47 protein-coding genes, 1 tRNA gene and 4 pseudogenes are annotated in these 50,438 nt (G+C 46.0%); 27 read left to right on the forward strand and 25 right to left on the reverse strand.

The features are described from left to right. A pseudogene (locus HU824_RS19795) lies at nt 1–109 on the reverse strand (IS982 family transposase); the annotation flags it as partial. 113 nt (nt 110–222) lie between these two features. Between HU824_RS19795 and HU824_RS12585 the strand changes: the two are divergent. The 9 genes and pseudogenes from HU824_RS12585 to ilvC all read left to right on the forward strand — a co-directional run. Continuing rightward, a pseudogene (locus HU824_RS12585) lies at nt 223–1,173 on the forward strand (alpha-L-fucosidase); the annotation flags it as partial. A 51-nt stretch (nt 1,174–1,224) separates the two neighbouring features. Beyond that, nucleotides 1,225–2,340, forward strand: coding sequence for a glycoside hydrolase family 105 protein (locus HU824_RS12590; protein ID WP_176469040.1), 1,116 nt, complete (start codon nt 1,225–1,227; stop codon nt 2,338–2,340). Nucleotides 2,341–2,359: 19 nt separating this feature from the next. Next, complete coding sequence (locus tag HU824_RS12595) at nt 2,360–4,474, forward strand: glycoside hydrolase family 2 protein (protein ID WP_176469041.1); 2,115 nt, start codon at nt 2,360–2,362, stop codon at nt 4,472–4,474. Between the two features lie 37 nt (nt 4,475–4,511). Next, nucleotides 4,512–4,672 (forward strand): annotated as a pseudogene (locus tag HU824_RS19800) (glycosyl hydrolase); the annotation flags it as partial. Nucleotides 4,673–5,116: 444 nt separating this feature from the next. After that, the gene (gene ilvD / locus HU824_RS12600; RefSeq protein ID WP_176469019.1) at nt 5,117–6,919 is read left to right on the forward strand and encodes a dihydroxy-acid dehydratase; all 1,803 of its coding nucleotides are present in this window, start codon (nt 5,117–5,119) and stop codon (nt 6,917–6,919) included. 91 nt (nt 6,920–7,010) lie between these two features. After that, the gene (ilvB, locus tag HU824_RS12605) at nt 7,011–8,762 is read left to right on the forward strand and encodes a biosynthetic-type acetolactate synthase large subunit (RefSeq protein ID WP_176469020.1); all 1,752 of its coding nucleotides are present in this window, start codon (nt 7,011–7,013) and stop codon (nt 8,760–8,762) included. 32 nt (nt 8,763–8,794) lie between these two features. Continuing rightward, nucleotides 8,795–9,355, forward strand: coding sequence for an acetolactate synthase small subunit (gene ilvN, locus HU824_RS12610; protein WP_176469021.1), 561 nt, complete (start codon nt 8,795–8,797; stop codon nt 9,353–9,355). Next, nucleotides 9,355–10,104, forward strand: coding sequence for an acyl-[acyl-carrier-protein] thioesterase (locus HU824_RS12615; RefSeq protein WP_176469042.1), 750 nt, complete (start codon nt 9,355–9,357; stop codon nt 10,102–10,104). The genes ilvN and HU824_RS12615 overlap by 1 nt, the downstream gene beginning before the upstream one ends. Nucleotides 10,105–10,154: 50 nt before the next feature. Beyond that, complete coding sequence (gene ilvC, locus HU824_RS12620) at nt 10,155–11,198, forward strand: ketol-acid reductoisomerase (protein ID WP_136009827.1); 1,044 nt, start codon at nt 10,155–10,157, stop codon at nt 11,196–11,198. Nucleotides 11,199–11,265: 67 nt separating this feature from the next. On the opposite strand, the gene HU824_RS12625 is transcribed toward ilvC, so the two are convergent. After that, nucleotides 11,266–13,161 (reverse strand): AAA domain-containing protein, encoded by a 1,896-nt coding sequence (locus tag HU824_RS12625; RefSeq protein WP_176469043.1) that lies wholly within the window; start codon nt 13,159–13,161, stop codon nt 11,266–11,268. Nucleotides 13,162–13,609: 448 nt separating this feature from the next. Between HU824_RS12625 and HU824_RS12630 the strand changes: the two genes are divergently transcribed. From HU824_RS12630 to HU824_RS12645, 4 genes are all read left to right on the forward strand, one after another. Continuing rightward, nucleotides 13,610–15,016 (forward strand): hypothetical protein, encoded by a 1,407-nt coding sequence (locus HU824_RS12630; protein WP_136009826.1) that lies wholly within the window; start codon nt 13,610–13,612, stop codon nt 15,014–15,016. 123 nt (nt 15,017–15,139) lie between these two features. After that, on the forward strand, nt 15,140–15,754 hold the full coding sequence (locus HU824_RS12635; protein ID WP_136009825.1) for a DUF488 family protein: 615 nt from the start codon (nt 15,140–15,142) through the stop codon (nt 15,752–15,754). Beyond that, nucleotides 15,747–16,229 (forward strand): DUF488 domain-containing protein, encoded by a 483-nt coding sequence (locus HU824_RS12640; protein WP_136009824.1) that lies wholly within the window; start codon nt 15,747–15,749, stop codon nt 16,227–16,229. The genes HU824_RS12635 and HU824_RS12640 overlap by 8 nt, the downstream gene beginning before the upstream one ends. Before the next feature lie 3 nt (nt 16,230–16,232). Further along, the gene (locus HU824_RS12645; protein WP_176469022.1) at nt 16,233–16,886 is read left to right on the forward strand and encodes a hypothetical protein; all 654 of its coding nucleotides are present in this window, start codon (nt 16,233–16,235) and stop codon (nt 16,884–16,886) included. 59 nt (nt 16,887–16,945) lie between these two features. Here the strand turns inward: HU824_RS12645 and mobV are convergent, their stop codons facing one another. The 3 genes from mobV to HU824_RS12660 all read right to left on the reverse strand — a co-directional run bounded on the left by mobV (nt 16,946) and on the right by HU824_RS12660 (nt 20,762). Continuing rightward, the gene (gene mobV, locus HU824_RS12650; protein ID WP_176469023.1) at nt 16,946–18,295 is read right to left on the reverse strand and encodes a MobV family relaxase; all 1,350 of its coding nucleotides are present in this window, start codon (nt 18,293–18,295) and stop codon (nt 16,946–16,948) included. 398 nt (nt 18,296–18,693) lie between these two features. Then, nucleotides 18,694–20,157 carry a YfjI family protein gene (locus tag HU824_RS12655; RefSeq protein WP_176469024.1) on the reverse strand — a complete coding sequence of 488 codons (1,464 nt, stop codon included), beginning with the start codon at nt 20,155–20,157 and terminating at the stop codon, nt 18,694–18,696. Next, entirely contained in the window at nt 20,154–20,762 is a 609-nt protein-coding gene (locus HU824_RS12660) for a helix-turn-helix domain-containing protein (RefSeq protein WP_255260516.1), read from the reverse strand. Before HU824_RS12660 ends, HU824_RS12655 begins: the two co-directional genes overlap by 4 nt. A 1,150-nt stretch (nt 20,763–21,912) precedes the next feature. Here HU824_RS12660 and HU824_RS12665 point away from each other — a divergent pair. The 3 genes from HU824_RS12665 to HU824_RS12675 are packed head-to-tail and all read left to right on the forward strand — an operon-like array spanning nt 21,913 to nt 24,814. Next, nucleotides 21,913–22,683: a DUF1295 domain-containing protein gene (locus HU824_RS12665; protein WP_176469026.1), complete on the forward strand. Its 771-nt coding sequence runs from the start codon at nt 21,913–21,915 to the stop codon at nt 22,681–22,683. A 31-nt stretch (nt 22,684–22,714) separates the two neighbouring features. After that, nucleotides 22,715–23,938: an NADH:flavin oxidoreductase gene (locus HU824_RS12670; RefSeq protein ID WP_176469027.1), complete on the forward strand. Its 1,224-nt coding sequence runs from the start codon at nt 22,715–22,717 to the stop codon at nt 23,936–23,938. 36 nt (nt 23,939–23,974) lie between these two features. Further along, nucleotides 23,975–24,814, forward strand: a complete 840-nt coding sequence (locus HU824_RS12675; RefSeq protein ID WP_176469028.1) for an SDR family oxidoreductase — start codon at nt 23,975–23,977, stop codon at nt 24,812–24,814. Nucleotides 24,815–24,884: 70 nt separating this feature from the next. Here HU824_RS12675 and pfkA read toward each other — a convergent pair whose 3' ends face one another. The 3 genes from pfkA to cmk all read right to left on the reverse strand — a co-directional run bounded on the left by pfkA (nt 24,885) and on the right by cmk (nt 27,573). Beyond that, on the reverse strand, nt 24,885–25,865 hold the full coding sequence (gene pfkA / locus HU824_RS12680) for a 6-phosphofructokinase (RefSeq protein WP_136009815.1): 981 nt from the start codon (nt 25,863–25,865) through the stop codon (nt 24,885–24,887). A gap of 138 nt (nt 25,866–26,003) precedes the next feature. Then, nucleotides 26,004–26,870: a 4-hydroxy-3-methylbut-2-enyl diphosphate reductase gene (locus tag HU824_RS12685; protein WP_176469029.1), complete on the reverse strand. Its 867-nt coding sequence runs from the start codon at nt 26,868–26,870 to the stop codon at nt 26,004–26,006. Nucleotides 26,871–26,877: 7 nt separating this feature from the next. Further along, a complete protein-coding gene (gene cmk / locus HU824_RS12690; protein ID WP_136009813.1) occupies nt 26,878–27,573 on the reverse strand; it encodes a (d)CMP kinase in 696 nt (231 codons plus the stop codon). 271 nt (nt 27,574–27,844) lie between these two features. On the opposite strand from cmk, the gene HU824_RS12695 reads away from it, so the two are divergent. From HU824_RS12695 to HU824_RS12735, 9 genes are all read left to right on the forward strand, one after another. Further along, a complete protein-coding gene (locus HU824_RS12695; protein ID WP_136009812.1) occupies nt 27,845–28,531 on the forward strand; it encodes an energy transducer TonB in 687 nt (228 codons plus the stop codon). Between the two features lie 81 nt (nt 28,532–28,612). Then, complete coding sequence (locus tag HU824_RS12700) at nt 28,613–29,587, forward strand: polyprenyl synthetase family protein (protein WP_176469030.1); 975 nt, start codon at nt 28,613–28,615, stop codon at nt 29,585–29,587. Between the two features lie 18 nt (nt 29,588–29,605). Beyond that, nucleotides 29,606–30,319, forward strand: a complete 714-nt coding sequence (locus HU824_RS12705; RefSeq protein WP_176469031.1) for a hypothetical protein — start codon at nt 29,606–29,608, stop codon at nt 30,317–30,319. Next, nucleotides 30,316–31,095, forward strand: coding sequence for a TatD family hydrolase (locus tag HU824_RS12710; protein ID WP_176469032.1), 780 nt, complete (start codon nt 30,316–30,318; stop codon nt 31,093–31,095). The genes HU824_RS12705 and HU824_RS12710 overlap by 4 nt, the downstream gene beginning before the upstream one ends. Nucleotides 31,096–31,257: 162 nt before the next feature. Continuing rightward, a tRNA-Ser gene (locus HU824_RS12715) sits at nt 31,258–31,345 on the forward strand. A gap of 77 nt (nt 31,346–31,422) precedes the next feature. After that, complete coding sequence (locus HU824_RS12720) at nt 31,423–32,217, forward strand: MotA/TolQ/ExbB proton channel family protein (RefSeq protein WP_176469033.1); 795 nt, start codon at nt 31,423–31,425, stop codon at nt 32,215–32,217. A 5-nt stretch (nt 32,218–32,222) separates the two neighbouring features. Beyond that, on the forward strand, nt 32,223–32,696 hold the full coding sequence (locus HU824_RS12725; RefSeq protein WP_136009807.1) for a hypothetical protein: 474 nt from the start codon (nt 32,223–32,225) through the stop codon (nt 32,694–32,696). Between the two features lie 51 nt (nt 32,697–32,747). Next, entirely contained in the window at nt 32,748–33,338 is a 591-nt protein-coding gene (locus HU824_RS12730; protein ID WP_136009806.1) for a biopolymer transporter ExbD, read from the forward strand. Next, complete coding sequence (locus tag HU824_RS12735; RefSeq protein WP_136009805.1) at nt 33,338–33,802, forward strand: biopolymer transporter ExbD; 465 nt, start codon at nt 33,338–33,340, stop codon at nt 33,800–33,802. Before HU824_RS12730 ends, HU824_RS12735 begins: the two co-directional genes overlap by 1 nt. Nucleotides 33,803–34,036: 234 nt before the next feature. Here the strand turns inward: HU824_RS12735 and HU824_RS12740 are convergent, their stop codons facing one another. Together HU824_RS12740 and HU824_RS12745 are read right to left on the reverse strand one after the other, a co-directional pair. Further along, complete coding sequence (locus HU824_RS12740) at nt 34,037–34,570, reverse strand: GNAT family N-acetyltransferase (RefSeq protein WP_176469034.1); 534 nt, start codon at nt 34,568–34,570, stop codon at nt 34,037–34,039. A 24-nt stretch (nt 34,571–34,594) separates the two neighbouring features. Further along, on the reverse strand, nt 34,595–35,872 hold the full coding sequence (locus tag HU824_RS12745) for an IgA Peptidase M64 (protein WP_176469035.1): 1,278 nt from the start codon (nt 35,870–35,872) through the stop codon (nt 34,595–34,597). A gap of 239 nt (nt 35,873–36,111) precedes the next feature. Between HU824_RS12745 and HU824_RS12750 the strand changes: the two genes are divergently transcribed. Beyond that, entirely contained in the window at nt 36,112–36,585 is a 474-nt protein-coding gene (locus HU824_RS12750; RefSeq protein WP_136009802.1) for an Lrp/AsnC family transcriptional regulator, read from the forward strand. Between the two features lie 2 nt (nt 36,586–36,587). Here the strand turns inward: HU824_RS12750 and HU824_RS12755 are convergent, their stop codons facing one another. From HU824_RS12755 to HU824_RS12780, 6 genes are all read right to left on the reverse strand, one after another. Continuing rightward, nucleotides 36,588–37,076, reverse strand: coding sequence for a dihydrofolate reductase (locus HU824_RS12755; RefSeq protein WP_136009801.1), 489 nt, complete (start codon nt 37,074–37,076; stop codon nt 36,588–36,590). A gap of 42 nt (nt 37,077–37,118) precedes the next feature. Further along, the gene (locus HU824_RS12760; RefSeq protein ID WP_136009800.1) at nt 37,119–37,913 is read right to left on the reverse strand and encodes a thymidylate synthase; all 795 of its coding nucleotides are present in this window, start codon (nt 37,911–37,913) and stop codon (nt 37,119–37,121) included. Between the two features lie 72 nt (nt 37,914–37,985). Next, nucleotides 37,986–39,134 carry a cardiolipin synthase gene (cls, locus tag HU824_RS12765; RefSeq protein ID WP_176469044.1) on the reverse strand — a complete coding sequence of 383 codons (1,149 nt, stop codon included), beginning with the start codon at nt 39,132–39,134 and terminating at the stop codon, nt 37,986–37,988. A gap of 278 nt (nt 39,135–39,412) precedes the next feature. Then, a complete protein-coding gene (locus HU824_RS12770; protein ID WP_136009798.1) occupies nt 39,413–39,739 on the reverse strand; it encodes a DUF5056 domain-containing protein in 327 nt (108 codons plus the stop codon). After that, entirely contained in the window at nt 39,726–40,271 is a 546-nt protein-coding gene (locus HU824_RS12775; protein WP_136009797.1) for an RNA polymerase sigma factor, read from the reverse strand. The genes HU824_RS12770 and HU824_RS12775 overlap by 14 nt, the downstream gene beginning before the upstream one ends. Continuing rightward, nucleotides 40,268–40,990, reverse strand: coding sequence for a DUF6249 domain-containing protein (locus tag HU824_RS12780; RefSeq protein ID WP_255260514.1), 723 nt, complete (start codon nt 40,988–40,990; stop codon nt 40,268–40,270). Before HU824_RS12780 ends, HU824_RS12775 begins: the two co-directional genes overlap by 4 nt. Before the next feature lie 166 nt (nt 40,991–41,156). Here HU824_RS12780 and HU824_RS12785 point away from each other — a divergent pair, with 166 nt between their 5' ends. Beyond that, nucleotides 41,157–42,614: an rRNA cytosine-C5-methyltransferase gene (locus HU824_RS12785; protein ID WP_136009796.1), complete on the forward strand. Its 1,458-nt coding sequence runs from the start codon at nt 41,157–41,159 to the stop codon at nt 42,612–42,614. 190 nt (nt 42,615–42,804) lie between these two features. On the opposite strand, the gene HU824_RS12790 is transcribed toward HU824_RS12785, so the two are convergent. From HU824_RS12790 to HU824_RS12825, 9 genes and pseudogenes are all read right to left on the reverse strand, one after another. Beyond that, nucleotides 42,805–44,973, reverse strand: coding sequence for a peptidase domain-containing ABC transporter (locus HU824_RS12790; RefSeq protein WP_176469036.1), 2,169 nt, complete (start codon nt 44,971–44,973; stop codon nt 42,805–42,807). Between the two features lie 14 nt (nt 44,974–44,987). Next, the gene (locus HU824_RS12795) at nt 44,988–46,160 is read right to left on the reverse strand and encodes an HlyD family secretion protein (RefSeq protein ID WP_136009794.1); all 1,173 of its coding nucleotides are present in this window, start codon (nt 46,158–46,160) and stop codon (nt 44,988–44,990) included. A gap of 917 nt (nt 46,161–47,077) precedes the next feature. Then, entirely contained in the window at nt 47,078–47,251 is a 174-nt protein-coding gene (locus tag HU824_RS12800; RefSeq protein WP_176469037.1) for a hypothetical protein, read from the reverse strand. Nucleotides 47,252–47,306: 55 nt separating this feature from the next. Then, on the reverse strand, nt 47,307–47,471 hold the full coding sequence (locus tag HU824_RS12805; protein ID WP_168354357.1) for a hypothetical protein: 165 nt from the start codon (nt 47,469–47,471) through the stop codon (nt 47,307–47,309). Between the two features lie 489 nt (nt 47,472–47,960). Further along, nucleotides 47,961–48,656 carry a hypothetical protein gene (locus HU824_RS12810; RefSeq protein ID WP_136011108.1) on the reverse strand — a complete coding sequence of 232 codons (696 nt, stop codon included), beginning with the start codon at nt 48,654–48,656 and terminating at the stop codon, nt 47,961–47,963. A gap of 20 nt (nt 48,657–48,676) precedes the next feature. After that, nucleotides 48,677–48,805: a hypothetical protein gene (locus tag HU824_RS19805; protein ID WP_255260515.1), complete on the reverse strand. Its 129-nt coding sequence runs from the start codon at nt 48,803–48,805 to the stop codon at nt 48,677–48,679. 34 nt (nt 48,806–48,839) lie between these two features. Next, nucleotides 48,840–49,016, reverse strand: a complete 177-nt coding sequence (locus HU824_RS12815) for a hypothetical protein (RefSeq protein ID WP_176469038.1) — start codon at nt 49,014–49,016, stop codon at nt 48,840–48,842. After that, a complete protein-coding gene (locus HU824_RS12820) occupies nt 48,988–50,256 on the reverse strand; it encodes a radical SAM protein (protein ID WP_176469039.1) in 1,269 nt (422 codons plus the stop codon). The genes HU824_RS12815 and HU824_RS12820 overlap by 29 nt, the downstream gene beginning before the upstream one ends. A 70-nt stretch (nt 50,257–50,326) precedes the next feature. Next, nucleotides 50,327–50,438: pseudogene (locus HU824_RS12825) on the reverse strand (IS982 family transposase); the annotation flags it as partial.

Genomic DNA, 50,438 nt, shown 5'->3' on the forward strand with positions numbered 1-50,438 from the left:
TGGGAACAACACCGCACCTGGGTACGTTTCCATGTTCATTAACTCGATTTCCGGCAAAATCCTTGCAGATTCCGAGGATTCTGACGAAATTTGCTATGAAGTTGCGCATAAGCAGTGCAATAGTAGTTAACGGTGTGGTTACCACTAATTTAATAATAATCCGCAAATTGTGCAACTTTTTCATTTGTAAATATTTAGAATTTTAATTCAACCAACGGGTAAGCCTACAATGACGAAGGCATTGATGTGCATTTCTATTTCTCGGTATTGGACTGGAGTCATCCGGATTATCGGTATGACATCAAGTCGGAAGAAGATGAGATTGCTTTTGCCCGCTTTCTGGAATTCACGGACAATCAGCTGAAAGAACTTGCCACTCGTTATCCTACGGTGAAGGATTTCTGGTTTGACGGTACATGGGATGCCAGCATCAAGAAGAACGGCTGGTGGACGGCTCATGTAGAACAGATGCTGAAAGAAATGTTGCCGGGCGTGACGGTCAACAGCCGTCTGCGTGCCGATGACTATGGCAAACGCCATTTCGACAGTAACGGACACCTGATGGGAGATTATGAGTCTGCTTATGAGCGTCGCTTGCCCGATCCGGTGAAGGACCTGAAGGTGACCCGCTGGGATTGGGAGGCATGTATGACGGTGCCCGAGAATCAGTGGGGATATCACAAAGACTGGTCCTTGAGTTATGTCAAGACTCCTTTGGAGGTGCTCGAGCGCATTGTACATGCTGTTTCCATGGGTGGAAATATGGTTGTGAATTTCGGTCCTCAACCCGATGGTGATTTTCGTTCGGAGGAGAAAGAACTGGCCGATGCCGTCGGACGCTGGATGAGCGTCAACGGTGAGTGCATCTATGGCTGCGACTATGCGGGCTGGGACAAGCAGGCTTGGGGGTATTATACCCGTAAAGGCAAAGAAGTATATATGGTTGTTTTCAATTCTCCCTATTCAAGGCATCTGGTGGTGAAAACACCGAAAGATGTTAAGATAACGAAAGCTGTGGTATTGAATGGCAAGGAAGTTGGTGTGAAAGAAACCGCTCGCAATGAATATAATGTGGATATGCTTGCAAAAGATCCCGGTGCCCCTTTTGTCATCAAATTGCAAATAGAAGATAACACCAATGCTGCCGATAAGTATCGCGAAGCGTTGACGTGATTTGTTGCTTGCAGACATGATTTCTAACTTTTAATTTTTATATTTTCTATGATGAGGAAGTTGTTTCTTTTAATATCTCTCTTCTTGCTGTATGCAGTAGAGGCGGATGCTTGGAGAGTTTTTGACAAGGTTGCCGTGAAATCCGTAATGAAGCGTGTGGCCGACTGGCAGATAGCCAATCCTAATAAAGGGGCGGAACATGACGACTTGGACTGGACGCATGCAGCTTTGTATATGGGCATGGTGGACTGGGCCGAACTGACAGAGAAGGAAGATGCTGACGACTCTTATTTCCAATGGTTGCTCCGCATTGGAAAGCGTAATCATTTCCAGGTAGGGAAGTGGATGTATCATGCTGACTTTATTGCCGTAGGACAGCCTTTTATCGACCTTTATTCTAAATATGGCAATAAGAAGATGATTGCTCCCGTAATGGCTCGTGCCAACTGGGTAGTGGAAAATCCGGCTGAAGTAGCGCTGGCACTGGATTACGGTAAACTGGAAACTCTGGATCGTTGGTCTTGGTGTGATGCATTGTTTATGGCTCCCCCCGTATATGCCAAACTGTATGCGTTGACCAAGGACAAGCGTTATCTGGATTTCTTGAACAAGGAGTACAAGGCCACCTACGACCATTTATATGACAAGGAGGAACGATTGTTTTACCGCGACCGTCGGTATTTTGATAAACGCGAAGCCAATGGCAAGAAAGTGTTTTGGGGACGTGGAAACGGTTGGGTATTGGGAGGACTGGCCGAGATTTTGCAGGCACTTCCCAGAGAGGAGTCTTCGCGAGCTTTCTATCAGGAACTGTTTGTAGAATTGGCCACTCGTGTGGCTGGTTTGCAGAGTCCGGATGGTTATTGGCACGCCAGTTTGCTTGACCCTTCATCTTATCCTTCTCCGGAAACAAGCGCCACGGGCTTCATTGTTTACGCTCTTGCCTATGGTGTGAATGAAGGTCTGCTTGATAAGAAGGCATTCATGCCTGTCATCAAGAAGGGATGGAAAGCATTGGTTGATGCTGTGGATCCGGATGGTAAACTGGGCTATGTGCAGCCTATCGGTGCCGACCCGCGCAAAGTGACGAGGGACATGACCGAAGTATATGGAGTAGGAGCATTCTTGTTGTCGGGATGCCAGATTTATAAAATGTCGGAGAAATAAATCGGTGATGATTGAAATGATGAAGAAACGTTTATCTATTGTTTATATCTTTATATTCTTGGTCGGCAGCTTCTGCAAAATGAGTGCCCGTGAAGTGACGCTATTCAATGACGGTTGGGAATTTAAGAAAGGCCCGTTCTCCAAAGAAGCCATGCAGGCTGCCGTGAAGTGGAATGCCGGCTGGCAGGAAGTGACCCTTCCTCATACTTGGAATGCAGACGACATGCAGAAGAAGGTATCCGCCTTTTATGAAGGAGTGGGGTATTACCGGAAAAAGTGCATCTTTCCCGAAAGCATGAAGGGCAAGCGTCTCTTCCTTCGTTTCGAGGGAGTGGGTTCATGTGCGGAAGTCTACGTCAACGGCTACTTGACAGGAACGCACAAGGGGGCTTATTCCGCCTTTGTATGTGAGATTGGCTCGCAGGTTAAGTTCGGCGAGGAGAATGAAATTATAGTAAAAGCCGATAATACGGCACGTCCTGATGTTATTCCTGTCAATCATGTTCTGTTTGGTGTTTACGGAGGGATTTACCGTCCTGTATGGCTGGTGATAACGGAACCTTGCGGCATTGTTGTCAATGACTGTGCTTCGTCCGGTGTATATATCACCCAGAAGAATGTATCGAAACAGTCTGCCGAAGTGAATGTAAAAGTGAAGGTGGATAACGCAACGCTGGCTCCCGTACCGTTGGTTTTGGAGAACGTCATTTACGATGGAAGCGGCAAGTTGGTGAGAAAGCATAATCAGGCTTTTGAACTGACTCCACAGGGAGTGCAAAGTTATTCCTCACAATTTAAGTTGAGCAATCCTCATTTGTGGCAGGGACGTGAAGATCCTTATCTCTATAAGGTCGTTTCACGCCTTTTGCAGAACGGACGTGTGCTGGACGAGGTTGTCCAGCCGTTGGGACTTCGTAAGTATGAGGTGGTGGCAGGCAAGGGATTTTTCTTGAATGGAAAGAAATATCCCATGTACGGTGTGACCCGTCATCAGGATTGGTGGGGACTGGGCAGTGCCTTGACCAACAAAGAGCATGATTTTGATTTGGCACAGATTATGGATATCGGAGCGACTACCGTCCGTTTTGCGCACTATCAGCAGTCTGATTATATTTATTCACGTTGTGATACGTTGGGACTGGTTATTTGGGCGGAGATTCCTTTTGTCAACCGGGTGACCGGACAAGAGTGGGACAATGCGCATCAGCAGATGCGTGAACTGGTACGCCAGAGTTTCAATCACCCTTCCATTTATGTGTGGGGCATTCATAATGAAGTCTATCATCCACATGGTTATACGGCGGCTCTTACGCAATCCGTCCACGACCTTTGCAAGCTGGAAGACCCTGATCGTTATACCGTATCGGTGAACGGTTATGGTAACGTCGGTCATCCGGTCAATCAAAATGCGGATATACAAGGCATGAATCGTTATTTCGGCTGGTACGAAAGGAAAATACAGGATATAAAACCTTGGATAGAGAAGATGGAAAAAGAGTATCCTTGGCAACGCCTGATGTTGACGGAGTATGGCGCGGATGCCAATATCGCCCACCAGACGGAAATCTTGGGTGATGCCCTGAACTGGACAAGCCCTTTCTATCCGGAAACGTTCCAGACCAAGACCCATGAATATCAATGGAGCATTATTGCGAAGCATCCCTATATCACCGCTTCCTATTTGTGGAATATGTTCGACTTTGCGGTTCCTACTTCGAAAAGAGGCAGTGTAGATGCGCGCAACATGAAGGGGATGATGACTTTCGACCGTAAAATTAAAAAAGATTCTTATTTTTGGTATAAGGCCAATTGGAGCAAGGAACCGGTGCTTTACATGACGCAACGCCGGAATGTGCTGCGTGAGAGAAAAGAAACTTCCGTTACTGTGTATTCCAATATCGGCACTCCCAAGGTATATCTCAATGACCGGGAATTATCGGGTATTCGGAAAGGATATACTGATGTGCATTATGTCTTTGACAAGGTGTTGCTGAACGACGGCAAGAATGTGTTGCGGGCTGTTGTCACTTGGCAAGGTAGAGAATATGTGGATGAGATGGAATGGGAGTATCGCGGGGAATGTAACCGCGAAGCGGACTTCTTTGAACACAAAAAAGAGCATGGGAGTTGGTAAGTCTTTGAATGAAATTGTATGATGAATTATTTTTTATTTGTATGATTTGGCTGAACGGTGTAGCCTTGCCGAACTGGGAATGTTTTCTATGGACATGTTGTTTATACAATTCCTGAAGATGAGAAGGCGGCAGAAGAAAAGACTGCAGCTTTCACCGCCAAACTGAGGGAGCAAGGAGCCAAAGAATGGGCTGAATAATCAATTCTTTCTAACCCGATTAATATATAAAGTTTAATTTTGTAGCAAGTAAATAAGCCAAGGAGTTGTCAGTCGATGCCGTGAGGTAATAGGTTGATAAGTTCTCCTTGGCTTTGTTGTATTATGTATATGTTTGGTTTCGATATTTACGATTGAAGGCTATTTTCCTTACGATTGTTTATGTTTATCTCATTTTTTTCTTTAATTTGTTTGGATATTATAAAAAAGCCCTTACCTTTGCAGCACGTTTGAATCAAAAAAGAAGAATTAAGTTATGAATTTGCATACATCTATTAACCTGGCAGTCCTGCATATTATTCGCGTCGTGGTGGTGGCATCAAGAGCGTGAGAAAGGTTATGTATGTATTTGTACGTTAGAAGATAATTTATTAAGCCTTTCTCACTATGGTGGGAGAGGCTTTTTCATTAAAAGGAGATTTGAAGATGAAGCATCAGTTACGCAGCTCGTTCAGCACACAAGGTCGCCGCATGGCGGGAGCTCGTGCATTGTGGACGGCCAATGGTATGAAGAAAGAACAGATGGGTAAGCCCATTATCGCTATAGTCAATTCGTTTACACAATTCGTCCCCGGGCATGTGCACCTGCACGAAATAGGCCAGCTTGTAAAGGGGGAGATTGAAAAGCTGGGATGTTTTGCTGCGGAGTTCAATACGATTGCCATTGACGACGGTATCGCTATGGGGCACGACGGTATGCTTTATTCCCTGCCTTCAAGGGATATTATTGCCGATAGTGTGGAGTATATGGTAAATGCCCATAAGGCAGATGCTATGGTTTGCATCAGTAACTGTGACAAGATTACTCCGGGGATGCTGATGGCGGCTATGAGGCTGAATATACCGACTGTATTTGTTTCAGGCGGTCCGATGGAAGCCGGGGAATGGAACGGACAACATTTGGATTTGATTGATGCCATGATAAAATCTGCTGATGAAAGTGTGGGCGATAAAGAGGTGGTACAGATTGAGCAACATGCCTGCCCCACTTGCGGATGCTGCTCAGGTATGTTTACCGCTAATTCCATGAACTGCCTGAATGAAGCGATTGGATTGGCACTGCCCGGTAACGGCACGATTGTAGCCACTCACGAAAATCGCAAGAAACTGTTTGAGGATGCAGCCAAGTTGATTGTAGAGAATGCCTTTAGATATTATGAAGAGGGGGATGAGAGCGTACTCCCGCGCAGTATTGCTACCCGCGAGGCATTTTTGAATGCCATGACCCTGGATATTGCTATGGGGGGGTCTACTAATACGGTACTTCATTTGCTGGCTGTGGCTCACGAAGCCGGAACAGATTTTAAGATGGACGACATTGACATGCTCTCCCGCAAGACTCCCTGCTTATGCAAGGTGGCCCCCAATACCCAAAAGTATCATGTACAGGACGTTAACCGTGCCGGTGGCATCATTGCCATCATGGATGAGCTTGCCAAGGGCGGACTGGTAGATACGAATGTACGCCGTGTGGATGGGATGACGTTGGCAGAGGCAATCAATCGGTATAGTATTACCAGCCCTGATGTATGTAAAGAAGCAATCAAGAAATACTCCAGTGCGGCAGCCGGAAAGTTCAATCTGGTACTTGGTTCACAACATGCGTCTTATCAGGAACTCGATACAGACCGTGCGACCGGTTGTATCCGCGATTTGGAACATGCATACAGCAAGGATGGCGGTCTGGCGGTTTTGAAGGGAAATATAGCTCAGGACGGTTGCGTTGTCAAAACTGCCGGTGTAGACGAGAGTATCTGGAAATTTACGGGACCGGCGAAGGTTTTCGACTCACAAGATGCGGCTTGCGACGGTATTCTGGGTGGAAAGGTGGTCAGTGGAGATGTCGTCGTCATCACTCACGAGGGTCCGAAAGGCGGACCGGGTATGCAGGAGATGCTTTATCCTACTTCTTATATCAAATCCCGCCATCTGGGTAAGGAATGTGCATTGATTACCGACGGGCGTTTCAGTGGCGGTACTTCAGGACTGAGCATCGGACATGTTTCTCCCGAAGCGGCTGCCGGTGGTAATATCGGCAAGATTAAGGATGGGGATATTATCGAGATTGATATACCGAACCGTTCTATCAACGTGAAGTTGACGGATGAAGAGCTTGCTGCACGTCCTATGGCTCCGGTGACTCGTAACCGTGAAGTTTCCAAAGCATTGAAAGCATATGCCAGTATGGTGAGCTCTGCTGACAAAGGGGCTGTGAGGCTGATTGATTAAAAGCCCCCCTTTCCGAAAGCGAGGGGAGGAGAGAATGAAACAAATTTTTCAAGCTACTATTGAGCTTTTAAATATAATGAATAGATAAAGTATGGCTGATAATAATAAAAAGAGTAACTTTTCCTCCCTCTCCCAAGGAGAGGGTCGGGGTGAGGCTCTAATAACAGGCGCAGAAGCATTGATGCGCTCTCTGAAGCATCAGGGAGTAGAGACCATTTTCGGTTATCCGGGAGGGAGCATCATGCCGGTATTCGATGCCTTATACGACCACCGGAAGGAATTGAACCATATCCTGGTTCGCCATGAACAAGGGGCAACCCATGCGGCACAAGGCTTTGCACGTGTGTCGGGCGAGGTTGGCGTTTGTCTTGTTACCAGTGGACCGGGTGCTACCAATACTATCACGGGCATTGCAGATGCCATGATTGACAGTACGCCTATTGTTGTCATTGCCGGTCAGGTAGGGACGAACTTCCTGGGTACGGATGCGTTTCAGGAAGTGGACTTGGTAGGCATTACTCAGCCTATCACGAAATGGAGTTACCAGATTCGTCGTGCAGAAGATGTGGCCTGGGCAGTGGCACGTGCTTTCTATGTGGCAAAGAGCGGACGTCCGGGACCGGTCGTGCTGGATTTTGCTAAAAACGCCCAAGTGGAGAAAACAGAATATGCGCCTACTAAGGTGGACTATGTCCGTAGCTATCTTCCCGTTCCTGAAATGGATCCGGAAGCCATACGGCAGGCAGCTGAGTTGATAAATGGTGCGGAACGGCCTTTGGTGCTGGTAGGACAAGGTGTGGAACTGGGAGCGGCCCAGCAGGAGCTTCGTGCTTTCATTGAGAAAGCCGGGATGCCTGCAGGATGCACTTTATTGGGACTTTCTGCCTTGCCTACGGACCATCCTTTGAACAAAGGAATGCTCGGTATGCACGGTAACCTGGGACCCAATATCAATACCAATAAATGTGATGTCCTTATTGCCGTAGGCATGCGCTTTGATGACCGTGTGACGGGTAAACTGGAGACATATGCCAAGCAGGCGAAGATTATCCATTTCGATATTGACCCTGCCGAAATAGATAAGAATGTAAAGACCGACGTTGCTGTCCTGGGCGATTGCAAAGAAACACTGGCTGCCGTTACCCAATTGCTGGAATCCGCGAACCATCAGGAATGGATTGACAGTTTCCGGCAATACGAGGAAGTGGAAGAGGAAAAAGTAATCCGTCCGGAGTTACATCCGGTAGGAAAAGCACTGAGCATGGGCGAGGTGGTGCGTGCCGTGAGTGAGGCTACCCATAACGAGGCGGTATTGGTGACCGATGTCGGTCAGAATCAGATGATGTCTGCCCGCTATTTCAAATACAGCAAGAATCGTAGCATTGTGACTTCCGGTGGTCTGGGTACTATGGGTTTCGGCCTTCCGGCTGCTATCGGTGCCACTTTTGGATGTCCGGACCGCACGGTATGTGTATTCATGGGAGACGGCGGCTTGCAGATGAACCTGCAGGAAATGGGCACCATCATGGAACAAAAGGCTCCGGTAAAGATGATTCTGTTGAACAATAACTTCTTGGGCAACGTTCGTCAATGGCAGGCGATGTTCTTCAATCGGCGTTATTCGTTTACTCCGATGATGAATCCGGATTATATGAAGATTGCTTCGGCGTATGATATTCCTGCACGCAGGGTAATGACCCGTGAGGAGCTGGCCAAGGCGATAGACGAGATGATAGCAACCGACGGACCGTTTCTGCTCGAAGCTTGTGTGGAGGAAGAGGGGAATGTGATGCCGATGACGCCTCCGGGGGGGGCGGTCAATCAGATGTTGCTGGAATGCTGAAGTCATGCGGAATTAAAGAATTTACTCTATCTATGGATAAAAAACTATATACAATTATTGTTCATTCGGAAAACTTTGCCGGTTTGCTGAATCAGGTGACGGCTGTGTTTACTCGTCGGCAGATAAACATCGAGAGTCTGAATGTATCGGCCTCCTCCATCAAGGGGGTGCATAAATATACCATTACTGCTTGGACGGACAAGGATACCATTGAAAAGGTGACCAAGCAGATTACCAAGAAAATAGATGTGTTGCAAGCTCATTATTTCACGGATGACGAAATCTATCAGCACGAGATTGCCCTCTATAAGATAACGACCCCTACGCTGGAAGAAAAACCGGAGGTGTCCAAAGTAATTCGTAAGTACAATGCCCGTATCGTGGAGGTGAATGCTGTATTTGCTATTGTAGAGAAGAATGGCATGAGTGAGGAAATAACCAACCTTTATGAGGAGTTGCGCCGGTTGGATTGCGTACTTCAGTTCGTCCGTTCGGGTCGCGTAGCCATTACGACCAGCTGCTTTGAGCGTGTCAATGAATATCTGGCAGACCGTGAAGCAAAATATCGTCAAAGTAAACAACAGGAGTCATGATGAGCGGGAATAATAAGATAGGTACCTACAAGTTCGTTGCCGAACCGTTTCATGTCGACTTTACCGGACGGCTGACAATGGGAGTATTGGGTAACCATTTGTTGAATTGTGCGGGTTTCCATGCCAGCGACCGCGGTTTTGGCATCGCGACTCTAAACGAGGACAATTACACTTGGGTATTGTCACGCTTGGCGGTCGAACTGGATGAGATGCCTTATCAATACGAAGATTTTTCCATTCAGACTTGGGTGGAGAATGTCTATCGCCTTTTTACAGACCGTAATTTCGCTATCCTTGATAAGGAGGGCAAGAAGATTGGATACGCACGTTCCGTTTGGGCGATGATTAGCATGAATACCCGTAAGCCGGCGGATTTGTTGACTCTTCATAGTGGCAGCATTGTAGATTATGTTTGCGATGAGCCTTGCCCGATTGAAAAACCTTCGCGGATAAAGGTGGCCTCAAAAGAACCGGCTGCTGCTTTGGTGGCCAAATACAGTGATATTGACATTAACGGGCATGTGAACAGCATCCGTTACATCGAGCACATCCTTGATTTGTTTCCGATAGAGATGTATAGGGAGAGGCGCATTCGTCGTTTTGAGATGGCATATGTAGCCGAAAGCTATTATGGAGATGAGTTGACTTTGTTTATGGATGATGCCGGTGAGGGTGTTTATGATGTGGAGGTGAAAAAGAATGGCAGCGAAGTGGTTTGTCGTTCTAAAGTGATATTTACAGAGAAATAAATAAGTTTATCAACGTTGGCGTAAGCCACAAATAAAAATTAAAACAAAAAATGGCACAATTGAATTTTGGCGGTGTTATTGAGAATGTAATGACCCGCGAAGAATTTCCTTTGGAAAAAGCACGTGAGATTTTGAAAGATGAAACAATTGCAGTAATCGGTTATGGCGTACAAGGTCCGGGTCAGGCTTGCAACTTGCGTGATAATGGTTTCAATGTGATTGTAGGACAACGTCCGGGCAAGACATACGAAAAGGCTGTGGCTGACGGATGGGTGCCGGGTGAGACTTTGTTTGGCATCGAAGAGGCTTGCCAGAAGGGTACTATCGTCATGTGTCTGTTGTCTGATGCAGCTGTAATGTCTGTATGGCCGATTATCAAACCTTACTTGACTCCCGGAAAGGCTCTTTACTTCTCTCATGGTTTTGCTATTACCTGGAACGACCGCACTGGTGTGGTTCCTCCTAAAGATATTGATGTTATTATGGTTGCTCCCAAAGGTTCCGGTACTTCACTCCGTACCATGTTCCTTGAGGGGCGTGGCTTGAACTCATCATATGCCGTCTATCAGGATGCTACGGGCCAGGCTTTTGACAAGACGATTGCACTGGGTATCGGTATCGGCTCGGGATATTTGTTCGAGACAACTTTCATCCGCGAGGCCACTTCCGACCTGACCGGTGAACGCGGTTCTTTGATGGGGGCTATTCAGGGATTACTGTTGGCCCAGTATGAAGTATTGCGCGAAAACGGTCATACTCCTTCTGAAGCATTCAATGAAACTGTGGAAGAGTTGACTCAATCTTTGATGCCATTGTTTGCCAAGAATGGTATGGACTGGATGTATGCCAACTGTTCTACTACGGCACAGCGTGGTGCGCTGGATTGGATGACTCCGTTCCACGATGCCGTCAAGCCGGTTGTACAGAAATTGTATGCAAGCGTGAAGTCGGGCAACGAAGCTCAGATTTCTATCGACAGCAATTCCAAGCCGGATTATCGTGAGAAGCTGAATGCAGAATTGAAAGCCTTGCGTGAAAGTGAAATGTGGCAGACTGCTGTTACTGTTCGCAAACTTCGTCCGGAAAACAATTAATCAGCTTTATATAATAGGTGAAATCCCCTCTTCGGTGTTGTTTCATACCGGAGGGGGGATTTCTTTATCATTGATTTCCTGTGTTTTGAATAAACTCCAACAGTTTCCGGTAAAAACCGTGATGTTTCAGTGTCTCTGCCTCTCCCAATATCACCAGTTTCATGCGTGCCCGGGTGATGGCTACGTTCATTCTCCTTAAATCATTCAGGAATCCTATCTGCCCTTCTTCGTTGGCGCGGACAAGGCTGACGAAGATAACATCGCGTTCTTGTCCCTGAAAGCCGTCCACCGTATTCACGGTGAGCAGGCTGTGATAAGGTTTGAGTGAACCGTCTGTCTTTATCTTGTTGCGAAGATATTGCACTTGTGCCTTGTAAGGGGAGATGATACCGAAGTCTATTTTTTCTTCCAGGATGCGGCTGCCACCGATACGGTTGATGTAGATTTTCAATTCTGACAGGAGCAGGTCTGCTTCTGCCTTATTGATGCGCCCGAAAGTCTCTCCCACGAATTCTTCTTTGAAATCCATTTCGGAGGTGTCAATCCAATGGATAGGCGTATCCCAGTCCAGGATGCCCCGGTAACGCACTTCGGGAGCGGCTTCCAATTCGCCATTGTAAAACCATTGGGAAGGAAATTTCATAATCTCCTCGTGCATGCGGTATTGCATTTTCAGCAAAGAGACAACGGCAGGCTTGTTGGACACCACTTTCTCCATCAATGTCCGTTCCAGACCTCCATGGGCGGCTTCGTAGCATTTTATGGTAGGCGGAAGTTGGCAGTGGTCACCCGCCAACACCACGCGGTCTGCCTTTCGGATAGCTATCCAGCAGGCGGCCTCTAAGGCCTGGGCCGCTTCATCAATGAAAAGAGTACCGAAACGGCGTCCGCCTAGCAATCGGTGGTTGCTGCTTACCAGTGTGGAGGCAATGACATGTGCCTTGTCAAAAAGTTCTGCGTTGATTTGTATTTCCAATGTGGTGGCGCGGTCGCGCAAGCGGCTCATACGGTTGCGCACGCCTTCGCGTTCGTCATAACTGCCGCGGCGGGCACGGCTGCCCAGTTCACGTAGGTTTTTCCGGATGCTCCACAGTTCCGGATAAAGCGGATGATTCTCGAAACGACGCTCGTAGGTAAAGGAAAGCATCTTGTCGTTGACGCGGGTCGGATTGCCGATACGCAGGACATTGACGCCGCGGTCTACCAGTTTTTCCGAAATCCAGTCGACGGCAGTATTGCTTTGGGCACATACCAGTACCTGCGGTTCACGGTGCAGGGTCTCGTAGATGGCTTCTACTAGGGTGGTGGTTTTTCCGGTTCCCGGAGGGCCGTGCACAATGGCCACGTCGCGGGCACACAGCACTTTGTTTACAGCTGTCTCCTGCGTGGAGTTCAGCCAGGGAAACCGTACGGGATAGAGCTCTCGGAAACCGGCTTTCGAGGTTCCCAGCAATATGTCCCGCAATTGGGCCAGGCGGCTGCCTTTGGAGCGTAACGTATCTTCCAAGGCTTCGAACATGGTCCGATAGGATGTTTCGTCGAAATAAAGTTGCACGCCGAGGTGGTCTGCTTCCTGCACTTCCATAACGGCACCGGCTCCGGGCATTATCACTACCATCCGTGTCTCGTCGGCATAGCTTACGGTAGCGGTGAAGTTCATATAGGTTATTTTCTCATCGGCAGACTGGCGGAAAAAACATATGGGACGGCCGAACTCAAAATTATGTTCTATATCTGTATTTTCTGTGTGTGTAATTTCTATTACTAATTGATTCAGTGAATTATAGTAACTTCGTCCCGGAGTGGCAGGATACCAGCAAAGTCCCCGTCTCACTTTCCGGGCAATCCCCATGTTTTCGGTTTGGCGTTTGAATTCCTCTTTTTCGTATTCGTATTCCATGCGCAGCAAAAGTTGTTGCTGCTGGAGGTGAATAATAGGACTATTTGAATCTTGTTCCTTCATGGCTGCAAAGGTAATCATTCTTCGCTTTCAATGGAAAAAATGCTTTGTTTAGTTAAACTATTCCGCCATTTGCAGGAAATCTTCACCCGATTGCCTGGCATGGTTCGTATTGTAGGTAAGGAACGGTAAGAATTAAAGTTGTATCTTTTAAATCGTTCCCTCACGGAGAAAAAATCGTTCCACCATGATGGAACGATTTTTTCTCCGTGAGGGAACGATATTTACTCCATGAAGGAACGATTTGATTTTCCTATCTCTGCTGCTAAATCTTTGAAGGATTTAGAATTATGTACGGCTATAAATGAATTTGAATATGATTGTCAATGAAAATCAGCGTATTACAACTATTTTGAATGTTAATAAATCCATAGGAATTTAATTCAACGCACTTTTGGTTGTGCAAAAACGTTATACTTGCACAACGATATTTTGAAATGCACAACCACCTATGGAAAGAATAACTCTCTACCTCCGCACGACCAAGACGAGCGGTAAAATAAGACTTCGCTTCCGGCTTACGGAGGGCCGAGAAGTCCAGCTCTTTCACAAGAGCAGTATTGAGGCAGACCTCGCCGATCTGAAGAAGTTCGATATGGATGGCTCACTAAGACCTCGTGTCAGCCTCTATAACGAGGAATTGCGTCTCGCTATTACACGCGAGATTGATGCGATGCACGAAGCCTATAAGCAACTGAAAGAGGAATGTCCTGAATTCGACGCCACCGACTTTGAGGCGAGAATAGATATGCTTCTCAATCCGGAGAAATACAATATAGTCAATCCGGAGGAAATCGAAACACTGTTGGCACGTTTCGACCGCTACATTGACGGTCTGAAAACATACGGCACCGTCAGTGAGGGCAGAGCCAAGATTTATAAGATTGTATGGGATAAACTCTCACGTTACCTTATCATTTTCAAGAAATCGCATTATACACCGAACCAATTCACTCCGGAAGATATACTGGCATTCCGAGAGTTCGTTATCAACGAATATAAATATGTCGATAAGCATAAGGCGATATATGGAAGCCTGCAAAAGATCTCCATACCGACCAAGCAAGCGAGTATCAACACGGCATCGGCGAAACTCCGGGCATTGCAGGCTTTCTTCAATGAGCTGGAGGAAAATGACGAGATTCTAAAATCTCCGTTTAGGCGTCTCACCAAGAAACGAAGGAACGAGGCTCTGAGAGAACAATATGATGATCCTTTCTTCCTCCGCTATGAGGAAGTTCAACAGATAATGGCAACGGATGTGCCCGACAATTTGAAGGAAACCAAAGATGCCTTTCTTCTTCAGTGCGCTCTCGGTTGTCGTATCGGAGATTTTATGAAGTTGTCGATGTCGAATGTTGCAGTTTCTGATGACGGCATTCCCTACGTTCAATATCTCCCCAAGAAAACAATGAAGACGCAGAATGACCGCCGGGAAAAGAAAACGCCATTGATGCTGTTTGCGTTGGACATCGTCAAACGCTCCGGTTTCAAATTTGGCGTTCTCAAATATGCCTCTGGCAAAAGTGGATACAACGCCAAGATTAAGAAGCTCCTTGAGTATTGTAAGATTGACCGTCTGGTTAACCAGTATGATGAGGCGACAGTCACGATGAACCGTGTGCCACTGCATTCAGTAGGTAGTAGCAAGCTCTGCCGCAAGACCCACATAGACATCGCCAACAAAGCGCAGGTAAATATGTATGCCACCGGACTCCATGAGGTAGGCAGTAGTGCCGTTGAACACTATTCAATGCTTGAACTTCATGACCTCTTCATGCTACTCTGCGCCGCCTTCAATCAGCCCCGATACCGGGTTGATAAGCAACTTAACGCACTGCCTGAAGAGGTGAAATAAACGTTTTATGAAGCATACAAGAAGAAAATTCTCAAAATTAGTCCAATATATGCTCTATAACATACGTTAGAGTTTTGTGATATAGATAAATATCGCTAATTTTACAAATTAAAATTCGATACAATGCACGAAGTTTCGTCTCTATATTCGATAGGTCATGGTCAAAAGACTCAAGAAGAGTTCCTTTCAGAACTTAGGTCTTTTGACATCCATTTCCTTGTCGATGTTAGAACCAGTCCATACTCAAAATGGGTTCCTCAATTTAATCATGGAATCATTGACGGATGGTTGCAACAAGAAGGAATTAGATATATTTATATGGGTGATTACATCGGAGGTCGCCCATCAAATGACATATGTTATGATGAGGAAGGTTATTTTGACTATCATAAGATGGCAGAGGAGCCTTCATTTAAAACCGGATTGCATAGATTAGTGGATGCAAACTCTAAGAATTGTCGAGTGGCAATTATGTGTAGCGAATCTGATCCTTCGGAATGCCACCGTAGTAAACTTATAGGAAGGGAACTTTATTTTGGATACCACATCTCTATGAACCATATCGTAGCGGTTAACAAAGTAATTAGTCAAGAAGAAATCATGAAGACTCTGACGAAAGGATTATGGGAACCGGGCGGTAATCTATTTGGAGAATGTGAACCTCCATATTTTAGGTCTCGAAAATCATATAAAAATATAACCGAACCGACAGAAGAAACATTTAACCCTTATGATTAAGATTTTTACTATAGGAGTTTATAATTCTACTGAAGAGTCATATTTTAACAAACTCCGAGATAATAATATAGACCTCTTCTGCGATATTCGTCAACGTCGAGGTGTTCGCGGTTCTCAATATAAATATGTGAACAGCAATTACCTGCAAGCAAAGTTGCAAGGACTCGGTATTAATTACAAATATATCAAGGAGCTTGCCCCAACAAATGAGATTCGCCAAATGCAAAAAGATGCTGATAAAGCAAATGGTGAATCTAAAAAACAGAGAACTACTCTTGGCCCAGTGTTCAAATCTGAATATCTTAAGCATATATTAGAGCCGTTTGATATTGAAAAATTAGCAAATGAGCTTATAAGCAGCGAGGCCAAGAATATTGTCTTTTTCTGTGTAGAAGAAAAGGCGTCTGCATGTCATCGATCTTTAGTGGCTCAAAAGTTAGCCTCCATCCTAAATAGTGAAATCATAAACTTATAAGATATGGCAACAGTTCTTATCGTTTCCAAAACTAAAATGGCTAACGGCGTTTGTGTCGGTGGCATAAATGAACAAAACGGTGAGTTGATTCGCTTGCACAACGAGCGCGGCGGCAACTTAACCGCTGATGTTCCATATGAAATTGGCGATCGCTGGGAAATGACTGTTGAAACAGCATGGAACGTTAGAGAGGCCCCTCATGTGGAAGACAAGCAGACATCTCCAATAAAAAAATTGGGCAATGTAGGCATTTCCGGGATAGTGAATTATGTAAGGACGCATAATCTTGGCAATCGCCTTTATAAGGGACACTTGAATGGAACTTTCGATGGTTGCTTACAATCGAAGATATACGTTACAAGGGATAAAGTTCCTGGTTTCAGTACGCAGTTTTGGGTGTCGGACGAAAGTCTAACTCATGTGGTATCATTTGAGAAAGATTATTATATTTATAGAGGCCTTAAAATTAAATATGTAGGGTTCTTGCCTCCTGTTGCAAGTATCCCGGCTGGAACGATTGTTAGGCTCTCTTTAGCCAACTGGTTCGATGGGAAAGGCGCATGGTCTGACGAACGTTGCTATTTGCAAATATCTGGTTGGTATTTGCCTCAATCGAGCAATCAGAACAATCCTTCTCCAATTGATTTGCCCTTTTAATAGACACAAAATCAAAACGATTGCCACCGAGAGAAAGTATACTCCCGGTGGCGATTGTTCTAGCGGCCCAACGATGGTTCCCGTTTCGGTTCATTGAGCCTGATACCGAGTTTGGCAAGGAACTCTTTGGCTTTATTGCGGAACCATTGAAATACGCTCACGCCATCTATCTTCAGCATGAAACGATGCTTTTCTTTGGGATCTCGTTCAAGTTTTGCCTCGGAATGCTCGGTTGAATAACTTTGGCTATGCTCCGGCGAATATAGCTTTCCTCTGAACTGCACGGGCTGTTGCGCAACTATTTGTTGGGTGAAGCTGTCGGGGAACCCGATATGTTTGCAGTATCTCGCCCAATTAAGCAGGTCGGGGACATCCGGGAAGAATTTCTCAATGTCAGCCTTATATTCGGTATAATCGGAATCATAAGCGACTGACATTTTAGACGCTTCAAGAGCCGATACTTCCCTTGAGAGTTTTTCTTTCGATGTTTCAAGACCTTTGTATTCCTCAATCATTCCAACGACAGTCTCTTTCAGTGTCGAATTATACTCAACAAGCAATTTCTTATCCTTGGTAAGTTGGGCGTTTTCTTCGGTCAGTTGCTTATTTGCAGCTTTGGATTCGATGATTGTTTTTTCAATCCAGCGGTTGCCACGTTCAAGTTCAGCTTTACGTTTCTCCAAAGACCGGTTTTCGGTATCGAGCTGCTTTTTCTCGGCGGAGAGTCCGGCCACATCCTGCTCCAAATCTTTCTTCCTGATTTGACATTGGCGATAGTATTCGTGCTGGTCAACGTGGCGGGCCTCGGAGCCACGGATGCCTCGTTCCAACCCGAAATGTTCCATCGCTTCGGCGTAGGTATCCTGAAACCGGGTAAGGTTGTCGCGGGTCATTATGTCGTTGGCGCTAAGCCGGGGGCCGTCCTTGGATTTGGTGCGGTAGCGTTTCTTGGCTTTCGCCTCGCTCGCTTTCTTCTTTCTCTCGGCGGTGACTATCGGCACGACCGTGACATGGAGATGCGGCGTCTGCTCGTCCATGTGGAGATGGGCGGCGACAACGTTGTCCTCGCCGAAAGTCTGTTTTGCCCAGCCGACACTCGCCTGTGCCCACTCGTCAAGACGACCTTCGTCAGCAAGGCGGCGCAACGCATCGCCGTCAGATGTCATCAGCACATTGAGGGCGAGCACCTGATTCTTGCCAATCTTGCGCGTCAGTCCGGCATTGTCGAGACGGTGCTGGATAGCCTCGCCCAGACCGTCAACGCCATCGGGATATTTGATGAAATCATCCCGGTTGAGATGGCGCAGTTCGGAGTGAGCGTTGTCGGGCTGCGTGGTTCGCTCGATGTGTCGGGCGATGGCATTGCACGAGCCGCTTGCCTTCATGATGTGGAGTACAGCGTAACTCATAGGCAAGGGGCGTTTGCTTGTGGAACAATCGGAGTGTACGGCTTCTCGTAAAGATGTATCGGGGTTTCCAAAGGGGGTGACCCCATTGGCTCAGTAGGGACATTTTTAGCGTGGTGGCAGACCATGCGGCTCGAAAAATTCCCTAATGAGCTAAGGAATTTCCGGATGGCGTAATTTCCGTGCCGCCACTGCACGGATGGTACTGCACTGCCATAGCAGTGGTGCACCGCTGTAACCACTGCACTTACTGCAATGGTTTCTTCGATGAAAAAAGGATGTTTCACGGGACTTCTGTTTGAGAATTTACCCCTTGGCATTTTCGTCATTTTGGCACAGTCGGGGTGCGTCGGCATCTCCGTAGGAAATGCCAAAGTGACAATAATGCCAAGGGGGAATGTTTATAATTTAGTGTAGTTTCCGTGGGCGGAATGGACGAACAGAACGCCTTTGCGGTCTTTGATGAACCGCTTGAAACTGCGCTCCGACATACCGCATTTTGCGGCGATCGCCACGCCCTCGGCTGTGGTGAACGTGCGGGGCAGTTCCGATAGTACGGCAAGCTGCAACTTCGTCAAAGCGTCTTCGCTTACGATGCCCTGCACCTTTGCGGCGGTCACGCGGAAATACTCTGTTAGGCGTATGGCGCGCTCCACGGTGTCGGCATCAATCAGCTTTTTCTCATCGCCACACGCCCGGTCTGCGAGTGCCAGCAAAAGAGAAAACCTGACTGCGTATATTTCGAGCTTGCTCGCAATGGAGGTAAGGGTGTCGCTTCCTTCGGCGTTGCATCGGTCGGTCACTTCGTTCTGCCATGAGAAAAGGCGGTCGAGGGCTTCCGGCGAGAAAGGCACATCCTCCGGGATTATCTCTCCGCAGGAATCGACGGCAGGGACAATGCCGATAAGTCTCGACAGGATTTCACTCCATGCTACGGCGATGTCGAATGACGGAGATTTCCTCTCGCGGTTCCATCTGACTTTCGACTGCACGGAGGGGAATACATAGAGTATCCGCTCCATGAAGCCGTTGGCGTTGCGGTTTCCGGCGGCAAGCTCGGTCAGCACCTTGGGCTGGATTGTGCCGATGACGCAGAGAAACGGATTGCGGATGAACACGCCGCTCTGACTGCTCTTTCGGTCGGACATGGCTGCCTTGTGGTTGAACACCGACATCCAGAATTCGGACTCCGAGCCGTTGTTGTAGCGGTTAAAGTTCTTGAACCAACCGGCAAGCTCATCGGAAACGAGCACGAGGCTACGGCGGTTTTCCGACAGGATGCGATGCACGGCCTTCGGGGTCACATCCTGCATGGTGAAGCGGACTCGCTTCGGCTCGACAGGATTTGTGTCGTAGCCTTTGGCTGCTCTATCTTTCGGAGGGAGTTCCATCGCCACCTCGTAACGTTTCATCGCCTCGCCGAATATCGCCGCCTGTTCAGCATCGAAGTCGATGAGCGGTTGCACGGCGAAACTCAGCGGGTGACTCTTGTTGGTGCCGGGGCTTCCGACAAGAGCTGTGAAAAGAATGGCATATTCTTTCCAGCCGGGCATTATCTCGGCGGTGTGGGTGTTGCCGATAACTGCGGCCATAGCCGTCAGCATTGCCCCTGCGAGATAGTCTTTCGGGAATCCGAGGCAGATATTTGCCTCGTTTATGATTTCCTGCAATCTCGGAGGCAGGACATCAACGGGCAATACGCTGATATTCTGCGTTGAGGATTGCTGTGCAATCACGCTGTCAGACCCTGTCGGCACCTCCGGCTCCGCTTGCCCTGCCGACTGATTGGTCAATTGGTCAGGCTGGCGGTCAATAAACGGCTCGTCCTCTTTGGTAGAATTGTCAAGTGATCGAGGCTTGCTCATTGTTTCGTGGCTTTGGCATTAATAATTGCGTTGACGTCTCGCTGGCTGTAACGGGTACTGCCGTTCACCTTGAATGAGCGCAGTTTGCCGGCACGTGCCATGTTGAATACGGTGGTCTCGCACACTCCGAGCTGCTCGGCGACTTCCTTCCTTGTGAGGGGCCGCTCCTTTTCGGCATCCATATACAACGGGAGGATGCGCTCACGTGTGGCTTCGATTGTGTCCACAACAAGCTGATGGAGGTCAGAAAGATGGACGGTGAGGAGAATATTGGGAGAGTCAGGGTCGGACATCGACGCCTGAAGAAGGTCAAAAAGGTTCAGTTTCATCTGGGGGGAATGAATTTGAAAGATTGTATCGCCTGACTGTCTGGCATCATCACACCTCCGGCGACGGATAAAGAGGCACGATGACGGTCCCGAAAAGGACATAGGAGTGGCCGTCGGCTTCTTTCTCGCTGGAGCCGACAGTCGTTGCTGCCGAACAGTCATGTCCGGCATGGGCGCAGTTGTCCCTGTCCGCTGACGCCTATGATATAGGCCGACAGCAGGGGCTATCCGCCCGACAGTGGGATATGCGCCGTGTGTGCTGCCCGCTATGGGCATAGCGCACACTTTCTTCGTTGGTTTTCGGTAGTTTATACCCGTTTCCCTATGCTATCCTTTCTAATTTCTGCATCAGATACTTTGAGTCCGGCTGTAATCAGTCCTTGAACCATCGCCGCCACTAAATCCAAAAAATCCGGCGTGTCTCGGTTGATAACAGTCATCCTACTGTGCATGCGACGCGCACAGAGAACAGGTATGTCATGTGTCTCAGTTGCCGCTTACTGAGGAATTTAAGCCCGTTGAGCATCGCTTCCTTAGGGCGATAGTTGAGGGCTGGCGGTTCCGGCCGCCACCTACGGCTACATTTTCATAGTGTTCCCGGATGCCTTTCATCCGGCCTGAGATGTAAGTTGTTCATGCAACTCTTTCGGGCGCAGCATCGTCAAAGAGCATCGTTCCAAGCCCGGTAAATAATGTTGAACGTGCTTTGACTGAGGTGCGTTGCCTCCAATCGTTACATAAAGATACAAAAATTTCTTCGTATCTCCAAATTCGCATAATCCGCATGTGTGGATTTCCTATCTCGTCGCTTCATTGGTGTATGTATAACTGGTGTGTTATCGGGGTGCAACGAGAATGGTATGCCAATAACGGCGGTCGGAATTACGGCGTAATGTCGGGTCATATCCCGCACGCCCGATGCCTTCGCATCTTTTCCGGCTGCAAAGTTAGGTACACTTTTAGGGCTATGCAATAGTATTTCGACCCCGAATCCGAGGTCAAATGTTAAAAATGCCCTTTGTGAGCTTAATGTGGCTTTAGGTTAAACACAACCGTCACGGCAGAGCCTCCGCTCAGCTATGGTCGTGAGAAATGTCACCACAACATCTACAACTGACTTCCGCCTCTCTTTGTTCACTGTTCCGTAAATGATATGGCGTTAAAAATTGTGAAATCAATTTTTGTCGTTGAATAGGGGTGAACGACGAGGAATTTTGAGGGGAATTTTCAGATTCTGTTGTGCAAATGTTGTGCAAATTAAGCAAAATAAAATTGCAGCTAACTGATAATCAGCTAACTGCAATTTCACTTTGTTGCCTTGGAAGGAAAAAACGTCGGTTTTTGCATGAAAAAACAATTTTATCCGGAGAAAACGATTTGTTTGTTATGAGTTTTCTTTATCTTTGCTTCATATAAATAAAGAACTATGAATCAGGAAACTTTTCAGATATTTCTGTGGGTAATGAGTGCTGTGGCATCGGTTGTTTTTATTGCACTCTATTTTGTCGAAGCGGGCTATGGCATGTTTCGTACCGCTTCGTGGGGAATCTCCATCAATAATAAACTGGCGTGGGCGCTTATGGAAGCGCCGGTATTCGTCGTCATGTTTGGACTGTGGGGAAAGAGTGGAGCAGGATTTGCCATGCCGGCATATTTCTTCTTCCTGCTGTTTCAGTTGCACTATCTTCAGCGGGCCTTTATTTTCCCGTTCTTGATGAAAGGTAAAAGCCGGATGCCGGTAGCGATTATGGCGATGGGAATCATCTTCAACCTTTTGAACGGGATGATGCAGGCGGGCGGTTTGTTCTATTTCGCTCCCGAAGGCTTGTATGCCGACGGCTGGGCCTATTTGCTGAAACCTCATGCCTTGTTGGGAATCGTTCTGTTTTTTGCAGGTATGGTTATTAATTTGCATTCTGACTATGTGATACGTCATCTGCGTAAGCCGGGTGATACGAAGCACTATCTTCCCGAAAAAGGACTCTACCGATATGTCACTTCTGCCAATTACTTCGGTGAACTGGTAGAATGGACGGGGTTTGCCATACTCACAGCCTCTTCCGCTGCCTGGGTGTTCGTCTGGTGGACGTTTGCCAACCTTGTTCCCCGTGCCGATGCCATTCACCGCCGTTATCGGGAAGAGTTTGGTGACGAGGCGGTAGGAAAACGCAAACGCATCATCCCTTTCCTCTATTAAATGAACAATTTATAACTCATAACTCATAACGATGGAATCCAAGTTATTCACCCCCGTCACTTTCGGACCGCTAACCTTGCGCAACCGTACTATCCGTTCGGCTGCTTTCGAGAGTATGTGTCCCGGAAACGCTCCGTCGGACATGTTGCTCGACTATCATCGGTCGGTAGCGGCGGGAGGTATAGGTATGACTACTGTGGCCTATGCGGCAGTTACCCGGAGCGGCTTGTCTTTTGACCGCCAGTTGTGGATGCGTCCTGAGATTATCCCCGGACTCCGTAGGCTGACTGATGCCATACATGCGGAGGGAGCTGCGGCAGGCATCCAGTTGGGACACTGTGGCAACATGTCCCATAAAAGCATTTGCGGTTGTATGCCCGTCGGCGCATCTTCCGGTTTCAATCTTTATTCTCCTACTTTTGTGCGCGGACTTCGTGCCGATGAGCTGCCGGAGATGGCGCGTGCTTATGGACGTTCGGTGAATCTGGCACGGGAGGCCGGATTTGATTCTGTAGAGATTCATGCAGGGCATGGCTATCTCATCAGCCAGTTCTTGTCCCCGTCCACCAACCATCGGAAAGACGAGTTCGGAGGCTCGTTGCAGAACCGTATGCGGTTTATGGACATGGTGATGGAAGAAGTGATGAAGGCTGCCGGCAGTGATATGGCTGTGCTGGTGAAGATGAACATGCGCGACGGTTTCCGTGGAGGGATGGAGCTGGACGAGACGATGCAGGTGGCCCGAAGGCTGGAGCAGTCGGGAGCGCATGCGCTGGTCTTGAGCGGTGGGTTCGTCAGTAGGGCGCCGATGTATGTCATGCGGGGCGAAATGCCTATCCGCAGCATGACGCATTACATGACCTGCTGGTGGTTGAAATACGGTGTACGCATGGTAGGAAAATGGATGATACCGAGCGTACCGTTTAAGGAAGCCTATTTTCTGGAGGATGCCTTGAAATTCCGTGCCGCCTTGAAGATGCCGTTGGTTTATGTGGGCGGCCTGGTTTCCAGAGGCAAGATAGATGAGGTGCTGGATGATGGCTTCGAGGCTGTACAAATGGCGCGTGCTCTGCTCAATGAGCCGGGCTTCGTCAACCGCATGCGTGCCGAAGAGAATGCACGTTGCAACTGCCGGCATAGTAATTATTGCATTGCCCGGATGTATTCCGTCGAGATGGCATGTCATCAGCATTTGAAGGAGGAGCTTCCGCCCTGCCTGAAAAGGGAGATAGAGAGAATCGAAGCCAAAGGCTGATTTTCAGTTATTAATTTTCAATTTTTAATTATTAGAATGAATTTAGCTGTTATAACCGGAGCAGACGGTGGCATGGGCATGGAAATCACCCGAGCAGTGGCAACTGCCGGCTATCAGGTCATCATGGCATGCCGTGCCCCCCAGACTGCCGAACCCAAGCGGCAACTGCTGATGCGTGAAACCGGTAATCCGCGTATTGAGACTGCTTCCGTTGATTTGGCATCTCTGGCTTCAGTGGCTGCATTTGCAGAGCATCTGTTGAAGCGGGGGGAGCCGTTGGCGTTGCTGATGAATAATGCCGGAACCATGGAAACGGAACGCCGCATTACCGAAGATGGACTGGAACGGACGGTGAGTGTCAATTATGTAGGGCCTTATCTGCTTACCCGCAAGCTGCTGCCATTGATGGGCGAGGGGAGCCGTATTGTTAATATGGTATCTTGTACGTATGCCATCGGTCGTCTTGACTTTCCGGATTTTTTCCTCCGGGGGAGAAAGGGTGACTTTTGGCGCATTCCTATATATAGCAACACGAAGCTGGCATTGACTTTGTTCACCATCGACTTGGCCAGTCGCGTCAAGCACAAAGGTATTGTTGTGAATGCGGCTGACCCGGGGATTGTGTCTACCAATATCATCACCATGCATATGTGGTTTGATTCGCTGACGGATATACTTTTCAGACCTTTTATCCGTACTCCCCGCAAGGGAGCTGCAACGGCTGTCGGCTTATTGCTGGACGAGGATGCCGGTAGGCGTACGGGTACATTGAATGCCAGTTGCCGTCCCAAGTCTCTTTCGGAGAAGTACACCCGGCATGTGCAGATGGAAGAACTGTGGAAGAGAACGGAAAATATAGTGAAGAAATGGTTGTAAAAAACAGAGAAGGCGCATATGTCGGAATATGGCGCCTTCTCTATTTATGGAGTAGCCGAACTGGCTGTCATCAGATAGACAGTTCTCTCAATACGTTTACAAGGTCTTTTTTTATGGGTTTGTCGTTTTTGATGGCTTTCGTGAAAGGAACGTATACCACTTCATCGTGATCAATGCCTATCATGACATTACGCTGACCTTCCATGATGGCGTCGATGGCAGCAGCACCCAGACGGCTGGCAAGGATACGGTCGTGTGCCGTAGGGCTACCACCGCGTTGCAGGTGACCGAGGATGGTTACGCGTACGTCATATTGGGGGTATTCGTTCTTTACGCGCTCTGCATAGTGCATTGCACCGCCGGTCAGTTCACTCTCGGCTACCAGTACGATACTGCTGTTCTTGGATTTCCGGAAACCGTTCTTGATGAATTCTTCCAGTTGGTCTACTTCCGTGCTGAATTCCGGGATGATGGCTGCTTCCGCTCCGGAGGCGATGGCGCCGTTCAGAGCAAGGAAGCCGGCATCGCGTCCCATGACTTCTACGAAAAACAAGCGCTCATGGGAAGTGGCTGTATCACGGATTTTGTCCACGGCATCCAGTATAGTGTTCAGCGCGGTGTCGTAGCCGATAGTGGTATCTGTTCCATAAAGGTCGTTGTCAATGGTGCCCGGCAACCCGATACAAGGCACGTCAAACTCTTGTGCAAAAACACGTGCACCTGTCAACGAACCGTCTCCTCCGATGACTACCAATGCGTCAATGCCTTCTTTCTTCATATTGTCGTAGGCAATCTGACGACCTTCAGGAGTCGTGAACTCTTTGCAGCGAGCTGTCTTCAGGATAGTACCGCCCAATTGGATGATGTTACTGACATTTTGGCTTTTGAATTCTTTGATTTCACCGGTTACCAGACCTTTGTAACCTCTATATATACCTTTAACTGAAAGTCCGTTGTAAATAGCCGAACGCGTCACGGCACGTATGGCTGCGTTCATTCCCGGAGCATCACCTCCTGATGTCAAGATACCAATGCACTTAACTGTTCCCATAACAATCTTTTTGTTTAGTATTAATAATCATGATGAAAAATAGATTTGAACTATTTTTCTTTTTGCAAAGATACGAAAAAGCTGAGGCTGTGACTAATAAATTACGTTAATTTGCTGTTCCAAAAGGATGATAAACTGTTATTTAAGTTTTGACTTTATGGCTTTTGAAATTTCTTCCATCAGCCATTTGGGGGTGGAAGTGGCTCCGCAGACACCTATAGAGCTTGCATTTGCCAGCAAAGAGCTGTCTATCTCTTCGGCGCTGTCTATCAAGTGTGAGTTGGCGTTGACTTTTTTGCACTCGCTGAACAACATCTTGCCGTTGGAACTTTTTTTACCGCTGACAAAGAATATTAAATCATGGGAAGCGGCAAATTTTCGGATATTGGGAATCCGGTTTGCTACTTGTCGGCAGATAGTGTCGTATGATTCAAAAGTAACTTCCGGAGAGATATGCCTTTCTATGTATTTCACAATGTTTTGAAACCCGTCCAGAGACTTTGTGGTCTGGGAATAAAGACGAATGTCTTTGCTGAAATCCAGTTTCCTTGCCTCTTCCTGCTTTTCGACGACGATGGCTTTTCCCGTAGTTTGCCCTACCAGTCCCAGTACTTCGGCGTGTCCGTTTTTGCCATAGATGACAATTTGTTTGTCTCGGCTGTCTTCTCGAACATACTCTTGCTTTATCTTCTTTTGCAAGCGGAGTACGACCGGACAGGTTGCGTCAATGATTTCTATATTGTTACGACGGGCAATGTCGTAGGTTTCCGGGGGCTCTCCATGGGCACGTAGCAATACCTTGGCGTTATGGAGTTGGTTGAATTCCTCATGGTTGATGGTAATCAGCCCCATTGCCTTCAGGCGTTCCACTTCACGGCTGTTGTGCACGATGTCTCCCAGACAATAGAGGGTTCCTCCTTTCGCCAGTTCCTCTTCTGCCTTGTTTATTGCGGTGACAACTCCGAAACAAAAGCCGGATTCTTCGTCTATTTCTACTTTTGCCATGTCCGGTTCAGTTCTTTTCCTTTATAACCCGTTCGAATTGTTCGGCCAGCCATTCTTTTTGTTGGGAAATGGTTAGGTCGCTGTTGTCCAGCAATAAAGCGTCAGAAGCCTTACGTAGCGGACTTACTTCCCGGTTTTGGTCAATATAGTCCCGTTGTTTCACATTTTCCAGAATTTCGTCAAAGCTGGCTTCTTCTCCTTTGGCCTTCAGTTCGTCATAGCGGCGTTGTGCCCGTATCTCGGGGGTGGCGGTTACAAAAATTTTCAGCTCGGCATCCGGGAAAACGGTAGTGCCGATGTCTCGCCCGTCCATAACGATACCCTTGGCCTTGCCCATCTCTTGTTGCTGTGTCACCATGGCTTCGCGTACGAAATCCAATGTCGCGATGGGACTGACACATGAAGACACTTCCATGGTACGGATTTTGTTTTCTACATTTACGCCGTTCAGGTAGGTGTCCGGGCGTCCGGTTTCGGGATTCAGGCGGAAAGAAATATGTATATCCTTTATTAGATTTTTCAGTTTTTCGGTATCTATGCGGTCATTCTGGAAAATGCCATTCTCTATACTATATAATGTTACTGCCCGATACATGGCACCGCTGTCTATGTATATGTAGCCGATTTCGCGGGCGAGGTCTTTGGCCATAGTGCTTTTTCCGCAAGAGGAAAAGCCGTCGATTGCTATTGTTATCTTTTTCATGACTTTTATACTATAGTTTTATATAGGTATGACACTTGAAAAACAGAAAATTTCAATATTTCATCTAAAATTCTTGCCAAAGATACGGTATTTTTAAAATATCTCGTTACATTTGTGGCACAAAAGCGCATGAAGGCTTTTGAAGGATTAAAAAAAATGAAAATGAAGCGTCTGTTGTGTAAAAAAAAGCCGCAGAGCATGTACATTATTGGGAAAAGTACTATATTTGCCCCAAACCCAAATGAGAAACACTAAAATTATATTATAAATTATGGAAATTAAGAAATCACCTAAGGCAGACTTGGAGAGTAAGAAGTCGACTTGGCTGCTTGTCGGTTATGTAATCGTGCTCGCTTTCATGTTTGTTGCGTTCGAGTGGACAAAGCGTGACATCAAGATTGACACGAGTCAGGCTATTGCCGACTTAGTATTTGAAGAGGAAATCATTCCTATTACCGAACAGCCGGAGCAGGTCACTCCTCCGCCTCCCGAAGCTCCTGCAATTGCAGAAACGTTGACTATCGTTGAGGACGATGCCGACGTGGAAGAAACCGCCATCGTATCTTCTGAAGAATTGAATCAGGCTGTGGAAATCAAATATGTTCCCGTAGCAGTGGAAGAAGAAGAGCCGGAAGAACAGACTATTTTCGAGGTGGTAGAACAGATGCCTGAATTCCCGAATGGTGGTCTGGCTGGTTTGATGCAGTATCTGAGCAAGAATATTAAATATCCTACTATTGCACAGGAAAACGGAACTCAAGGCCGTGTAACTGTACAGTTCGTGGTTAATAAGGACGGTAGTATCGTAGATGCTAAAGTTCTGAGAGGTGTTGACCCGTATTTGGACAAAGAAGCTGTCCGCGTGATTATGGGTATGCCGAAGTGGAAACCCGGTATGCAGCGTGGTAAACCCGTTCGCGTTAAGTATACCGTGCCTGTAATGTTTAGATTGCAGTAATAAAATATCTATAAGTGGAGAGAGGCTGCCGGAATGCAGCCTCTTTTCATTATCCGCTATTTCTTAAATTCTGAAAATGCCATGTTTACAGCCTCCGAGCTTTTAGAAAGAATAAATTCTCATATTGCAGAATTGCAGTTTGTCCGTACTCCTCAAGGTTTATATGCTCCCGTGACCTATGTGTTGTCCATGGGTGGCAAAAGAATCCGTCCGGTTTTGATGTTGATGGCCTACAATTTGTATCGGGAGGATATTACTCGTGTTTTAAATCCTGCAACGGGGATTGAAGTGTATCATAATTATACTCTTTTGCATGACGACTTGATGGATCGTGCAGACCGTCGCCGTGGTAAGGAGACAGTGCATAAGGTTTGGAATGACAATGCTGCCATCCTTTCGGGGGATGCAATGCTTGTATTGGCTTATCAGTTTATGGCTCAATGTCCGGTTGAACACTTGAAAGAGGTGATGGATATCTTTAGCCTGACTGCACTGGAAATCTGTGAAGGACAGCAGCTGGATATGGAGTTTGAACATCGGAATGATGTGAAGACAGAGGAATATTTGGAAATGATTCGTCTGAAAACTTCGGTATTGTTGGCTGCAAGTCTGAAGATTGGAGCTCTTTTGGGAGGGGCTTCTTCTGAAGATGCGGAGCGGTTGTATGATTTCGGTATGAATTTGGGTGTCGCTTTTCAGTTGAAAGATGATTTCTTGGATGTTTATGGCGATGCTGCCGTCTTTGGAAAGAATATAGGAGGTGATATTTTGTGCGATAAAAAGACCTATATGCTGATAAAGGCTTTTGAACATGCAGATGCGGGGCAGTTGGATTGCTTGAATGCTTGGGTGGGTGCTGTTTCATTCAATCCGGAGGAGAAGATTGCTGCGGTAACGGAACTGTATGACCGGATTGGTGTCAAGGAACTATGTGAAAAGAAAATGGAAGAGTACAGTGAACGCGCAATGGAAAGTCTGTTGGCTGTGAAGGTGGCGGATGAAAAGAAGGAAGAATTGAAGAACCTGATGGCTAACCTGATGCATCGGGAAGTATAACTTTTAATTCGGGAGAAAATGCCTTATAGAAGATTGCCTAATACGGATCAAGCAAGAATACGGGCACTGAAAGCAGTGGTTGTCAAGGGCGATATATGTAATGTGTATGATTTGGCCGTATCTTTGAAGGCGTTGACTGATGCACGGAATTTTCTTCCAAAGTTTGAAGCTGCGCAAGCTTATTATACCGAATGCTTTGAACGGCAGGCGCGAGCGGGACGTAAGCATCAAGCTAATGTGAAGACTGCCCGTCTGTATATCTCTCATTTTATCCAGGTGTTGAATTTAGCTGTCATCCGTTCTGAAGTGCGCATTGCCCATAAGGAATATTACGGTTTGGATGTAGGCAACAATAATGTGCCCGATTTAGCGACAGAGTCTGCTTTGGCAGAGTGGGGGCGTAAAGTCGTGGATGGGGAGAACAAGCGTATATCCCAGGGGGGTATTCCCATTTATAACCCTACGATTGCGAAAGTGAGGGTGCATTATGATATTTTTATGGATAGTTATGAGAAGCAGAAGAATCTTCAATCTTTAACAGCCCGTAGTTTGGAGGCCTTGGCTTCAATGCGTGCAGAGGCCGATGGATTGATTCTTGATATATGGAACCAAATTGAAAAGAGATTCGAGGAAGTCACTCCCAATGAGAAGCGTTTGGATTTATGCCGTGATTATGGAATAATCTATTATTACCGTACCGGTGAAAAACGTAAAGATTCAGTTGAAGAATGAGATTGATTGATTCACATTCCCACCTTTTTTTAGAAGAGTTTGCAGAGGATTTGCCACAAGTAATGAACCGTGCCCGTGAAGCAGGAGTCACACATGTCTTCATGCCCAATATCGACAGTACCACCATCGAGCCTATGCTTCGGGTGTGTCGTGAATATAAAGGATATTGTTATCCAATGATTGGACTACATCCTACATCTGTGGATGCAAGTTATGAAAAGGAGTTGGAAACAGTAGCCCGGGAACTGGCCTCGCCAAACGAATTTGTTGCGGTTGGCGAGATTGGAATGGACTTGTATTGGGATAAGACTTTCCTGAAAGAGCAGCAAAGGGCGTTGGACAGGCAGATTGAGTGGGCTTTGGAATACGATTTACCGGTAGTGCTCCATTGCCGGGAAGCGTTCGACCATATATATAATGTGTTGAGTCCCTATCGGCAGACTCCTTTGAAAGGTATCTTACATAGTTTTACGGGGACGTCAGAGGAGGCTCTCAGGATAATGGAATTTGCAGATTTTATGATAGGAATAAACGGTGTGGTCACTTTCAAGAAATCAACTTTACCCGAAGTCTTAAAGAATATTCCTTTGGAACGTATCGTGCTGGAAACCGATTCTCCTTATCTGACTCCGGTTCCTAATCGGGGTAAAAGGAATGAGAGTGCATATGTTAAGGATACTTTGATAAAAGTAGCCGGAATTTATGGGAAGTCTCCTGAAAAGGTGGCTCAGATAACTTCTGATAACGCTTTAAAAGTGTTCGGAATGCTCAAATAAGCTCTTTGAGATTTTAAAGTTTATTAATTTTGAGATTTTATTTAATATAAAATGGGTCGAATGAAGCAGAACAACAAAAAAAAGAATACATTTGTAGCTGAAAACGCTTGTGGTTCGCATTTTTTTTGTAATTTGCACCCGATTTCGGAAAAGGCGTTTATTGGAGAGATGCTCGAGTGGTTGAAGAGGCACGCCTGGAAAGCGTGTATACCCCTAAAGGGTATCCGGGGTTCGAATCCCCGTCTCTCCGCAGTGGAATAAAATGAAGATAAAACAATAAATTATAATAAATAAATTAATTAATTAATCTTAAAAATTAGACACACAATGAAAAAGTTATTTGCAATTGTTGCTGTGATGGGAGCCTTGACATTTGGCTCAACTCAACTTGCTCAGGCTCAAGATGCTCCTGCGGCTGAACAAACAGAACAAGTGGCTTCTGCAGCCGATGCTGCTTCTCCTGCTGTAGCAGAAGTTGAAGGTGGTATTCACAAGGAATTGAAAACAAAGTTTATTGAAGGTACCGCATCTTTCATGAGTTTGGTAGCTATCGCTTTGGTTATCGGTCTTGCTTTCTGTATTGAACGTATCATCTATTTGAGTTTAGCTGAAATTAATACAAAGAAATTTATGGCTGCTATCGAAGCTGCTTTGGAAAAAGGTGACGTTGAAGCTGCTAAAGACATCGCACGTAACACAAGGGGTCCTATCGCTTCTATCTACTATCAAGGCTTGATGAGAATTGATCAAGGCATCGATGTGGTAGAAAAGTCTGTAGTATCTTATGGTGGCGTACAAGCTGGGTACTTGGAAAAAGGTTGCTCTTGGATTACATTGTTTATCGCTATGTCTCCGTCTTTGGGATTTATGGGTACTGTAATCGGTATGGTGCAGGCATTTGATAAGATTCAACAAGTAGGTGATATCTCTCCGACGGTTGTTGCTGGTGGTATGAAGGTTGCCTTGATTACTACTATCTTCGGTTTGATTGCTGCTTTGGTTCTGCAGGTATTCTACAACTATATCCTTTCTAAGATTGAAGCTTTGACAAGCGAAATGGAAGATTCTTCTATCACCCTGTTGGATATGGTTATCAAATATGATTTGAAATACAAAAAATAATTAAGATGGCTAAGTTATCATATAAAATTTCATACTACATACTGTATGCCATGTTTGCTGTCATTTTGGTGGTAATTGGCTTGTTCTTCTTCGGTGGAGACGCTCAAGGCGATGCAGTAGTAATGGGGGTAGACCCGGAAATGTGGCAACCGGCTTATACGGACGCATTGTTGTACTTGACTTATGCGCTCTTTGCTATTGTTTCAGTAGCAGCTGTTGTTAGCTTCTTCCATTTCTTGGTTAGTAACCCGAAAGCTTCTATGGGTTCTCTCTATGTGTTGGCTGGTTCACTCATTGTTCTCGGCATTACATGGTGTATGGGTAGCCCCGAAAAGTTGGAAATCATTAGCTATGGTGGTACAGATAACGTAGGTTTTTGGGCCCAGGCTACTGATATGTTCTTGTATTCTCTTTATACACTCTTTGTATTGGCTATCATTTGCATGCTATTGGGTGGTATTAAAAAGAAATTGTCATAATAGTTAACATAAGAGGATTCTTTTGGGAATCTTTGATAAAAGAAAAGAATAATGGCAAAAAAGAAAAGAGAAGTTCCCGAAGTCAACTCCAGTTCTACGGCGGACATTGCATTCTTGCTGCTCATCTTCTTCTTGATTACAACTTCTATGGACACAGACCGTGGTTTGGCAAGACGTTTGCCGCCTCCGCCGGAAAAAGACCAACAGGTAGATGATCAGAAGAAAAAAGAACGCAATGTATTGCAGGTCTTCTTGAATATGAACGACCAGTTGATGTGTGGTAACGATTATATTAATGTAGAGCAATTGCGTGCAAAAGCAAAAGAATTCATTGCCAATCCGTATAACGATGAAGCCAAACCCGAGAAGATGGCTAAGAATGTACAGTTCTTTGGTACGGTTCAGGTAACGGAAAATCATGTGGTTTCTTTGCGTTGTGACCGCACCTCTTCATACAAGGCATATATGGCCGTTCAGAATGAGTTAGTGGCAGCATATAATGAGTTGCGTGATGAGTTGGCCCAGGAAAAGTGGCAGAAGAATTATGCAGACTTGGATGTAGAACAGCAGGATGCAATTCGTGAAATTTATCCTCAGAGAATTTCTGAGGCTGAACCTAAAAAGTACGGAGAAAAGAAGTAATGGGAAAATTTAATAAGACTGGTAAACGTGGCATGCCTGCGTTGAACACTTCTTCTCTGCCTGACCTTATCTTCACCTTGTTGTTCTTCTTTATGATTGTAACAACGATGCGTGAGGTAACATTGAAGGTTGAGTTTAAGGTTCCGCAAGCCACTGAATTGGAAAAACTTGAAAAGAAGTCTTTGGTTACGTTTATCTATGTAGGAAAACCTACTGCTGAGTTTCGTAAGAAATTAGGTAACGAAAGCCGTATTCAGTTGAACGACAGCTATGCTGAAGTGGCTGATATTCAGGATTACGTTATTGGTGAACGTGCTAGTATGAAGGAAGAAGATCAACCGCAGATGACTGTGTCGTTGAAGGTTGACCAAGATACAAAAATGGGTATCGTGACAGATATCAAAGAGGCACTTCGTCAAGCTTATGCGTTGAAAATTAACTACTCTGCGCAACCGCGTCAGTAAGAAGTTGATTAAATGAATATGATAAAGGTCGTTTCGATGAATGAAACGACCTTTATTGTTTTCAGTATATAAGTCTTTAAAATTATAACAGTTTAGAGAAACTTGAAGTTTAAGAGTGAAACTTTATACGAAAGCTTTTCTGATTGTTGTTGCAGGGTATGATAGCAAAAATTGAATAAGCCTGCATATAAGATTACAAATCTGCAAGCAGCGTTTTGGACAGTAGTTGAATTGTTATTTCACATTATATACTTCTCGATAAATACATTCTTTCACAGAATCAAAATCCTTTTCGCATTCCAGGTTTCCATAAGCCATGAGGAGCATGGGAAGATAGTTGTCTCCTGCTTTATATGGTGGCTGTTGGTAGGGCTTTTCCCATAAAGAGAATCCTTGCCGTTGATAGAAGTTGATGCGGCGTTGTGCCATCTCTTCCTCAGGTATTTCCACTTCTAGGATAATGGGGTGTTTTAAAAGTTGACACAAATAGTTTAGTACGCTTTTTCCGTGCCCACCGTTACGTAGTGTAGGAGCAATAGCAAAATGCTCTATATAATGGAAATGTCCGAAATCCCAATAAGTAATGAGACCTACCGGCATGTTGTTATGAAAGATAATATTGTTATAGAAGTGCGTTTTGGTATCCGTATACTTGCGCAGTTCTTCCAGTTCCCGATATTCTTTCGAGGGGAACGATTGAATCATTAATTCCTCCATGTAGCTGTATAGGTCTGTGTCAGCTGTAGTAATGCGTTGAAGCTTAATCATGATTTTTTTAAGTTTAGTTTGTTTCTATTCTGTGTAAAATTCAATGACGCGGCGGATGGCCCGTTCGCAGACAGGGCAGAAAGTAGGGTATTCATTGGTACGCATACGGCAATTATCTGCCGGACGGTATATGCCTTTGGCAGAATAACCTGCTCCTTCGTATACGCCTACGCGGTATGTTTTACTTTCAGAGGTGGGAGTGGGAACGGGAGTTTTTTGTGCGAGCATATCTTCCCATTTGGAACTGAAATCGATTCTTGTGCTGATATTCTGTTCCCAAGGTTCCACATCTAAAGGATAGGTGTCTGTCATCACATCATCGTCATAGAAGTATTCATCAGCCAGTCCTCCAAAGCTATGTCCGAACTCATGCACCACAACGGGGCGGAACATGGGATGATGGGCGGTGGTAAGAGTATAGGAATTATAGATTCCGCCACCACCGTATTCTTCCGTATTGGCAAGGATGATGATATGTTCGTATGGTATTCCCGCCAGGGCATCGTGCATGGATTTCACGTGTGAGGTCGTCAGATACCGGTCTGAATAGAACGTGCTGAAGTGAGAGTTGAATGCTGTCCGTTTCCATTCTCCGAGGCGTGGTACGCTCACTCCACTGTCTTCTGAGGGGCTGGCTACGGCTACGATATTGAAACGCTTCTTCATGGACCGGAAGGGTTCGTGGGCAAACAGGCTTTCGCAGGCAATGGCGGCGTCTTCGTAGAACACAGACATTTCTTCGGGTGTATACCCTTCTGCAAGGATGGCGACATCGATGCATTTATCCGTATTGCCGCTTTGCAGCAGATATTTGTGTGGCGTGATGTGGGCAGTTCCTTTCTGATGTATCAGGATATCGTCGGGATTGACTGTATGCTTCATGCTTGCCCGTACATTTCTACGTGGGTCAAAAAGAGTTATTTCTATTTCTGCAGGACGCAGGGGATGGGGAAGGAGAAAGGTGTTTTCGAGTCCTTTGGTCACGGCTTTGGCCTCATCTGTTTCCAGCCACTCCTGGAAGAGTGAAGAAAAGGATGTCTTGTAGATTACGTTGCCATTGGCTGCATCTCGCATAATGATTTGCCCGTTTCCTTGCAGGGGGAGTTCAGACAAATGATGTTTTCTCCCTGCCCAAGAGGGGAGACAAGACAAACCATCCAGGCATATTTCTTGTTTGGCTGCATTTCCGGTAAAGATATAGTCGACACGTAGGGTCTTATCCGCAAAATAATCGGCAAAGCGTTGAGCATGCAAGGATATTGTCGCCATCAGGCATAATAGGAATAAGGAATACTTTTTCATAATGGTTCATTATTATTGATGAGACAAAGATAATATCTTTAAAGCTCATCTGCAATTTTCCAGTCGTGCGAGATGGAATTTTGCATATGCATTTTGAAAGGTCTGATATGTGGCATTATTCTTTTTTTGCAAGAAAAGTTATAAGCCGTATTTTTTATTGGCGAAAAAATATCTAACTTTGCATGTTGCCGTATAGGTATGCGGGAGATATAGTAATTTATTAATCATTAGAATTTGAAATGGGACATCATCAATTGGATACTTTAGACGAACAGATTTTAAAACTTATAGCCGATAATGCACGCATTCCTTTTCTTGAAGTGGCCAGGGCTTGTAATGTATCGGGTGCAGCCATCCATCAGCGCATTCAAAAGCTGACAAACTTAGGTATATTGAAAGGTTCTGAATATGTGATTGATCCGGAGAAGATAGGATACGAAACATGTGCCTATATCGGTATCTATCTAAAGGATCCAGCTTCTTTTGATGCTGTGACGAGGGCATTGGAAGCTATCCCTGAGATTGTGGAATGTCATTTTACGACGGGCAAGTATGATATGTTCATAAAGCTTTATGCCCGCAACAACCATCATTTGTTGAGCATCATACATGATAAGTTGCAGCCGCTGGGATTGGCGCGTACGGAAACCTTGATTTCTTTCCACGAAGCCATCAAGCGGCAGATGCCTATAACGGTAGAAGAAGAAGATTGATTCTACCGGCGGATATAATCGATAAATGCATAAGGGCAGGGATGCTTCTCATCTACGGGATGGGACTCCCTGCTTTTTTCTTGCCATATAGTCGGATTGATTTCGGGAAAGTAGGCGTCTACCTGAGGAGCTTCTGCATCTACTTCAGTTAGGCAGAGGGCATCTGCAAAGGGGAGTGCCTGACGATAAACGCTTGCACCGCCGATGATGTAGACGTGTTCGTCGGGCCGGCAACTGTTCAGTGCTTCTTCCAGTGAGGAGAAAACTTCTGCACCAGGACAGAACAAATCTTTTTGAGTGGACAGAACAATGTTGCGGCGGTTGGGAAGCGCGCCTTTGGGGAGAGATTCAAAGGTTTTTCGGCCCATGATGATGGTATTTCCCGTGGTGAGAGCTTTGAAACGCTTCAAATCATTGGGAAGCCAGAATAGCAACCGGTTCTGATAACCGATGCCTCTCTTTCTATCTACTGCGGCAATAATATTAATCATATCTCTGTAGAATTCCTTTCTCTTTCTATCTTGTTATAGGATTTATACTGATACTTTCCCTGCAATATGCGGATGCGGGTTATAGTTGACCAGCTTGAAATCCTCGAACTTGAAGTCGAAGATGTCTTTCACATCCGGATTAATTCTCATCTGCGGCAAATCCCGCGGTTCACGAGATAGTTGTAGCTTTACCTGTTCCAAATGGTTCAGATAGATGTGGGCGTCTCCTAAAGTATGGATGAAATCTCCGGCTTTCAGTCCGGTGACTTGTGCCATCATTTGCAGGAGCAGGGCATAGGAGGCAATGTTGAAAGGCACTCCTAAGAAAATGTCCGCACTACGCTGGTACAGTTGCAGGCTCAGTTTTCCATTGGCTACATAGAACTGGAAGAAGGCATGGCAGGGAGGGAGGTTCATATTGTTCAAATCGCCTACATTCCATGCACTGACAATAATCCGGCGTGAGTCGGGATGATGCTTGATTGTTTCGACCGCTTCACTGATTTGGTCGATGAATCCCCCTTTATAGTCCGGCCAAGAGCGCCATTGATACCCGTAGATATGTCCCAGGTCGCCGTTTTCGTCTGCCCATTCGTTCCAGATACGTACGCCGTTGTCTTGAAGATATTTCACATTGGTGTTTCCTTGGAGGAACCATAGCAGTTCGTATATGATTGATTTCAGATGTAGCTTCTTGGTAGTAAGGCAGGGGAAGCCTTCGTCTATGTTGAAACGCATTTGGTGTCCGAATACGCTGATGGTGCCGGTACCCGTACGGTCGCTTTTCTCTACGCCTTCGGTCAGTACGCGGTTCAGTAGGTCTAAATATTGTTTCATGATGTTGTTCTGTTTTTATCCCAACGCAAAGGTAGGAGAATTAATCAAAGATTAATAATTAATAATTAGAAATTAGAGGAAGGGGGTCATCAAGTTTCCCACCCAGCCTACAAATTTCTTCCATCCGGAACGTTTTTTCCAGACTTCGGGAGTGAGTAGCGTACTGTTTTGCACGTCCCGTTCGAACATGGCATTCAGCTCATTGGTGGTCTTGGGGTCGAAGATGAAAGCGTTTGTCTCGTAGTCATAGCGCAGGCTGCGGCTATTAAGATTGGCAGTACCCACCGTGCAGAAAGTGCTGTCTACCATCATTATCTTGGAATGGTGGAAGCCGCCGTTGAAAAGATATATCTTGGCTCCTTTCTTCATCAGCTTGTGTGCTATGTAGAATGAGGCATCCGGCGTGAAGGCTATGTCGGACACGGCAGGTATCATGATTTCCACTTCAGTACCTTTTTTCAGTGCGTTCTTGATTGCTTTGCGGATTGATTTGGTCGGAACGAAATAAGGATTCACGATTCGGATACTCTTCTGTGCGGCTTGTATGGAAGCTGCGTATGCATGGCTGATGGAACGTGGTGTTTCGCGTGGCGTGCGGTCTACGATGGCTATTTCTTCGGCAATGCTGTCGGGCAGTTGCGGAATGTCCGGAAAATAGGCGGGACCTCCAACGTGTTCTCCCGTCTCCCGGTTCCACATGGTCAGGAAGATGCCCTGCAGATAGCGTACGGCATCTCCTTCAAGATGTATGTGCATATCGTGCCATTTACCGATTTTGGGTAATCCGTTGATGTAGTAGTCGGCGATATTCATGCCGCCGGTATAACCTATCTTGCCATCAATCACTACTATTTTCCGATGATCGCGGTGTATGGCATGATTCACCCAGGGAAAAGTGATAGGATCGAACTTGACGATTTCGATGCCTTGGGCGCAGATGAATTTCAGATGGCGTTCTTTCAATGGCTGGTTGTTGGACCAGTTGCCAAAAGCATCGAACATGGCGCGGACTTCAACCCCTTCCTTGACCTTCTCTGCCAGAAGGCTGAACAAGGCATTGGCTATGGAGTCGTTGCGGAAGTTGAAGTATTCCAGATGGATATGGTGCCGGGCATGGCGGATATTCTCGAAGAGGTCAACGAACTTGTCATGACCGGTCATCAGTAATTTCACTTCATTGTTATAAGTAACGGGAGCGCCCATTTCCTTCAAGTAATTCATGACGATGGAATCGCTTGTTGTTTGCGCTCCGATATTCCCAATAGAAAAAACGAATAATATGATGAATAGAATCTTTCTCAAAACTTTCTCCTCTTATTTAGTTTTCCGAGCGAGCAAAGATACAATTTCTTGTTGATATATGTTTGTTCGTTTAAAAAAAATTAGTCCTTACCAATGGCTCTTTCATTTAACGAAAAAGCCGTGGCCCTTACCTTATTAGATAAGAGCCACTTTATTAGAAGAGCAGAGGTTGTCTTTCTCCGGGCATGGATATATATTTATGCCATAGATGCAATCTTGCGGTAACCGAAATAGAGCAATACCACTCCGGCAATGATTAACGATTTGGGGTCAAGTTCCGAAGCTCCGCTCCGGATGGAAGTATCGAAGGTTTCGCGCAAGGTGTCCAGTATCAGTTGCACTCCGTCGAGGACGACGAACAGCACGAGGGTCAGTGTAAAGCAGAATGTTGTCCATATCTGTGCCAAGTGACGGCTGCGGCCGGGCAGATGTCGTAGAACGCGGCGGCTGAATCCGTTATCGGCTATCTCCTGCCGGTGTTCGGCAAAGAATGAAGTCAGGAGTTTATCATCATTTTCCATCATAACCATTTTGTTTTAAGTAGGAAGCCATCTTGTCTTTCGCCCGCGAGAGGTGGCTTTTTACCGTTCCCGCCGGACATCCGGTGATACCTGCAATCTTTTCGATGCTTTGGTCTTCCAGGTAGAAGAGCGTGATGCAGGTGCGTTCCATTTCCCTCAGTGTGGCCAAGGCATGGTAAATGTCCATGTGCTGTCCCACGTCCTGCTGCAGTGTGCTGTATTGAGCGTCCACCCGGTACGTATCCAAATCGTCCGTTTCCTTCCGGCTGCGAATATAATCATAAAAAACATTATAAGCAATACGGTAAAGCCAGGTTGAGAAGCTGGACAGATTTTTGAACGAAGCGATGTTTGTATAGGCTTTGATAAATGTATCTTGTGCCAAGTCGTCACTCAATTCGCTGTCGCCGCAGGTCTGGTGCAGGAAGAATCGCCGCACGGGCGACTGGTATTTCCTAACCAACTGGTCGAAGGCCCTGGTGTTGTGAAACACCACGACCTGTGCGACTAACGAAATGTCCCCCATCTGGCTCATTCTTCCTCGTTGTCTTTTGGGGAGTAGCTGATTTCAGTGTTTCCCGCCTTCACGTTTCTTTTTCCGCTATTCTTGTCGTACTCTACATGGATGAAGGGACTGTTGTCTTTGCTCTGCTGGGTGTAGTAGATTACCAATTGTCCGAAACCGGTAAACATAATCAATAGGCCGATACATCCGAGACCGAATTCTCCGGTGATGGCCCAAAGGAAGATGAACAGGCCGATGCCGACGAATATGTTGTTGATGCCTTTGCTGCGGATGTCTGTTGCTGCGGCTTCTTTGAAGAAGTTTTCTGGTAGTTGCTGTCCGCTGGCCAGGGCTTGTTCCGCCAGGCGGTACTTGGCTTTCCGGTTTTTATAGCGGAAGAAGAATACTACGAATATGATGAACAGCGGCAGTCCGAATATAAAGACGATGGCTGTTACAGCAATCACGGTTTCCGAGGTCTTGCTTCCGAGGTCGAACCCGTTCCAGTCGATACCGTTGCTGTGGTGGGTTCTCCATTTTTCCGGGGTGTCGCTACTGTCGACACCGTTTTCATAAGTCATGACACTGAGTGTGTCTGTTACGGTTTCTCCATTGATTACAGTGTCTCTCAATTCGATGACTCTTTTCTTGTTTCCTTGGCCGTCGTTCTCTGTTACGGTTCTGTTTGCGCCTTGCACCAGTGTGCAGAACATCACGGCAAGCATTAATCCAAAAATGATACGTTTCATAATCTATGGTCTTTTTAATTTGTTTCTTTGTTGGTTAGACGTATCGTCACCTTTATAAAGTTGCAAAGAGAGTATCTTTTTTTCAGAAAACCGGAAATAAGGCGATATTTTTAATGAAAATGTCTTATTGTCTTTTATCTTTGCCCTCGCAAAAACAGTTCAGAGAATGGAATTACCCTCATCTTTCACCGATTATACACGCGCCCTCTTGGGTGTGGAAGAATATGAAAAGCTGGCTGCCGCCCTGGAAGGGGAGCAGCCGGTCAGTATACGACTGAATGAAGATAAGTTGTCCGAATCTTCATTCGGTCATTTTCGCTCCTCTTTTGAGCATGTCCCTTGGTCTGCTGCAGGATACTATCTGGACAAGCGGCTGACATTCACTTTTGACCCGCTGTTTCATGCAGGCTGCTACTATGTGCAAGAAGCCTCGTCCATGTTTGTGGGGCAGGCTTTGAGGCAGAATGTGGGCGAAGAGCCGGTGGTGATGCTTGACCTCTGTGCGGCTCCCGGCGGAAAATCCACGCATGCCCGTAGCGTATTGCCTGCAGGTAGTCTGTTGGTGGCCAATGAGGTAATCCGCAACCGCTCGCAGATATTGGCGGAGAATCTTACGAAGTGGGGGGATTCCGGTGTGGTGGTCACTAATAATGATCCGGCAGATTTTTCTTCGTTGACGGATTTCTTCGATGTTGTATTGACAGATGTCCCCTGTTCCGGTGAGGGGATGTTCCGTAAAGACCCCGTTGCGGTAAGTGAGTGGAGTGGGGAGAATGTGGAAATCTGCTGGCAGCGCCAGCGTCGCATCGTTACGGATATCTGGCCTTGCTTGAAGCCCGGAGGCATTCTCATCTACAGTACTTGTACCTATAATACAAAGGAAAACGAAGAGAACATCCGTTGGATACGGGATGAATTCGGGGCGGAAGTATTGCCGTTGGAAATCTCTGCTGACTGGAATATTACGGGTAATCTATTGTCGGGAGAGGACTTTCCCGCCTATCGTTTCCTGCCCCATCGGACGAAGGGGGAAGGATTCTTTTTGGCAGTTCTCCGCAAACCGGGCGTGAGTGACGGGAATACCTGGGCCGGGCAGGTGAAATCCCGGGAAAAAGGAAGAAAACCCCAAGGAAAAGGAGCGAAAACTCCGGGTGTTTCCAAAGAACAGCTTTCGGCACTGCGTGAGTGGCTTGCGGCTCCGGACAATTATGAATTTATCGTCAATGGCAACAACGTCAGTGCTTTCCCTAAAGAATATCTCTCCGAGTTGTCGGCTTTGCGCTCATCACTCCGCATCGTGCAGACCGGGGTGGATGTTGCCGAGTTGAAAGGAAAAGACTGGATGCCTGCTCATGGGCTCGCCATGAGTATAGCGCTGAATCCGTATGCCTTTGCCCGCGAAGAGATAGGCCGCGGGCAAGCCATCAACTACCTGCGCAAGGAGGCTGTTGTCCTTTCGGAGACTGCTCCGCGCGGCATTGTCTTGCTCACCTACAAACAGATACCTCTAGGATTTGTCAAGAATATAGGTAACCGTGCCAATAATCTTTATCCCCAGGAATGGCGCATACGCAGCGGATATTTGCCGGAAGGGGTGCTGGAATTGGCAACAATAACCGGGTGAAATCAATCACGTTACTGCAAAGCTGCTGTATATATTTTGCAGTAGCACTGCAGAGCTGTTGCAGTGACACTGCAAATATATATGCAGCGCGGCTGCAACACATATGCAGTGGTGCTGCAACAGCTCTGCAGTGCGACTGCAAAAAATATGCAGAACTTTGCAGTATAGGACCCATCTGTGTTTTTTGTTTTCATTTAAGAACTTCGAACTGTTCTTTCCAGAGTTTGCGGTATAAACCGTCTTTCTGCGAAAGTTCCTCGTGTGTCCCTTCCTCTTTTACTTCACCATTGTGCAGCACAATAATCCGGTCGGCATGCTTCACGGTGCTCAGCCTATGGGCAATGACGATAACTGTCTTGCCTGCATCCTTCATCACCTGCATCACTATTTTCACCTGATTTTCGGCTATGTTGTCCAGCGAAGAGGTTGCTTCGTCCAGAATAATAATCTCCGGATTCTTGTACAAGGCACGTGCTATGGCAATCCGTTGCCGTTCGCCGCCTGAGAGGTTCACGCCGTGCTCACCGATTTGGGTCTGGTAGCCTTTGGGCTGGCGTTCGATGAACTCTTCCAGTCCGAGCATTTCCATCAAGGCCTTTATCCGTATCATCTTGGGATGCAGTTCGCCTACGGCAATGTTTTCGGCGATGGTTCCGGAGAAAAGCTCGATGTGCTGGGGCACGGTGCCGATGCGTTGGCGCAGGCTCCGGTTGTCTATTTCGGCGATGTCATGCTTGCCGATGCGGATATGTCCTCCTTGAATGGGGTAGATATGTTGCAGCAGTGACATCAGTGTGGTTTTTCCGGAACCGCTTTCACCCACGATGGCTGTCATCTTTCCCTTCTCTATCGTCAGGTTCAGTGCAGAGAAGATGTCCTTGCGCGAACCATACCTGAAGCAGACATTTTCAAAGCTGATGTCTCCTACCATCTCCTCGGTCAGTTCTATCTTCTGCTCCTCGTTCTGTTCGCGTTCCAGGTCCATGATTTGGAAAAGGCGGTCGGCGGCAATCAGTGCGTCTTGTATGGTCTGGTTGGAAGAAATCAGTGAACCGATGGGCGATATGACGTATCCTACCAGCGAGTAGAATACCATCAGCGTGCCCGGCGTAAACTCCTGGTCGATGACCAGCACACTGCCCAGCCACAGGATGGCGATTGTGATTCCGGTTGATACGAACTGTATGCCTCCTTGCGCCATGATGGAACCGTAGATGCTGCGGTAAGTGTTCTTCAGCAGATGTACGAAGCGCGTTTCCGTTTTCAGGTTGGCATATTCCTCGATGCCGAAGCGCTTGATGGTGGAGATGGAGTTGAGAGATTCTACCAGTTGGGCCTCCAGGTCGGCACTGCTCTCCATGATGTGGCGCTGGTATTTGCGGTTCAGCTTGTTGAAGCTGTAGAATATCACCAGGAACAGAGGCGCGGCCAGCAGGGTAATTAGTGCTAGCTTCCACGAGTAGACGAACATCAGGCATACGGAAAACAGCAGTATCATGACGTTGACCAGCAGGTCGAGCGATACGTTGTTGATGAAGTTGCGGATTTTTACGGCATCGTTCACGCGCGATATGATTTCGCCCACCCGCATGGTGTCGAAGAACTGCTGGGGCAGTGTCAGCAGGTGCTTGTAATAGCCCAGTATCAGCGCCGCATCAATCCTTTGTCCGGTTTTCAGGGCAAGGATGCTTTTCATGACGCCGATGAACGTGCGCAGCAACAGCAGGACGAGCATGATGACCCCCATGAGGTTGAGCAGGTTCAGGTTTCTGTCCACCAGTACATAGTCGGTGATTTTCCCGACGTAAATGGAAGTGGATAGTCCCAGAATACTGTAGATAAGTGCTCCGAAGACGGCTTGCAGCATTACGCTTTTGTACGGTGCCATCAGCGAAAGGAATTTCTTCGTCATGCCGGTTTTCTCATTTCCGGTTTTGAAGGTTGCTTCCGGTTCCATCAGGATGAGCACTCCCGTCCACTCTATCAGGAAGTCCTCATGGTCCATTTTGTGCATCTGTCCGTCTCCGGGGTCCATGTAGACTATGTGCGTGTCCGTCACCTTGTAGATTACGATGAAGTGTTGCAGCTCCTTTTTCACTACGACATGGGCAATGGCGGGCTTGGGCACCACCTTCAATGCATCGAACTCGGCGCGTACGCCTTTGGCAGACAGCCCCAGCTTGGTGGCTGCTTCTATCATTCCCAGCACATTGGTTCCCTTCTGGTCGGTGAAGGCGTATTGACGGATGCGTGCCACGGGAAATTGCAGCCCGTAGTAGGCACATACCGAGGCGAGGCAGGCAGCCCCGCAGTCCGTAATGTCGTGTTGTTTGATTTTGATTCCTTTTCTGAGTCTCATAATTGTTTCCTTTTTTAATTGTTTCTTGCCATCATGTTTTCGCTTTCATATTGTCGCGGATTTGCCCAGTCGTCCATCTTCTGGTATAGCAGGTCGAAGAGCGAACGGCGTGTCACTATGAAATGGGCGCTGACTGTCATTCCCTTCTTCAACCGGCCTATCCGTCCGTTTTTCCGTTTCAGGTAATCGCGCTCCATTTCACATTTCACCTTGTAGAAGGAGTTGCCTTGGGCATCGGTCAGGAAGTCCGATGATATGTCTTTCACCTTTCCCGGCAGAGTTCCCCACTCGTTGTAGTTGAAGGATTCCACTTGCACATGCACCGGCATGCCTATGCTCATGAACCCTATGTTTCGTGGGGCTACGTAGACTTCCGTACACAGCGTGGAGTCGGGGCTGATTACTGCAAGCGACTGGCCTGCCTGAATGCTGCTGCCCTTGTAGATGCCCGAGAACTGGTCTACGGTACCTGCCACCGGGCTGCGTACAATGTACATGTCCTTGTCCTTCTGCTCTTGTTTCAGTGTGGTGCTCATTTCGTTGCACTGGTTGCGATAGCTGTTCAGGTCTGCTTGCCAAGTACTGATTTGGCTTTGTATCAGTGAGGCAAGTTCATTCTGATGGCTTTGATATTGAAAGTAGTAGCTGTCATATTCTTCTTCCGAAATCAGCTTTTTGTTGAACAGAATCTTTTCGCGTTCGTATTCCTTCTTGGCTTTAGTGAGGGATGTTTCCAGTTCGTTTTTCCGTTTGGTGAAGTAGGCGTACTCTTGTCGGCGCACCGGAGAACGGAAATTTGCAGGAACCTCTCCGCGTGACAGATAGGTGAGGTCTGCCAGATGCGCTTCATAGTCGTTCAGGCAGTTGGTCTGATAAGTAATCTTGTAATCGGGATTGCTGGTGCGGAATCGCAGCAGAATATCCCCTTTGTTTACTTGCTGCCCTTCGCGGACGTATACGGAATCTACCAGTTCGGTGACGGCTGCTTTGATTTCCGTCTTTTCCGTTACCGGGCGTATCACTCCGTTGCCTTGTACGGAGATGTCTATATAGATAAAGGGGAGGGAGATGAGGGCGGCGGTAACGGCTGCCAATACTACCCAATAGATGGCTTGTGATTTGGTGGTGTGCTGATAGTTGTAGACTTCAATGCTGTTTTCTATCCATTCGTTCGGTAAAAGTGACATATCTTCTTGCTTTAAGAGTTAATACTTTTGTTCTTGTTGATGGAGCAAAGGTAGGCCGATAAAGGAAGAAGATATGTTAGGGGAATGTTAGTTGTAGGTTAAAATTGAGGTTTATTGAGAGATGAATGTTTTATATCTATTTTTGTGGAGAATTGTGATAATCATCATAATGAAGTATAGAAAGAAATACCTAATATTAGTGCCTAATTTTAATATCATTTTTAGAAATGTAAAAAAGTGATTCTGGGTAAATAGGATTGTTAATCCTATGATAATAATTTAAATTCTCGTATTGTGAGTTATAATATGAGATGAAGAATACTCAATATTTAGGATATTTCTTATATAAAATGAAGATTACAATGGTAGCTATTGAACATCCTAATAATTTAATGAGGTTATTTGTGGAAATCTCAAAGAATGGAAAATGAAAGAGAAGACAAGGGATTAATAATGAAATCAACTTTTTGTTGTTCGTTATTTTCTTTTTATATACTAAGATGAGTATAGAATCGAATGAGAAGGTAAATGTGAATCCACTGATAAAAGATGTACTATAGTAATCATTTGTGCCATATTTTAATAGATATGGTTGGACTATATTATTAGTAATAAAACAGATTGTTACAGTAAATGCGATACTTAATATTGGTGAAAATTTCATACAACTTTTTGGTTTTAATAGGTGAATACTATCTGCATCATTTGATGCAGATAGTTTCATCATGGTTTTTATAGACTATGGTAGGTTAATAAGCACAAAGTTGCTAGTTCGAAAACAGAAAAGGCTGCTGTCCTTGCTATACCGTAGAGAAGTCCTTCTGTAAGTTCGTTTAATTCGCCACCGTTTATTTCTTGTAATTCTAGGTTGGATAATTCTGTCATCATTGTATGTTAATTTAAAGTTGATATTTATTTTATTTTGTCCAAGAATTCCAACCGGCTTTTAAAGCTTCACATGCACTATTGGGATTCATTATGATATCAGTTATAATTAAACCGAAAATTACTCCTACAAGTCCACCGTTTACATCCTTCATGTCCTGCAAACTCATTTCCTGCATCATTGCATTGTCTTTTAAATTTTTCATAACTCAAAATGTTTTAATTATTAATAAAAGGGTTAATAGAACGTTTCTATTGCGATTAATAGAACTTGAAATCTTCTTTGCTTGGTATCTTAAAATCCGGCATACCATTGTTGTCGTCTATGGGCTTAATGGGAGAATCGGTGGGGGCATATCCTCCCGATACAACTCTCTGCTCTTTTTTTGTTAAAGGCTTTACCTTGTGTTCGATGTTCTTTTCCATTGTTTTTCTTTTTTAAGTTAATGTTTAAATAGTGAATCTCTGATAGTAAGCGGTGTTGTAAATGCGCTGCTGAAACGGATATCTGCATTGCAGATGCAACAACCGCTTAAAAACATATCTTAGGGTTTTGATTTTTCTCTACGTACACTTATGATATAATGGGCGCTTTGTAAGGCAATTCCAGTTAATACAACCAGCCATCCGTCTGCTTGAAACGATTTGTTTGTTAGGAATTCAGTTATTTTCAAAGCGCAAGGAAATCCTATCATAAAGGTACAAGCAAATAGCAGAGACTTTAAACGCTTGCCATCCGTCTGTTTTGGTTCTTTTCGGATGCTAAGGGGAAATAGGACGGCAAATGCGATTGATGTCAATATTCCGATGATGTCATAATGCTTGTCATATAGAAATGACACAATGAAAATCATATAAAGCACGATGATTGACATATTGTATTTTGCAGTAGTATTTGCACACATAAGTCTCAATTTAGTTGCTTAAACACATGTCGCAGGCATATGAAAATCCTGCTCCCCAAAGTATTCCCATCACTCCGCTACAGGTTGTGCCAAGTACTCCTCCTATCCCATCTGCAACGATTACGGCCCGTGATTGGGAATCTCTTGTTTGTGGCCAATATTCATCCGAGTCTTCGGCTATATTTTTGAATACGATTAGAAGATGCCCTCCTTTCTTGTTCTTGTTCTGCTCAATGAGTGAAAGGTTCTGTTCGCTTAATGGATTTCCGTCTGGGTCGGAAATGATTTCAATAGCCTTTTTTACGTCAATGTCGATATTGTCATTTGCATTAATGCGTTTTAAGACGAGTGTGCGGATGCTTTTTACGTCAAAGTCTTCGATTGCCATATTCTCAAACTCGCTGAAGTCGGCATTGTCGTTGTCCGCTCTGGTCATAATTTCATTATAGCAATATTTGCCATTGTCATTCAGCTTCTGAAAACAGTTGACTAAATCTTTCATTTTAGTTTTATTGCTTATGCATAATCCGATTTCCGAATCTTTCATTTGTTCCAATAAGTAATTGTGAACTTTTCCGACACTATCTATAGTAGCAGAAATTGTTCCCTTTTCTTTGCTGAAGGAGGCATTCATGTCATTGTCGTTTTGGCATCCGAAGAATGCAGCCAAACATAATGCTGCTAATAAATAAAAATACTTGTTCATTGTTTTTTTCTTTTTTTAAGTTACTGTTTGAATAGTGAATCTCTGATAGTAAGCGGTGTTGCAAATACATTGCTGAAACCGGTATCTGCATCGCAGACGCAACAACCGCCATACGTGTTGATACATTCTTCCAATGTGAGGGTTCTCATAGCTCGATTGACTCTTTTCCCCAATAAGGAGACATTACATTAAGTCGCTCCATATGTCTCCTGGCATGTTTATTGGTGGTATATTGTGGCAACATACTACTAAATCTTCCGGTTCTATAATCATTGGAGGTATTCCAATATATCCACCGTTAATACTCTCTGCTTGCTTCTCGTCAATGGGGTTAAGCCCCAGCTCTTTCAAATTTTTCATAATCGATAATTTTGTGTTTGTTAGACATATTGTTAATAAAATCGTTTAGCTTGATATAGGAATGAATCAGATGTTTCCATTCCAACCGAATCATTTTGCATTTTTGTTTCCAGTCTTTACTTTCCTGACCCAGAAGATGTCGCTCAGCTTCGCAACTGCCACCACATAAGTATTTAGCCCAGCATTGTCGGCAACTTGCAAGTTGTGATACTTCTTTTGAACGGAAAAGCTGTAATCTGCTGTTATCAATACCTTCGGACACATTTCCTACGGACATATCTTGATAGGAAAGCATGTTCTGGCATGGATAATACTCTCCTGCTTCGTCTACAATAAGGCTGCTTCTGCCTGCTGCACATCCCTGGTATCTTACGCTCTTGGTTCTTAGACGGTTGATATTCCTTTGAAAGTCGTTGCAGTAGATGTTTTCTTTGCCCATAAACTTTCGGGTAAAAAAGTTCATGACCTCGCCCAGTTGCTTGTCTATTGTCTTAATGCCGTTGGCATCAAAGTGGGTCGTGCTCCGGTCCTTTACGTCGGAATCAATTGTAAAGGCATAAGAGTAAGGGACTTCCATGCTCTCGAAAAAAAGGAACGTCTCGAGTAACCTTGTGTTCTTTGGGCTGATGGTAGCCCTTAGATTGAAGTCTACACCACCTTTTTTGAGTTTTTCTATATTTTCGGCTATTCGTCTGAAACTGCCGCGACCGTTAAGAAATACCCGGTTTGCATCATTCACCTTTTGCGGCCCGTCAATGCTGACTGTAACGGTGAACTTTTCTTGTACAAAGAAGTTCATCATGTCATCGTCTATCAATGTGCCATTGGTGTTCAGTAGGAAGCATACGTTTTTGTTCCGTCGGAATATGATTTCTTCTTTGGCTATTTCCACTACGTCTCTGACAAACAGCTTGTGTAATAGCGGCTCGCCGCCGAAGAAGTAAATGGTGTATCGTTCGCTGTCGGGATTACCTTCAAGCATGTTGGCAATTGCGTTTTGGGCTACCGAAAGGGACATCACGCTTTTTCTGTCTTGCAGGGTCGAAGCAAAACAATATTTGCAGGACATGTTGCAGCCATGCGTTACATTCAGTGTCAGCATGTCTTGTTTTTGCTTTTCGCAGCAGGCGGAAGGTACTGTACATAAACTTTTAAGGGTTTCCGTCACCTTGTCAATGGTGGTGTCTCCTAAGGTATTGCCGTCGTCTCTTCCCGCGCATCTTTTGAAATAGGCATCCATCGTGGGATTGCTTATTTCCAGAATCTGCTGGCTGCCGGATAGGAATACATATTTCTACCTGTTGGTTGAATTAAATTAGAGAATATTTTATCCGCCCAATCGGATGATGATTAACGAAATTGACATATTGCATGAACGTCATTGCTGCTATTTTGCCTGCTATGCGGGTGAAAAGACCGCAG

Source organism: Bacteroides sp. L10-4 (genome assembly GCF_013373675.1).
Lineage (GTDB): Bacteria > Bacteroidota > Bacteroidia > Bacteroidales > Bacteroidaceae > Bacteroides > Bacteroides muris.

Bases quoted from the DNA above. Each gene is read 5' to 3' on its own strand.
- HU824_RS12705 (WP_176469031.1), top strand. From the start codon at position 29,606: ATGCCTTATAGAAGATTGCCTAATACGGATCAAGCAAGAATACGGGCA.
- HU824_RS12645 (WP_176469022.1), top strand. From the start codon at position 16,233: ATGGCAACAGTTCTTATCGTTTCCAAAACTAAAATGGCTAACGGCGTT.
- HU824_RS12675 (WP_176469028.1), top strand. From the start codon at position 23,975: ATGAATTTAGCTGTTATAACCGGAGCAGACGGTGGCATGGGCATGGAA.
- HU824_RS12740 (WP_176469034.1), bottom strand. From the start codon at position 34,570: ATGATTAAGCTTCAACGCATTACTACAGCTGACACAGACCTATACAGC.
- HU824_RS12805 (WP_168354357.1), bottom strand. From the start codon at position 47,471: ATGGAAAAGAACATCGAACACAAGGTAAAGCCTTTAACAAAAAAAGAG.
- ilvD (WP_176469019.1), top strand. From the start codon at position 5,117: ATGAAGCATCAGTTACGCAGCTCGTTCAGCACACAAGGTCGCCGCATG.
- HU824_RS12640 (WP_136009824.1), top strand. From the start codon at position 15,747: ATGATTAAGATTTTTACTATAGGAGTTTATAATTCTACTGAAGAGTCA.
- HU824_RS12795 (WP_136009794.1), bottom strand. From the start codon at position 46,160: ATGTCACTTTTACCGAACGAATGGATAGAAAACAGCATTGAAGTCTAC.
- HU824_RS12590 (WP_176469040.1), top strand. From the start codon at position 1,225: ATGAGGAAGTTGTTTCTTTTAATATCTCTCTTCTTGCTGTATGCAGTA.
- HU824_RS12655 (WP_176469024.1), bottom strand. From the start codon at position 20,157: ATGAGCAAGCCTCGATCACTTGACAATTCTACCAAAGAGGACGAGCCG.
- HU824_RS12760 (WP_136009800.1), bottom strand. From the start codon at position 37,913: ATGAAACAATATTTAGACCTACTGAACCGCGTACTGACCGAAGGCGTA.
- HU824_RS12780 (WP_255260514.1), bottom strand. From the start codon at position 40,990: ATGAAACGTATCATTTTTGGATTAATGCTTGCCGTGATGTTCTGCACA.
- ilvC (WP_136009827.1), top strand. From the start codon at position 10,155: ATGGCACAATTGAATTTTGGCGGTGTTATTGAGAATGTAATGACCCGC.
- HU824_RS19805 (WP_255260515.1), bottom strand. From the start codon at position 48,805: ATGAGAACCCTCACATTGGAAGAATGTATCAACACGTATGGCGGTTGT.
- HU824_RS12745 (WP_176469035.1), bottom strand. From the start codon at position 35,872: ATGAAAAAGTATTCCTTATTCCTATTATGCCTGATGGCGACAATATCC.
- HU824_RS12785 (WP_136009796.1), top strand. From the start codon at position 41,157: ATGGAATTACCCTCATCTTTCACCGATTATACACGCGCCCTCTTGGGT.
- HU824_RS12730 (WP_136009806.1), top strand. From the start codon at position 32,748: ATGGCAAAAAAGAAAAGAGAAGTTCCCGAAGTCAACTCCAGTTCTACG.
- HU824_RS12820 (WP_176469039.1), bottom strand. From the start codon at position 50,256: ATGGATGCCTATTTCAAAAGATGCGCGGGAAGAGACGACGGCAATACC.
- HU824_RS12770 (WP_136009798.1), bottom strand. From the start codon at position 39,739: ATGATGGAAAATGATGATAAACTCCTGACTTCATTCTTTGCCGAACAC.
- HU824_RS12695 (WP_136009812.1), top strand. From the start codon at position 27,845: ATGGAAATTAAGAAATCACCTAAGGCAGACTTGGAGAGTAAGAAGTCG.
- HU824_RS12685 (WP_176469029.1), bottom strand. From the start codon at position 26,870: ATGGCAAAAGTAGAAATAGACGAAGAATCCGGCTTTTGTTTCGGAGTT.
- mobV (WP_176469023.1), bottom strand. From the start codon at position 18,295: ATGAGTTACGCTGTACTCCACATCATGAAGGCAAGCGGCTCGTGCAAT.
- HU824_RS12800 (WP_176469037.1), bottom strand. From the start codon at position 47,251: ATGAAAAATTTAAAAGACAATGCAATGATGCAGGAAATGAGTTTGCAG.
- HU824_RS12775 (WP_136009797.1), bottom strand. From the start codon at position 40,271: ATGAGCCAGATGGGGGACATTTCGTTAGTCGCACAGGTCGTGGTGTTT.
- HU824_RS12755 (WP_136009801.1), bottom strand. From the start codon at position 37,076: ATGATTAATATTATTGCCGCAGTAGATAGAAAGAGAGGCATCGGTTAT.
- cls (WP_176469044.1), bottom strand. From the start codon at position 39,134: ATGAATTACTTGAAGGAAATGGGCGCTCCCGTTACTTATAACAATGAA.
- pfkA (WP_136009815.1), bottom strand. From the start codon at position 25,865: ATGGGAACAGTTAAGTGCATTGGTATCTTGACATCAGGAGGTGATGCT.
- HU824_RS12725 (WP_136009807.1), top strand. From the start codon at position 32,223: ATGGCTAAGTTATCATATAAAATTTCATACTACATACTGTATGCCATG.
- ilvB (WP_176469020.1), top strand. From the start codon at position 7,011: ATGGCTGATAATAATAAAAAGAGTAACTTTTCCTCCCTCTCCCAAGGA.
- HU824_RS12790 (WP_176469036.1), bottom strand. From the start codon at position 44,973: ATGAGACTCAGAAAAGGAATCAAAATCAAACAACACGACATTACGGAC.
- HU824_RS12720 (WP_176469033.1), top strand. From the start codon at position 31,423: ATGAAAAAGTTATTTGCAATTGTTGCTGTGATGGGAGCCTTGACATTT.
- HU824_RS12635 (WP_136009825.1), top strand. From the start codon at position 15,140: ATGCACGAAGTTTCGTCTCTATATTCGATAGGTCATGGTCAAAAGACT.
- HU824_RS12710 (WP_176469032.1), top strand. From the start codon at position 30,316: ATGAGATTGATTGATTCACATTCCCACCTTTTTTTAGAAGAGTTTGCA.
- HU824_RS12625 (WP_176469043.1), bottom strand. From the start codon at position 13,161: ATGAAGGAACAAGATTCAAATAGTCCTATTATTCACCTCCAGCAGCAA.
- HU824_RS12595 (WP_176469041.1), top strand. From the start codon at position 2,360: ATGAAGAAACGTTTATCTATTGTTTATATCTTTATATTCTTGGTCGGC.
- HU824_RS12615 (WP_176469042.1), top strand. From the start codon at position 9,355: ATGAGCGGGAATAATAAGATAGGTACCTACAAGTTCGTTGCCGAACCG.
- HU824_RS12670 (WP_176469027.1), top strand. From the start codon at position 22,715: ATGGAATCCAAGTTATTCACCCCCGTCACTTTCGGACCGCTAACCTTG.
- HU824_RS12630 (WP_136009826.1), top strand. From the start codon at position 13,610: ATGGAAAGAATAACTCTCTACCTCCGCACGACCAAGACGAGCGGTAAA.
- cmk (WP_136009813.1), bottom strand. From the start codon at position 27,573: ATGAAAAAGATAACAATAGCAATCGACGGCTTTTCCTCTTGCGGAAAA.
- ilvN (WP_176469021.1), top strand. From the start codon at position 8,795: ATGGATAAAAAACTATATACAATTATTGTTCATTCGGAAAACTTTGCC.
- HU824_RS12750 (WP_136009802.1), top strand. From the start codon at position 36,112: ATGGGACATCATCAATTGGATACTTTAGACGAACAGATTTTAAAACTT.
- HU824_RS12735 (WP_136009805.1), top strand. From the start codon at position 33,338: ATGGGAAAATTTAATAAGACTGGTAAACGTGGCATGCCTGCGTTGAAC.
- HU824_RS12810 (WP_136011108.1), bottom strand. From the start codon at position 48,656: ATGAACAAGTATTTTTATTTATTAGCAGCATTATGTTTGGCTGCATTC.
- HU824_RS12700 (WP_176469030.1), top strand. From the start codon at position 28,613: ATGTTTACAGCCTCCGAGCTTTTAGAAAGAATAAATTCTCATATTGCA.
- HU824_RS12660 (WP_255260516.1), bottom strand. From the start codon at position 20,762: ATGCCCATAGCGGGCAGCACACACGGCGCATATCCCACTGTCGGGCGG.
- HU824_RS12815 (WP_176469038.1), bottom strand. From the start codon at position 49,016: ATGAAAAATTTGAAAGAGCTGGGGCTTAACCCCATTGACGAGAAGCAA.
- HU824_RS12665 (WP_176469026.1), top strand. From the start codon at position 21,913: ATGAATCAGGAAACTTTTCAGATATTTCTGTGGGTAATGAGTGCTGTG.